We start from the raw sequence: 55550 nt of genomic DNA, 5'->3' as shown, positions 1-55550 counted from the left end.
TATGATCGCCGATCGTGACACAGTCACCATCGCGCCGCACATCACGAGGCCGGTGCAGGCCAGCCACGGCCACGTCCGTTCGCCCCGTGCTCGCGCATGAGCGATGACGGCCAGCCCGAGCGGGATCAGGACCGTCAACACACCGGCGAGCTCGAGCGGATGGCCGGCGCTGCCCTGCGGACGGTCGATACCTTCCCTGGCCAGGTTGGTCACGAGGACGAAGTCACTGGACTTCAGGCCCGGCAGAATGAAATACGGCGCGAGATCAACCCCGGCGAACAGTCGCACTATCGCGAACGTGGCAGACAGCGTGCCGCCGAGGAGCAGGCCTTTCAGGATCAGCGCGATACGGGCAGTGGTGGTGACCATCGCGATTATTGCGACAACCATTGCGGTGAGGGCGATGTCAGCGAAAATGTAGCGATCGCCGAACATGATTCCGCCGGTGGTCGTGCCTCGGTTCATCGCCGCGCCGTAGGAGAGCAACGACGCGGTCAGATAACCGAGTAAGGCGACCGTCAGCCAGCGATTGACAGTCCCCGACCGCGTCTGATGCGTGCTTGTCAACGCCCACAGTCCTGCGCCGATGTACAGCAGGAACTGTCCCAGGCTGAGCCCGAAAGTCAAGGGCACCGTGAAGGTTTGACGCATGCCGAGCAGAAAGAACCCACCGGCCGCGAGGATGGGTGGTCCGAGCGGCCGGCTGAGTAGTCCTCGCCAGAGGGGGACGGGCGGCGCGCTCTCCTCAGCGGCGAGCATCGCTGCGCGGTTTTCCGTTCAGATTGATGTCGGCGATGGTTTCGATGTACGGGTAGCGGGTTGCCCGGGCTTCGTCTGTTGCAGCGTGTTTCACCACCCGGTGTCGGCCCGGGCCCCGAATCGATTCCCTCACGGCGTCGAGTATCAGCAGCAGCGCCATGCCGCCGAGGACAGCGCCCAGCCCGTAGGCGGCCGCTGCTCTGACGCCACCGGTCGGCAGTTGCACCGCTTCGGCGGGTTCGACCGTCGGGATGAGGAGTGCGTTGTTGGCCTCGGGTACCGCCGAGTCGCGTTGGATCTTGTTGAGGCAACCGCGGGCGTACTCGACCAGTGCGGCCGCCGCTCGTCTGGCCGCATCCGGATCGGGACCGTCGGCGACGATCACCAGCTGAGAGGTCAGCTGGGCGTAGAGCGTGGCATCGCCGAAGGTGGAATTGACGGTGAAGTTGCCACTACCGCCGGCATCCATTGCGGCCTTACGGCCACCATCGCTTTGCAGAGCTGTTGTCACGACAGCAGCAAGCTGAGCCATGTTGTTGTTGAGGTTGACCAACGGGTTGAGGCCTGCATCCACCGATCCGCTACCTGGCGGGATCACCACGGCGACCGCGGTGGACTGGTACGTCGACGAGGCCGAGCTCCATCCGAAAAATATGGCAATTGCAGCAAGAATTGCTAGAAAGGCCAGTGCGATCGGTCGGCGAAAGAGCGATCGCAGGAATTGGGCGACGTTCACAGCGTGTACCCCTGCAAGTATGGATGTGCGCCAGCGGGCGCCGCTATATGCGGTGATAGTAACGGTCGTATCCGGTTTGGCAAAGCGTACGGCGATGGTTTTCAGTGGCGGCCCGGGCCGGCGGGTGCGCGGAAACGTATCGTCGATCTAATTTGCGAACGACACATTCAGCGATCTGGCGGCAGATTGAAGGGGAGACCGCTTATCGCCATCGTCGTGGTCGGCTGCAGAAGTTGACCGTCATGCGCGGGAACCAGCTCTGCACCGGCGTGAAGCAGTACTGAAATCGTCAGCTCTGGTTTACGATCTGGTCTGCGCTGTCGCAGCGGGTTTGCCATAGTGTGCGAATGGCGCGCGATTGCGCCTCGGCATGAAAGGCGGAGCACGTTGCTGATGCTGTCTGGCAATCCGCCCGAGCGAATGCGGATCGGTGACATTCTGGTGGCCCGCCACACAGTCGACGAGGTGGTGGCCCTCGTTTCGCAACGGTTGTCCGGGCCCGCCACGGCGCCATTGGCAGTGGGTTCGGTGAACCTCGACCATCTGCATCACTTCCGCGCGGGTCCGGCGGGGATCGAGGGCGCACCGGAATGGATGTGGCTGGCCGACGGGGCTCCGGTGGCGTGGCGCGGGTCTCGCCTCGATGGCAGACCATGGCCCCGGGTGACGGGAGCCGACCTGTTGGAACCGCTCCTCGAGGGCTGTGCTGCCCACGGCATACGCGTCGGGTTCTTCGGCGGGCTCCCGGTCACGCACCGGCGGTTGGCGGCGGTATTGGCGGCGCGGTATCCCACGTCCGAGCCGGCCCGGTTCTGGTCACCCACGCGTGAAGAGATCGAATGCCCCAATGCTTCGGCGCGGCTGGCCGCGGAGATCGCCGCGGCCCGGGTACACCTGCTCGTGGTGGGATTGGGCAAGCCACGCCAGGAGTGGTGGATCGACCGGCACGGGATGGACACCGGCGCTGGCGTGTTGCTCGCTTTCGGTGCGGCAGCTGATTTTCTGGCTGGGGTTGTGAAGCGCGCACCGGATTTCTATCAGCGGCAGGGCCTGGAGTGGTTGTACCGACTCCGACAGGAACCGCGGCGGCTGGCGCGCCGGTACCTCGTCCAGGGGCCGCCTGCCTTCCTGCAGTTGCGGCACGCCACTCTGGAGAGCGGGGGCGTCAGGCCGAGAACAACAGCGCCGCCAGGTCGGCAGCCATGACCGCGGACGTGAACCGGTCTCGGACCCGGCTCGCACCGGCCGCGCCCATTTCCGCGCATTGGTCCGGATCATCGAGCAACTGGGCGACAGCTGCCGCGAACGCATCGACGTCGCCCGGTGGGACGAGCAGGCCGGTGACACCGTGTTCGACATAGTCACTCACGCCGGGGTTGTCGGTCATCACCACCGGTCGCCCGCTGGACATGGCTTCCAGGGCCACGGTGAGCCCGGAGCCGCTGATGGTCGGTTTGAGGGCGATCGCCACCACGCTGGATCGGCGGTACAGCTCGCGCATCTTTCCGTCCAACCGGCCCCGGTACAGCGTGCCGACATCATCGGGCAGGTCTACCGGCAATCCGGTGGCGAGTTCCAGGCGGACGTCAGGACGCTTGGCGTGCAGTTGCGACACCGCGGCAACAAGCAACCCGTGGTCGCGGTAGCGATCCTCTCCGGCGCTGGCGACGAACCGCGTCGGATCTTCGTGTGCCCAGGGTTGGACGCGGTAGAAGTCGGTGTCGATTCCGACCGGCACGAAGTTCAGCCGCGACTGCGGCACGCCCCATTCCCGGTGCAGCGTGGGCAGCGCCGCGCCGCATTGGGCGAAAACGGCTCCGGCGCGGGCCAATGCACGGCCGGCCAGCGCGGCGTGGACCCGAGGCGCGGAGGCACGTTGGGTGAGCCAGCCGACGCCGAGCACAACGGGGCCCTGTCCCCGGGCAGGCAGCAGTGCCGCAGGCACGCCGGTGCGTTCGTCGTAGGCCAGCACCGCGTCGGACTCACCGCGCCTGCGCCATTCGGCGAGTCCTTCGACAAGCTCGAGCCCGGAAGTTCGGTACCGCACCGAGGCCGCGACACGTTCGGCGGCGCGACCCAACGAGGTCTCAGCGAAATCGACCTCGATGCCGTGGTCGCCCAGCCTGTGGAGCCCGTACGGTGACGCGTCCGGAACCTCGCCGCGACGGTACCGATCGGCCCAAGCGGATACGGAAAGACCGTGTGGCAAAGGAATGTACGCGCGCATCGGTCCCCGGTATGAGCTTTGCTGGTCCTCCGGAGGATAACAGTGCGGGCGGCGGGAGTTCGGCACAACCGGAACGGGCGTCCAACCGGGCCATGGCCCATGCATTCAGCCAGCAGCTGATCTTCCGCGCGCTGGGCATGCTGGCATCAGTGCTCACGGTCGCGTTCACGACACGCCATCTGGGGCCGACGATGTACGGCCACCTGACCACCGCGGTGATGTTCGTGGGGCTGTGGACCAGCCTCACCGAACTCGGAGTCGGCGCAGTGCTCGTGCGCCGCGTGATGTCGGGAAAGGGCGACCTGGAACGGCTGGTTCGAGTCAACGCGGGCATGTCGGTCATGTATTGCGTGCCGTTGTTCGGCATTGCCGCGACCTCGGGTGCGCTGCTGTACCGAGGCCAGCGGGACGTCGTGGTGATGGTGCTCATCGTCTCGTGCAGCCTGATCCTGACCACCATCACAAGCTGCTTCGAGCCTATCTTCCTGGCGAAGGTCCGGTTCACCGCGGTGGCCTGGTCGGATCTGGTCAGTCGGATTGCTTCCCTCGCTGCGACGATGGTGTTGATCGCCGTCGGCGCGAACGTGGTGTGGTTTGCGGTCGTGCAACTGGTTCCGCCGGTGGTGGTACTGCTGATCCAGGGCGTGGCGGCGACGAGGATCTCCAACTGGCGACCGGTGTTCTCCCTCTCCGAGAGTTGGGCCCTGTTGCGGGAAAGCCTGCCACAGACCGGAGTGCTGATCATCGCGGTGCTGTACTGGCGTGCCGACGGCGTGATTCTGAGTCTGCGGAGCACACCGGATCAGGTCGGTGTGTACGGGTTGGCCTACACGCTGGCGTTCACGGTGTCGGTGGTATCGGTGTTCTTCCAGAGTTCGACGCTGTCGGCGGCGACACATGCGTTCGCCCGCGACCGCAATGAGTTCGCCCACTTCGTCACCCGCACGGTGGAGTCGATGTTGTTCGTGGGAGCGCCGATCGCTGTGGTCGGAGTGGTGCTGGCACACCCCATGGTGGTGCTGCTCGGCTCGTCGGAGTTCGTTGCCGACGGAGGCCCGACACTGGCGTTGTTGTGTATTGCGGTCGCTCTGACATTCCTCAACGCCGCAATCAGTCAGGCCCTGTTCGCGGCACACGACCAGGTGTTTCTGTTCCGGTTGAATCTGGTCAATCTCGTCGGCAACGTTGTGCTCAACTTCGTGCTCGCGCCCCGATACGGAGCGGTCGGGGCAGGCGCTGCACTGATCGTGGCAGAACTGATCGGACTCGTCGTGGTGACGTGGCGACTGGGCCGTGTCGCCCCCTACCGGACGCCGTGGTTGTTCGCGCTGCGGCTGGTGATTCCGTTGGCGGTCGCTGCAGGATTGGCGATCTGGGCGCGTCACCTCCCCGTACTCGTGGCGCTGCCGCTGGCCGCCACGGCATATCTGGGTGTCAACCTGATCGCCGGGCCGATGACGCTACGGGTGATCAAGGGGGCGCTCGGAAGTCAGGAGAAGCAGATGGGGCAGGAGGGATGAACCGTGAACTCGACCGGGCGTACCTGCCTGATCGTTTCCGAATTCCGTGCGGCCCGTCGGGTCCGGCGGCAGATCGTAAGGTCGCGATTCTGATTGTCGCGTACCGTAACCCGGCGATGCTGGCGGAATGCCTCGCGGCCGTGGCCAAGCATCTACCGGACCTGCCCGTCCTGGTCTGGGACAACTCCGGTCCGGACTTTCCCGGGATGCAATGGGTCGCGGCCGAATATCCGAACACACGGTGGTTCCTCGGCTCGGCGAACATCGGATTCGCGGCGGCCGTCAACGCATTGGCCGAAGAGGTGCGCGACCACAACATGCTGCTGCTCAACCCCGACGCCATGCTGCAGGGCTCGCTCACCGCGACATTCGCGGCATTGTCTGCACCGGGTGTTGCCGCCGCCGCTCCGCTGGTCGCAGATGATGCGGCCGATCCGGCACGGCATCGCGGTTGGGATGTCGCACACCGGGACCACAGTGTGGTGCGCGCGCTGGTGTCGCGGGCCGGTTACGCCGACCGGCTGCGCGGCAGCCGATTGTCCGAGTTCTACGACGAGCAGCCGACTTCGGTCAGTGGCTACCTGACCGGGGCCTGTCTCGCGGTCAGCAGGGACGCATGGGAGGCCGTCGGCTGCTTCGACGAAGAGTTCTTTCTGTACGGGGAAGAGGTCGATTGGCAGCGGCGCGCACGGTCGGCAGGATGGTCGGTGCAGCTGGTCGACGAACCGGGAGTCGTGCACACCGGGCACGGCACAGTCGCCGGGGATCCGTTGGCCGGTCAGCGCTCACGGGACTTGTTGCGGGCCAACGTCGCTCTGAATCTGGAGTTGGACAAGGGCAGGTTCCCCGCCGATGTGTTCCTGGCGGCCTCGTCGGTACTGGACCGGGTGCAACGTTCGGCCCGTCGGCAACGCGCTGTGCGCCGGCGGCCCGCCGGATCGCGCCCGTCGGTCGTGATCACCACGAACCGGTTGGTCTTCGGCGGAGCCGAGCGCCAACATGTGTTGCTCGCCAAGGAACTCGACCGTCGCGGATACGAGGTGGTGATCGCGTGCGTGCAACGTTTCGGACCGCTGGTTGGCGAGATCGCGCCGTCGGTGCGGGTGGTACGCCAGCCCTGGTGGGCGCCGGCGGTCGACCTCGGGAAGGGGCGTTCGGTCGTCATCAGCGGTGATACGAACACCGAAACCGGCTTCGCCACGCTGTGGCGGGCGGCAGGCAGGGCCCGCCGCTGGCTGGTCGCCGCCCATATTCCGCCGGACCCGCACGGTCGCACCTACTCTCGACCGTTGGCGGGTGCCATGCGCCGGGCCGACGGGTTCATCGCACTGTCCCCGCGACATTGGGCCGAGGCGACCGCGCATCAAAAGCTGGGTGCCCGTGCCTTCTTTGCGCCCAACGGCGTGGCGAGTACCGAGGAGGCAGCGGCCGCGCCACGCCGCGCTCCGGTGGGCGACGTTCCTCATCTGGTGATGCTCAGCCGTATTGCCGAGCACAAGAACCCCCATCTGCTCGTCGAGGCTCTCGACGGGTTGCGTGACCTGCCGTGGCGGCTTTCGATCTACGGTGACGGGCCGGACCGGGCCGCGTTGCAGGCATTGACTCCGTCCGACCTCGCAGACCGGGTGACGTGGCACGGCTGGTCGAATCCCGGTCCCGCTCTCGATGATTGCGACCTGTTGTGCGTTCCGAGTCGGTCGGAGGCATTCCCGTTGGTGATCCTCGAGGCGATGGCGCGCCGTATCCCCGTCGCAGCTTCGGCCGTCTGCTCGGTAACCGACATGTTGGACCTGGGTGCGGCCGGGTTCCTGATCGAGGACATATCGGTGTCGGGTTGGCGCGGCGCGCTTGGAAACGTGCTGTGTCGGACGGAGGACTGGCCCGCGGCAGGTGAGCGAGGGTTCCAACGTATGGCGGCGCATTACACCGTCGAGGCGATGGCTGATTCCTACGAAGCCGCGATCGCGGCGGTGTTCGAATGAGCGCACTGCGGGTGCTCTGGCTGTCGCCATGGCTGCGGCCGCTGGCGCGCGTGTATGCCGACGCATTGCAGGGCATGGGCGCGGAGGTACTGCTGGTGACCTCCGATCAGCACCCGTCGTCTGACGGCGCCAGACCCTATGAGCTGGTGCTCGATCCGCGGCCCAAGTCGGCCCGGACCTGGCCCGCGACGGCACGTGCCGTGGCCAGGGTGCGTGCCTTCGCCCCGGACGTCGTGGTCAGTGAACTGGTTCGGGACCCACGCTGGCTCGCGTTTGCGCCGTGGGTACCGCGGGTGGAGCTCATCCACGACGACCGACCGCATGACGCAGGCGAGATGCGGCCCCGCTGGGAACGGACCATTTTCGGATGGCGTGCCCGATCCGCGCATCGGGTGGCGTTCAGTCGTTACGTCGCAGAAGCAGTGGGTGTCACCGACGTGGTGCCGCTGACCAGCGATCTCCCCGACACCGATGCGCTGGAGCCCCTGCCTGCCGATGCGCGGAGGGATTTCGTGTTGTTCGGGCGGCTGAACGACTACAAGAACATCGATGTGTGCCTACAGGCATGGCGGCAGCACACGGCAGGGAACAGCTGGGTCGGTGACAACCTGGTGCTACTCGGCGAGGGTCGCTGGGACGGTGACCTGCCCGATCATGTGGTGTGGCACCGGCGATCGTTCCAGTACACCGAGGCGTTGCCGATGTTGGCACGCGCCAAGGGATCGCTTGTGCACTACCGACGTGCGTCTCAGAGCGGGGTGCAGGTCCTGGCCATGCAACTGGGAGTGACGCCGATCGTGTCCACCGTGGGTGCGCTACCGGAATTCCAGCCTCCGCACGAGATTCCGATCAATGTGGACGACACCACCGCCTTGGCGTGTGCGTTCGACTCGCTGGCCGATCCCGATCGTGCGGCAACCAGAGGCGCCCGGGCACAGCGGCATTACCGTGATCGGCACTCGGCGTCGGCATCGGGGCAGGTTCTGCTCGATGTACTCACCCGGATCGCCGGGCGGCAAGCCTGAGCCACAGCACAGCAAGCTCCGCACGCCAGGCGGCGACGTCGAATGCGGCGGCCCGCTCCCTGGCTGCGGCGCTTAACTGCGTGCGGAGGTCGCGGTCCTGCACCAGTCGCTGCAACCCATCGGCGAGTGCAGCCGCGTCACCTGGTGATACCAACAGCCCGTCGATATCGTCGGTGACCGCCTCGGGGATGCTGCCGACCGGTGTGGTGAGCGGTACGACCCCGTGAGCCATCGCCTCCAACATCGCCATCGGCAGGCCTTCGTCGTAGCTGGGAAGCACGAAAATATCTGCCATCTGCAGGAAACTGTCTCGGGTAGGTGCGTCGATCCAGCCGACCACATCGATCACCGATCGCAGGTTGCGCGCGTCGACGAACGCGCGGACCTCGTCCACCTCGCCGTCACCGGCGAGCACCACCTGTATTTGTGAGCGGACGTCGTCGGGCAGCAGTTCAACCGCCCGCACCAGGTCAAAGGTGCCTTTGCGGTGTCCGAGCCGACCGAGCGTCAACACGGTCAATGTGGAGCTGTGCTGCTGGCCATGGCGGATGTCCGGCATGACGACCGGGTTGTAGAGCACCTGTATCTGATCCTCGTGGAGGTGGAGACAGCGGCGGTATTGCACGGCCAGCGATCGGCCCAGGACCAACCAGTGATCGGCGTGCAGAGCCACCCGCACGAGCCGCCGGACCGGCGCCGGTAGCGGATCCAGCCATCCGGTGAAGTTGAAGCTGTGCCCGTGCACGATCGCCGGCGTGCCGCGCAGCCGGGCAGCCATCAGCGGCAGGGATTTTCGTACGACGCTGCCGCCGTGTGAGAGATGGACATGGACGATGTCCGTGCGACCGAGCAGGATCAGCGCGGTCGCCGTCAGCATTCCTCGTATACCGGTCCACAGCCGGATCGGCGCGATGGTGTCGACAAAAGTGGGAATCACCGTGATCGCGAACCGAGGATCGGGGTGCTCTCGCAGTAACCGCATCACTGAGGCCATCCCGCCACGACTGCGGGGGCCTGCAGGAGCGGGTCCGATCGCGAGTATCCGAACCGGCTGACGTGTCGTCACGGTGTGATTATGGCAAATTTCTGGGGAGTGTCGACACCGGCTGGTTCGTCAACCCGGGTGGCTCACTGCTTCGGCCTTGGAGTCTGAGAGCAGTATGTGCTGAAGCTGAGAGAGCTATCTGTCAGCTATGGATTGTTGATCAGGGGAGGGCGTCGGCCGGTCCGGTGCAACGTGTTTCAGTATTGACCTGGAAAAATTTGACTGAACCCAAAAATAGCTGTTGCAGGCGTTAATTAGCTGTTTTAAACGGCGAGCTCTTCGTTGCTGAACGGGGTGAAAAGAGTGATTCGCATCACAGCTGCCATCAGCCCATGGCGACTTGTCGGCGACTAGTGCAAACTTAGCCAACTATTAGTTGTCTTGGCGAGGAGTGTCGCAAGCATGGGTGTCAGCGATCTGCATGCGGCGAACTCAACCAGGAGTACAGCAACAAATCGAATGATGATCGCTGAAATCGCTGAGCATGGCTTACCACCCGTCGTCGCGCGCCGTACCTGGCAGCGTCGCTATGCGCGGTGGGTGATGTGTTCGGACGCCGCTGTTGCGTCCACGGTGGTCGCGGTGGCACAGCAGCTGCGTTTCGGTTCCATGACCGGGGACCGCCTGGCGTCCTACACCAATATCGATTACGCACTCGTCTCGGCGGTCATATTGGCGGCATGGCTGGTAGCCCTGGTCGTCCAGCGCAGCCGCGGATCACAAGTGCTCGGACAAGGCCTTGAGGAATACCGGCGGGTGTGGACGGCAACGCTGTCGGTGTTCGCGATCGTCGCGGTGGTCTCGGCATTGTTCAGGCTGGACATCGCCCGCGGCTATCTGGCGCTGGCCCTGCCGCTCGGATTGGTCGCGCTGACCGCGAACAGAATGCTGGCGCGCCGCTTCGTCGCCTGCCGCCGGCGCAACGGTGAATTCGTGAATGCGGTTCTGGCAGTTGGTCATCTCAGCTCGGTACGGGCGCTGACCGCCTCACTGGCGCGTCACCCGGGCGACGGTTATCGCGTCGTCGGGGTGTGTGTGCCCGGCGGCGACGGCGTGCGGATCCCCGCCGTGGACGGCATCCCGACATTCGCCCATCACGGCGACGTCACCAACGCGGTGGTCACGTCCGGCGCTGACACGGTGGCGCTGACGTCAGGCGATCTCGATCCTGACGAAATCCGCGACCTTTCATGGAAATTGGAGAAGTGGGACGTCGACCTGATGGTGTCGCCAGGGCTCGCCGACGTCGCCAGTCCGCGTCTGATGGTGCGCCCTGTGGGTGGTCTACCGCTCATTCAGGTCGACAAGCCGCAGTATGAGGGCGCGAAGCGGTTCCAGAAGCGAGCCTTCGATGTGATCTTCTCCTTGTGTGCCTTGTTTGTGGCGGCACCGGTGATGGTGCTGGCGGCGTTGGTCATCAAGCTCACCAGTCGCGGGCCCGTCTTCTACAAATCTGAGCGCATCGGCATGGACGGTGTGCCGTTCGCGATGTTGAAGTTCCGCAGCATGGTGATCGACGCCGATGAGCGGTTGGCAGGCCTGCTCGAGCAGACCGACGGCAACGGGGTTCTGTTCAAAATGCGGCGTGACCCGCGGGTCACCCCGGTCGGCCGGATCCTGCGCCGGTACAGCATCGACGAGTTACCGCAGTTCATCAATGTGGTGCGCCGCGAAATGAGCGTCGTCGGCCCTCGGCCGCCGTTGCCCGACGAAGTCGACCGCTATGACGACCAGATACGCCGTCGGATGCTGGTGCTGCCGGGCATCACGGGCCTCTGGCAAGTCAGCGGTCGTTCGGATCTCTCCTGGGCCGACTCGGTGCGCCTGGACCTGTCCTACGTCGAGAATTGGTCCATGGTAGGGGATTTGGTCATCATTGCCAGCACGTTGAAGGCCGTCCTCGTGGGCTCGGGTGCATACTGACGTCGCCATGATTTCGCACCGCTCGTTCGAGCAGTCCAACCGGTTACAAGCCCGGCTTCACGATATCGTGCCAGGCGGCGCACATACGTATGCTCGAGGCTCGGACCAGTACCCCGAGTTCATGGCGCCGATCCTCGTTCGTGGCAAGGGATGTCGTGTCTGGGATGCCGACGGCAACGAATTCGTCGAATACGGGATGGGCCTGCGCTCGGTCACGTTGGGACACGCCTATCCGCCGGTGATCGACGCGGTCCGGGCGGCCGTCGCCGACGGTGTCAGCTTCAGCCGGCCGACCGTGCACGAGTTGGCTGCCGCCGAGGATTTCCTGCGGCTGGTACCCGGCGCCGACATGGTCAAGTTCGCGAAGAACGGTTCGGATGCGACGACCGCCGCGGTCAAGGTGGCGCGTGCAGTGACGGGCCGGCCCAAAATCGCGATCTGCGAGCAACCCTTCTTTTCGACAGACGACTGGTTCATCGGCACCACGGCGATGTCCGGTGGAATTCCGCATGACACCGCTCGGGATACGGTTCGATTCGCCTACAACGATCTGGCCGCGCTGGCACAGACTTTGGCCAGCGACGACGTCGCCTGCGTCGTGATGGAAGCCGCCACCGCCACTGTCGAACCGCAGCCGGGTTACCTCGAGGGCGTGCGGGAGCTGTGCGACCGTGCAGGCACGCTACTGGTGTTCGATGAGATGATCACTGGCTTCCGGTGGTCGGCCGGGGGAGCCCAGGCGGTCTACGGGGTGACACCCGACCTGTCCTGCTGGGGTAAGGCGATGGGAAACGGTTTTCCGCTCTCGGCGCTGGCGGGTCGGCGGGAATTCATGGAACTCGGAGGCCTGCGAACCGACCGCGATCGGGTCTTCCTGTTGTCGACGACCCACGGACCGGAAACGGCGTCACTGGCCGCATTCCGGGCGGTGGTCCAGGCCTACGCGGACGACGACCCGATAGCGAAGATGGAGCACAGCGGCCGGCTGATCGCAGATGGGATCACCGCCGCGGCAGCCGAATTCGGACTGTCGGCGCATGTGCAGGTGGTGGGGCGGCCGTCGTGCCTGATGTTCGTCACCCGTGACGCCCGATTGGCTCCTTCCCAGGCATATCGGGCCCTGTTTCTGCAGGAGCTTCTGCGCGGCGGCGTGCTCGGTCAATCCTTCGTCACCTCGGCCGCCCACACCGAACATGACGTGGCCTTCACGGTCGAGGCCGCCGGCGCTGCACTGCGGGTCTACCGTCGGGCCATCGAATGCCAATCGGTGGAAGGTTTGTTGGAAGGCAGGCCCGTCGCCCCCGCGATCCGGCGGCTGGCGTATCCCCGTCGGGCAGGTGGGGCCGGCCGTTCAACGCCGTAGGGTTCGGTACGACGAGAGTCGGTCGGCGGAATGCCGCGGTGAATGCTCAGCGCCGGGCGGCGGAATCGCGACGAATTCGTCGGGAGCGATATCGAGAGCATTCAGTCCGCGGATGAGCAAGAGTGCCGAGGCAACCGCGAGAATCGGCCAGACCTGCCAAACCCAGTCCGGCTCCAGTCGGGCCTGCAGGAACCAGTACAGCGCGATGAGCACGGTCCAGGTGCCCGATGAGATGTAGAACCGGGCGTCATCGCTGGTGGCCCAGTGCGGGTGTTGCCGCAACCGTGCTCGCCAGAGGACCAAGACGGCCACGATGGTGACTACCGCGATTGTCGAGCCCATCAGGTCACGACCATTCGGACTCGCCTCCCGGTGTACTGCGGCCGACATACCGCCCGGTCCCAATCTATGCCACGCTGCGAATCACAGTAGCCGAACCGCAAGTTATCGATATCGGCGGAGTTGGGGGCACCGTGCGCGTTGCTCGCGCGGGATCGGCTACTCGGCGGCGCGGGTGGCCGGATGCACGGCAATCAGCCCTAAACCGCTGCGCCGCTTGCACATTGCGGCCAACTCTCCGTAGGCCTTCTCGCCGAGCAACTCGGTGAGCTCCGGGCCGTAGGACTCCCACACCTGCTTCTGCCCGACATGGGCGGCCGGATCTCCTGTGCAGTACCAGTGCAGATCGTCGCCGCCCTCGCCCCAGCCGCGCCGGTCGTATTCGGTGACCAGGGTCTTGAGTATCTGTGAGCCGTCCGGCCTGCTCACCCACTCCTGGCTTCGGCGAATTGGCAACTGCCAACACACATCCGGCTTCATCGTCAGCGGTTCCACGCCGAGCTTCAGTGCCTTGCTGTGCAGTGCGCAGCCGACCCCGGATCTGAATCCGGGCCGGTTCAGGAAGATGCAGGCGCCCTTGTACTTCCGGGTGCGCAGGTTCGGCTTGCCCTCATACTCGTCATCCTCCAGGTAGCCCTTCTTGCCCAGGCCTTTTTCCCGGAACTGCCAGTCGTCGTCGGTCAGCTGCTTGACCGCATCGTCCAACCGGGCGCGATCGTCGTCGTCGGACAGAAAGGCGCCATGCGAGCAGCATCCGTCATCGGGCCGCCCGGCCACCGTGCCCTGGCAGGCCGGCGTGCCGAACACGCACGTCCACCGGGACAGCAACCACGTCATATCGGCTGCGATGAGATGGTTCGCATCGTCAGGGTCATAGAACTCCACCCATTCACGGGCAAAGTCCAGCTCCACTTCACCGGGATGCATACGCGTCACCACGCAAAATCTACCCGTTCCCCTTGGCGCGCCGCACCATGCTGCATACGGCTTTCCAGCAGGCACCCGTTAGGTTGAATGCGTGCGGTTAGGCGTGCTCGATGTGGGCAGCAATACAGTCCATCTACTGGTGGTGGACGCGCGTCGTGGTGGCCATCCGACGCCGATGAGTTCGACGAAGGCCGCGCTGCGATTGGCGGAGGCCATCGACGGCTCCGGCAAGCTCACGCGCCGAGGCGCCGACCGGCTGGTGGAAACGGTCGACGAGTTCGCCAAGATCGCGACCAGCTCAGGCTGTGCCGAGCTGATGGCGTTTGCCACGTCGGCGGTGCGCGACGCCACCAATTCCGACGAGGTACTGGCCAGGGTCCGCGCCGAGACCGGTGTTTCCCTTCAGGTGCTCAGCGGGGTCAACGAGTCCCGGTTGACGTTCCTCGCGGTGCGCCGCTGGTACGGCTGGAGTGCGGGCCGGATCGTCAACATCGACATCGGCGGCGGGTCGCTGGAGCTGTCCAGCGGCGTCGACGAGGAACCCGAGGTGGCGCTGTCGCTGCCGCTGGGTGCGGGACGACTGACCCGGGAGTGGCTGCCCGACGACCCGCCGGGCCGGCGCCGGGTCGCGATGCTCCGCGACTGGCTTGCCAACGAACTGTCCGAAGCCGGACCCGTCATGCGCCAGGCGGGCAGTCCGGAGCTGGCGGTGGCCACCTCGAAGACCTTCCGGTCGCTGGCCCGGTTGACCGGCGCAGCGCCTTCCGGTGCAGGCCCACGGGTCAAGCGCACGCTGACCGCCACCGGATTAAGACAGCTCATAGCATTCATCTCTAGGATGACGGCGGCTGACCGTGCTGAACTGGAAGGGGTGAGTGCCGAGCGGGCGCCACAGATCGTGGCCGGAGCTTTGGTAGCTGAGGCCAGCATGAAAGCGCTCCAGGTCGAATCGGTCGACATCTGCCCCTGGGCGTTGCGGGAGGGGTTGATTCTGCGGAAACTCGATAGCGAGGCCGACGGAACAGCCTTGGTGGAGACGTCTGTGCGCGATGCTGGACGTTAGGAATAGCTAGCCCCAAAAGGCAATGAAGAAATGACAGGACCAGAAGATAGCCACACCGGCACCCGACCGATATCGGTCGCAGAGTTGCTGGCAAAGAACGGGACGATCGGCGCACCGCCAGTTGGCGGCCGGCGCCGTCGTCGGCGTGGCAACAGCGACTCAGTGACGGTCGCCGAGCTCACCGGCGAGATCCCGATCATTGGCGACGACGCCACTGCCGAGGAGTCCGAGCCCGACCCCGAACCCGAGGTCAGGGCCCCCGTAAACGCAGTCACCGACACGACGGTGATCGACCCGGTGCCACCGGCGCCGCGCCCCCAGGGGCGCAACGGTGCCGAGACGAGATCCGACGCTCCGACTGATTTCACGCGACCCGACGAGGACGCCGACTACGAGCCGGCTGATTTCGCGTTGTCCGACACTCAGGCCGATTTCGCGTCGTCCGACGCGGCGGCTGAATTCGCGTCGTCCGACGCGGAAGCCGACTACGAGGCACACGTCCAAGCCCGCGACGCCGAACCGGAACCGGTCGAGTTCAAGCCCGCGCCGCGGCGGCCCAGACGTCCCGGTGGCGTCCGCAACTACCAACCCACCGGCACCGGTGCCGAACGGATGAGTCCCGATCCCCTCGATGACATCGACGGCGATGACGCGGATCTGGTCGAATCCGGCGCGACCGAACACGAGGACGTCGACCGTGACGAAGTCCGGGACCGCCCGTCCTACGGGGTGGGCCCGTTGTTCGGCGGTGGCCAATCCGTTGCCGACGACATCGCGCGCCGCGGCGGCCGGGCGCAAGCCGACGACGACACCGACCTGGCCGAAGACGACGATCTGACCGAGACCGCCGATGAGATCGACGAGTTCGACGAACCCGAGGCCAGGCCGGAACAGTCGCCGTTGGTGCGGGGGCTGTGGGTCGTCGGGCAGTGCATCATCGCGGTGGCCTTCGGGGCCGGCCTGTTCGTGGCCTTCGACCAGCTGTGGAAATGGAACACGATCGTCGCGCTGGTACTCGGGGTCCTGGTGATCCTGGGGTTGGCCGGTGGTGTGCGGGTGGTCCGCAAGACCGAGGACATCGGCAGCACACTGACTGCGGTTGCCGTCGGCGCGCTCGTCACGTTCGGGCCGCTGGCACTGCTGCAGGCGAGTTAGGCAGGCCCCGCGCACGCGGGGAGCATCAAGGAACCAGAGACAATCAAACCGTGCGTCCTTCGATCAAGGTCGGCCTGTCCACGGCTTCGGTCTATCCCCTGAGGACCGAGGCTGCCTTCGAATACGCGGCCCGGCTCGGCTACGACGGCGTCGAGCTGATGGTGTGGGCCGAGGCGGTCAGCCAGGACATCGATGCGGTCCAGAAGCTGTCGCGTCATTACGGCATGCCGGTGCTGTCCGTTCACGCGCCGTGCCTGCTGATTTCGCAGCGGGTGTGGGGCGCCAACCCCATCCCGAAGCTCGAGCGCAGTGTGCGGGCAGCAGAACAGCTCGGCGCACAGACCGTGGTCGTGCACCCGCCGTTCCGGTGGCAGCGCCGCTACGCCGATGGATTCAGCGAGCAGGTGGCCGAACTGGAGGCAGACAGCGAGGTCCAGGTCGCCGTGGAGAATATGTTCCCGTTCCGGGCCGACCGGTTTTTCGGGGCCGGGCCGTCCTCGGTCGAGCGGATGCGCAAGCGCGGCGGCAAGCCGGGCGCCGGGATCTCGGCATTCGCGCCGTCCTACGACCCGCTGGACGGCGGACACGCGCACTACACGCTGGACCTGAGCCACACCGCGACCGCAGGCACCGACGCGATGGACATGGCCCGCCGGATGGGTGACGGGCTGGCGCATCTGCACCTGTGCGACGGCATGGGCGCGTCCACCGATGAGCATCTGGTGCCGGGCCGGGGTACCCAGCCCACCGCGGAGGTGTGCCGGCTGCTGGCAGCGAGCGATTTCTCCGGGCACGTCGTGTTGGAGGTCACCACCTCGGGTGCCCGCACGGCCACCGAACGCGAGGCGTTGTTGACCGAGTCGCTGCAGTTCGCCAGGAAGCATCTGCTGCGCTGAATCCCGTATCGACCCGCGACGACCGGAGGGCGCGGCGCCGGACGTGCTGTTTGCGCTCCTGTGCGGTGATGTGTCGGGCTCCGGTGCCCTTTGCAGTGGAACGCACCGGATGGGCGCCCACGGTCCAACTGACGGCGTTTCTGCGGGCACTGCCGGTCGACGGCTGGCAATCCCGGCAATCGGCCATGGTGCCCGCCGCGTTCTGAGCGGTCAGGGACCGTGCGATGCTGTGGCGCATGTCAAGAATCGCGATCATTGGCGGCGGAAGCATGGGGGAGGCCCTGCTGTCCGGCCTGTTACGAGCCGGCAGACAGGTCAAGGACATGGTGGTCGCCGAAAAGCATCCGGATCGCGCCAAGTACCTGGCGGAGAAGTACTCGGTTTTCGTGACCTCGGTGGCCGACGCCGCGGAGAACGCCACCTACATCCTCGTCGCGGTCAAACCCTCGGATGTGGAGTACGTCATCGACGAGGTCGCCGAGGCCGCGGCCCGTGCGGATTCCGACGCCGCCGAGCAGGTGTTCGTGACCATCGCCGCAGGGGTGAGCACCGCCTACTACGAGGCGAAGCTGCCTGCCGGGGCGCCGGTCATCAGGGTCATGCCCAACGCGCCGGTCGTGGTCGGTGGCGGGGTGAGTGCCCTGGCCGCAGGCCGGTTCGCGACCGCCGAGCAGCTCAAAGAGGTCTCGGCGATCTTCGACGCGGTCGGCGGGGTGCTCACGGTCGCAGAATCACAGCTCGATGCCGTCACCGCGGTGTCCGGATCCGGCCCGGCGTACTTCTTCCTGATGGTCGAAGCGTTGGTCGATGCCGGGGTGTCCGCCGGGTTGTCCCGCGCGGTGGCCACCGATCTGGTGGTGCAGACGATGGCGGGTTCGGCCGCAATGCTGCTTGAGCGCCTCGACGACGTCGAATCCGCGGGCGGCGCGGCCCTCGACACCACGCCCGCCCAATTGCGCGCCACGGTGACCTCACCGGCCGGCACCACCGCCGCTGGGCTGCGGGAACTCGAGCGGGGCGGGCTGCGGGCCGCGGTGGCCAACGCCGTGGAAGCTGCCAAAACGCGCTCTGAGCAGCTAGGAATTACATCAGAGTAATTAGAGAAATTCCGATGGATTAGCCCACACCCGTCGCAGTAACCCCACCCGCCACGCTATTCTCCCCTTGTATGCGCGGGTCGGTGCCAGCGGTGGGGAAGCCGCTGGAACTGCCCGTGCCTGATTGATTGGGTTGCGATGACGTCTATGAACGGGCCATCGGCGCGGGATTCGGCTGGCGACGGCCAGCCTCGAGCTCAATTCCTGACAGTCGCCGAAGTGGCGAGCTTGATGAGGGTCTCGAAGATGACGGTGTACCGGCTGGTGCACAACGGCGAACTGCCTGCGGTGCGGGTGGGTCGATCGTTCCGGGTCCACGCCAAGGCCGTGCACGATCTGTTGGAGACTTCGTACTTCGACGCCGGCTGAGCACACGTCCGAATAATCCGAGTAGGGCGGCCGTTTTCCGTTTCCTCGGCACACCCGGGTAAAGTGACCGGGTCAGTCAACTAGTTGCCTAGGTAGCGGAGTTCATGGGTTCAGTCATCAAGAAGCGGCGTAAGCGTATGTCGAAGAAGAAGCATCGCAAGCTGCTTCGACGCACCAGGGTGCAGCGTAGAAAACTCGGCAAGTAGCTTTCCGCCCTGGCCGTTAGGCTTGACCGATGGGTTCTGATGGTCGTTCGGGGGGACGCTCGACGGGAGTCCAGGGTGCAGGTGGTTCAGGCAGTTCGGAAACCACCGACGAGGTGCCCTACCCGAAAGTGGTGTTGGTCACGGGGGCGTGCCGGTTCCTCGGCGGTTATCTGACCGCGAGGCTGGCGCAGAACCCGTTGATCAACCGGGTGATCGCGGTTGACGCGATCGCGCCCAGCAAGGATCTGCTGCGCCGGATGGGTCGGGCCGAATTCGTCCGTGCCGACATCCGAAATCCGTTCATCGCCAAGGTGATCCGTAACGGGGATGTCGACACGGTCGTGCATGCGGCGGCGGCGTCTTACGCGCCGCGATCCGGCGGCCGGGCCACGTTGAAAGAGCTCAACGTGATGGGCGCGATCCAGCTGTTCGCGGCCTGCCAGAAAGCGCCGTCGGTACGCCGCGTGGTGCTCAAATCCACGTCCGAGGTGTACGGCTCCAGCGCACGCGACCCGGTGATGTTCACCGAGGATTGCAGCGCGCGCCGGCGTCCCGGCGAAGGGTTCGCCCGCGACAGCATGGACATCGAGGGCTACGCCCGTGGGCTGGCCCGGCGTCGCCCCGACATCGCGGTGACGATCCTGCGGCTGGCCAACATGATCGGTCCTGCGATGGATACCGCGCTTTCGCGCTATCTGGCCGGACCGGTGGTGCCCTCGGTCGTCGGGCATGACGCCCGGTTGCAGCTGCTGCACGAACAGGATGCGTTGGGTGCGCTCGAGCGGGCCACGGTGGCCGGCAAACCGGGCACGTTCAATGTCGGGGGGTCCGGCATCATCATGATGAGCCAGGCGATCCGGCGGTCGGGCCGGATCCGGCTGCCGGTGCCGCGCGCGGCGCTGGCCGCGGTGGACTCGCTGAACCGGGCCACCCGCTATACCGAGCTGGACCGCGAGCAACTGAACTACGTCAGCTACGGCCGGGTGATGGACACCGAGCGGATGTACAGGGATCTGGGTTACAGTCCGAAGTGGACGACAGCCGAAGCCTTCGACGAGTACGTGCGGGGTCGGGGTTTGACGCCGATCCTGGACCCGGAATGGGTACGCTCAGTGGAAAGTCGCGCAGTGGCCATGGCGCAGCGTTGGGGACATTAAGTACTAGCTCTAACGGGGGAGAAGGTATCGACGTGGCGGGCGAATCGAAGGCGAAAGTCATTCCGCTACATGGGGGTTCGAATCGTGCGACGGCCGCACGCCGGGCCGCTCAGCGCTCCGACAGTGCGCGCAGACACCCGTCGGTGCTGGCCGATTCGGGTGCGCGCGCGTCGGCTGAGCAGATCGCGGCGGTGGTGCATGAAATCGATCAGCGACGCGGCGCGGTCGGGGCGTCGCCTGCCGCCGATGCCACGCCCACCGAGCTTGCCAAGCAGATTGCCGCGGTGTCGGAGTTCATCCGCAAGCGGATGGCGGGCGACTACGACGTCGACGAGTTCGGATTCGACTCACACCTCACCAACGCAATCTTTCTGCCTTTGCTGCGGGTGTTCTTCAACTCGTGGTTCCGGGTCGAGGTCAGCGGCATCGAGAATCTGCCGGAGTCCGGTGCGGCACTCGTGGTCGCCAACCATGCCGGGGTACTGCCCTTCGACGGGCTGATGACACAGGTGGCGGTGCACGACCACCATCCGTCCAACCGCCATCTGCGCCTGCTGGCCGCAGACCTGGTGTTCGATCTGCCGATGGTCGGGCAGGCCGCCCGCAAGGCCGGCCACACCATGGCATGCACCGCCGATGCGCACCGACTGCTGGCCAACGGCGAGCTGACCGCGGTGTTCCCCGAGGGCTACAAGGGCCTGGGCAAGCACTTCAAGGACCGCTACAAGTTGCAGCGCTTCGGTCGGGGTGGCTTCGTCTCGGCGGCATTGCGCGCGCAGGCGCCGATCGTGCCGTGCTCAATCGTCGGCTCCGAGGAGATCTACCCGATGCTCGCCGACGTCAAGCTGCTCGCCAGGTTGCTCGGCCTGCCGTACTTCCCGGTGACCCCGCTGTTCCCGCTGGCAGGACCGGTGGGACTGGTGCCGATGCCGTCGAAGTGGCACATCCAGTTCGGGGAGCCGATCGACACCTCGGCGTACGACGAGAGTGCAGCCGACGATCCGATGGTCACCTTCGAACTCACCGACCAGGTCCGCGAGACCATTCAGCAGACGCTCTATCAGCTGCTGGCGGGCCGTCGGAACATGTTCTTCGGCTGAGTTCCGCCGGCTGAGTTTCCCCGCCGAGCAGACACGTAGGTCCCCGAAAACCGCGCCTGCCGGGTACCGAACTGTCTGCTGGTGCAGGAAGAGATATCAGCTGCCCGACTTTTGCCCAGCAATCATCTTCGCGATGGCGGCATCGCGTGCTGCGGCGATCTGCGCGCTGATCTCGCCGGCCTCTTCGGGGTGGGCCGCTTCGCCGAGCATGGTCACGACACTGGTGATCACCGGTTTGCCGTCGTCGTCGGTGACCTCGGCGCGGATCTCGCAGATCACGGTGCCGTGCGACTCGATGACCGAATCCAGGTAGGAGTCGAACCACAGCTTGTCGCCGACCACCATCGGCCGGTGGAACACCAGCTTCTGGTCGCGGTGCAGCACCCGCTCCAGGTTGATCGGCACGTCGAATTTGTTGAACAACTCCAACTGCACCCGCCGGCCCGCGACCGCCACGAAGGTCAGTGGCGCCACGATCGTGTCGTAGCCGTACTCCTTGGCCGCGTCCTCGTTGAAGTGCGCAGGATGCTCGTCCTTGACCGCCGCCGCGAACTCACGGACCTTTTCCCGGCCGACCTCGAAGTAGTCGGGGTACCGGTAGTGCGTCCCGATGATGTCTGCAGCGATGCTCATTGTGTCGCCGTTGCTCCCTGCTCGAACCGTGCCTGGCGGCGTAAGGCTATCAGCGCGGGCGGGACCGCTCAGCGAACGTCGTGCCGCCGGGAGGCGACGGCAGCCAACGCGCCGCCGAGCGCGCCGAGCGCCAGCGCCGACGGCACCCCGATGCGGGCGGCCTTGCGGGCGGTGCGGAAATCGCGGATCTCCCAGCCCCGTTGGCGGGCCAGATCGCGCAGTGCGGCATCTGGATTGATCGCGACGGCGGTGCCGACCAGCGACAGCATCGGCACATCGTTGAAGCTGTCGGAGTAGGCGGTGCAGCGGCGTAGGTTGAGCCCCTCCCGGATGGCCAGGGAGCGCACCGCGTGGGCCTTGCCGGTGCCGTGCAGGATGTCGCCGACCAGCCGGCCGGTGAACACACCGTCGACGGACTCCGCGACGGTGCCCAGTGCGCCCGTCAGCCCCAACCGCTTGGCGATCGTGGCCGCCAGTTCATAGGGCGTCGCGGTGACCAGCCACACCTGTTGGCCGGCGTCGAGATGCATCTGCGCCAGCGCGCGGGTACCCGGCCAGATCTTGTCGGCGATGATCTCGTCATAGATCTCCTCGCCCAACTCGGCGAGCTCCGCGGTGGAACGGCCCTCGATGAACGCCAGTGCCTTGCGTCGGCCGGCGGCCACGTCGTCGCTGTTCTCCTTCCCGGTGAACTGGAACTTGGCCTGCGCAAAACCGATCCCGAGGATGTCGGAGTAGGTGAAGTACTTGCGTGCGGCCAGGCCGCGGGCGAAGTGCACCAGCGACGATCCGTGCACCAGCGTGTTGTCGACGTCGAAGAACGCCGCGGCGGTCAGATCGGGCGGCGGCGCGGCCGGTGCGGCGGCGGTCTCGGATTCGAGATCGGCTTCAAGGTCGGTGACCGCCATCTCGGCGCTCGCGTCGGCGGCAAGCTGCTGATCGCGCTCGTCGGCACTACCGGATTCGGGCACGAATTCACCCTAAGGCGTATCGAACGGCCGAGTGCGGCCGACTCGTGTGAGTTGGGGAGCAGATTTGGCCCCCGGATGTGGGCTCAAGCTAAGCCTCTTGCGGAAATCGCGCCTCGATCCCACCCTCGCCGGGGCGCGCCGGGATACTGGCGGCGTGGAGCATCAGCATCGCCCGCCCTCCGACCGGCACACCGTCACCCTGCTGACCAGGGCGGGGTGCAGCATGTGCGCGCGGGCCGCTCAGCAGCTGGCGGGCCTGCGCGAGGAACTGGGCTTCGAGCTGGTCACCACCGATGTCGACGAGGTCGCCGCGGCCGGCGATACCGCATTACGGGCGCAGTACGGGGACCTGCTCCCGGTCATTTTGCTGGACGGCGCCGAGCACAGTTACTGGGATGTCGACGAGCAGCAGTTGCGCCGCGATCTTGCCGACGGCATGGACCACGCATAGGTCCCCGCATAGATCACTAAGTGAAATTTGGTGGCCGGGCGTGGCAACGATTACCTTGGGTGACGTGGTGATGATGCCGTGAGCGTGTTGCTATTCGGGGTTTCGCATCGCAGCGCGCCGGTGTCCGTGCTGGAGCAGTTGAGCACCGACGAGTCCGATCAGGCCAAGATCATGGACCAAGTGCTGCAGTCGTCGTTGGTCACCGAGGCCATGGTGCTGTCCACCTGCAACCGCGTTGAGGTATACGCCGTGGTCGAGGCGTTCCACGGCGGCCTGTCGGTGATCGGCCAGGTGCTCTCCGAGCACTGCGGCATGTCGCTCAACGAGCTCACCAAGTACGCCTATGTGCGCTACGCCGAGGCCGCTGTCGAGCACCTGTTCGCGGTGACCAGCGGGCTGGACTCGGCGGTCATCGGTGAACAGCAGGTGCTCGGCCAGGTGCGCCGCGCCTACTCGTCGGCCGAGGCCAATCACACCGTCGGACGCACCCTGCACGAACTGGCGCAGCGGGCGCTGTCCGTCGGCAAGCGGGTGCATGCCGAGACCGGTATCGACGCTGCGGGCGCGTCGGTGGTCTCGGTGGCGCTCGGCATGGCCGAAACCAGACTTCCCGGCGGCCTCGCAGGCTCCACCGCCGCGGTGATCGGCGCGGGATCGATGGGTGCCCTGGCGGGTGCGCATCTGGTCCGGGCCGGCGTCGAACGGATCAACGTGGTGAACCGCTCGCTGCCGCGCGCGCAGCGGCTCGCCCACAATCTGACTCAGCAGGGCGTCTCCGCCAAGGCCCTGTCGCTGGACGACCTCGCGACCGCTCTGGCCGACGCAGACGTCGTGGTCAGCAGCACCGGCGCGGTGCGCCCGGTGGTGTCGCTGGCCGATGTGCACCACGCGGTGGCACAGCGCAACGCTCCCGGGGGCGAACGCCAGCTGGTCGTCTGCGACCTCGGGATGCCCCGCGACGTCGATCCGGCGGTAGCCGGGCTGCCCGGTGTGTGGGTGGTCGACATGGAGCGCATCCAGCGGGAGCCGTCGGCGCGAGCCGCGGCGACCGACGCCGACGCGGCCCGCAGCATCGTTGCCACCGAGGTTGCCAACTACCTGGCCGGGCAGCGCATGGCCGAGGTCACCCCGACCGTCACCGCGCTGCGGCAACGGGCCGCCGACGTGGTGGAGGCGGAGTTGCTGCGGCTGGACAATCGGTTGCCGGGGCTGGATGCCGCACACCGCAACGAGGTCGCCAAGACCGTGCGACGGGTCGTGGACAAGCTGTTACACGCACCTACGGTGCGGGTGAAGCAGCTGGCAGGCGCACCCGGTGGGGACAGCTACGCCGAGGCACTGCGCGAACTCTTCGAACTCGACCCGCAGGCCGTCGATGCGGTGGCCGCCAGTGAATTGCCCTTTATGACATCAGATCTCGATAAGACTGAGTAAAGCTTGCCGAATACCGAGGACGCGATCATCCGGATTGGCACCCGTGGCAGCCTTTTGGCGACCACCCAGGCCGGGACCATCAGAGACGCATTACTGGCGGCTGGGCACCCCTGTGAGCTGGTGATCATCTCCACCCCGGGGGACCGGTCCTCGGCGCCGATCGCCGACCTCGGCATCGGGGTGTTCACCGCCGAGTTGCGCGAGGCGATCGACGACGGTCGCGTGGACATGGCCGTGCACTCCTATAAAGATTTGCCGACGGCAGTCGACAAGCGCTTCGTCATCGCCGCGACACCCCGCCGTGAGGACCCACGGGACGCCCTGGTGGCCCGGGACGGACTGGTGCTCGGAGAGTTGCCGGTGGGGTCTCTGATCGGCACGTCGAGCCCGCGGCGGGCGGCACAGCTTAGAGCACTGGGTCTCGGTTTGGAAATTCGCCCCCTACGAGGCAACCTAGATACCAGGTTGAACAGGGTTACGAGCGGTGATCTCGACGCCATCGTGGTCGCCCGAGCGGGTCTGTCCCGTATCGGACGAACCAACGTTGTCACCGAGACGCTCGAGCCGGTGCAGATGTTGCCAGCACCGGCTCAAGGTGCGCTTGCGGTGGAATGCCGCGCCGGCGACACCGAGCTCGTCGCGGTGCTGGCGGAGTTGGAAGACGCCGACACACGTGCGGCGGTCACTGCCGAACGGGCCCTGCTTGCCGAACTGGAGGCGGGCTGTTCCGCACCGGTCGGCGCGATTGCTGAGGTGGTCGAGTCGATCGATGAGGAGGGCAATGTCTTCGAGGAGCTGTCGTTGCGCGGCTGCGTGGCGACGCTGGACGGATCCGACGTGATCCGTGCGACCGGCATCGGAACTCCGAGCCAGGCCGCAGACCTAGGAGTCTCGGTGGCAGCGGAGTTATTCGAATTGGGCGCACGCGAGCTGTTGGTAGAGCGCGGGAGTGAGAAATGACTCGGCAGGTCACGATACGAGGCCGCAAGGCCAAGCCCGGCCGCATCACGTTCGTCGGTGCAGGACCGGGAGATCCGGGATTGCTGACGGCGCGGGCGCAGGCTGTGCTGGAACACGCTGAATTGGTGTTCACCGATCCCGATGTGCCCGAGGCGGTGTTGGCCCTGGTCGGCACTGAGTTGCCACCGGCCTCCGGCCCGGCCCCGGCCGAGCCGGCGAAGCAGGCCGAGAGCGCTGAGGCGGGTGACGCCGCTGCCGACGACGGGCAATCCGCGGTGATCCCCGGCGGGCCCGAAATCCGGCCCGCTCTCGGTGACCCCGCTGAGGTTGCCAAGACGTTGGCTGCAGAGGCCCGCCACGGCTATGACGTGGTGCGCCTCGTTGCCGGTGACCCGTTGTCGGTCGACGGGGTCATCGCCGAGATCGGTGCGCTGGCCAGGACCCATCTGAACTTCGAGATCGTGCCGGGGCTGCCCGACACCACCGCGGTGCCGACCTACGCCGGCCTGCCGCTGGGTTCCTCGCACACGGTGGCCGACGTGCGCGGCGACGTGGACTGGGCGGCGCTGGCCGCCGCGCCGGGACCGCTGATCCTGCACGCCACGGCGTCGCATCTGCCTGATGCGGCACGCACCCTGATCGAGTGCGGGCTGACCGATGGCACCCCTGCGGTCGTGACCGCCAACGGGACCACCTGCCAGCAGCGTTCGGTGGAGACCACACTGGGCGGGTTGATCGACAAGGCCACCCTGGCCGGGAGCGAGCCTGCGGGTCCGCTGGCCGGGCCGCTGGTGGTGACGATCGGCAAGACCGTCGCCAACCGCGCCAAGCTGAACTGGTGGGAGAGCCGGGCCCTGTACGGCTGGACCGTGCTGGTGCCGCGCACCAAGGATCAGGCCGCCGAGATGAGCGATCGGCTGGTCGGTCACGGCGCGCTGCCCATCGAGGTGCCGACCATCGCCGTCGAGCCGCCGCGCAGCCCCGCGCAGATGGAGCGTGCGGTCAAGGGTCTGGTCGACGGCCGGTTCCAGTGGGTGGTGTTCACCTCCACCAACGCGGTGCGTGCGGTGTGGGAGAAGTTCAACGAGTTCGGCCTGGATGCCCGCGCGTTTTCCGGCGTGAAGATCGCCTGTGTGGGTCAGGCCACCGCCGACAAGGTGCGCGCGTTCGGTATCAATCCCGAGCTGGTGCCGTCGGGTGAGCAGTCCTCGTTGGGGCTGCTGGACGAGTTCCCGCCCTACGACGAGATTTTCGATCCGGTCAACCGGGTGCTGCTGCCGCGCGCCGACATCGCCACCGAGACCCTCGCCGAGGGGCTGCGGGAGCGTGGCTGGGAGATCGAGGACGTCACGGCCTACCGCACGGTGCGTGCCGCACCGCCGCCGGCGCAGACGCGCGAGATGATCAAGACCGGTGGTTTCGACGCCGTGTGCTTCACCTCGAGCTCGACGGTCCGCAACCTCGTCGGGATCGCAGGCAAGCCCCACGCCCGCACGATTGTGGCCTGCATCGGACCGAAAACCGCTGAGACCGCAGCGGAATTCGGCCTGCGCGTGGACGTGCAGCCCGAGAGTGCTGCGGTGGGTCCGTTGGTGGAGGCACTCGCCGAGCACGCCGCCCGCCTGCGTGCCGAGGGTGCCCTGCCGCCGCCGCGCAAGAAGAGCCGTCGTAGGTAAACTCGCCGAAACCGCATTCCGGCAGGCCGCTACTCGCACTTCTTCTGCTGGAATGCCATTTCGCGGAGAATGCGGAGAAGGAGACGCGCGCTAGTGGCTTTCCCTCGACATCGTCCGCGCCGGCTGCGCTCCACGCCGGCCATCCGCCGGCTGGTGGCGCAGACCTCGCTGGAACCAAGGCATCTGGTGCTGCCGATGTTCGTCGCGGACGGCATCGACGAACCGCGCCCGATTGCCTCGATGCCCGGCGTGGTGCAGCACACCCGGGATTCGGCGCGCCGGGCCGCGGCAGACGCGGTGGCCGCCGGCGTGGGTGGCCTGATGCTGTTCGGCGTGCCGCGCGATGAGGACAAGGATGCCGTCGGCTCTGCCGGAACGGATCCCGACGGCATCCTGAACGTGGCGCTGCGCGACCTTGCCAAAGACCTCGGCGACGCCACGGTGCTGATGGCCGATACCTGTCTGGACGAGTTCACCGATCACGGCCATTGTGGGGTTCTGGACGCCCGCGGCCGGGTGGACAACGACACCACCAATGCCCGGTACATCGAACTGGCCGTGGCACAAGCAGATTCGGGCGCCCACGTGGTCGGGCCCAGCGGCATGATGGACGGCCAGGTGGCTGCCATCCGCGACGGGCTGGACGAGGCTGGGCACACCGATGTGGCAATCCTGGCCTACGCCGCCAAGTTCGCCTCGGCGTTCTACGGGCCCTTCCGGGAAGCGGTGTCCTCGAGTCTGGTCGGCGATCGCCGCACGTACCAACAGGATTCGGGCAACCTGCGCGAAGCGGTCCATGAGATCGAGCTCGATATCGACGAGGGTGCCGACATCGTGATGGTCAAGCCGGCGATGAGCTATCTCGACGTGGTGCGCGCCGCCGCGGACATCTCGCCGGTGCCGGTGGCGGCCTATCAGATCTCGGGTGAGTACTCGATGATCGTGGCGGCCGCGGCCAACGGCTGGATCGATCTGCAGGCCGCGGCGCTGGAATCGCTTGTCGGAGTGCGCCGGGCCGGCGCCGATATCGTGCTGACCTACTGGGCGGCCGACGTGGCCGGCTGGCTGGCGTGACGCAGGAGCCACAGGGCCGTCCCGAAGACGTCGACACCGGGTTCTGGCTGTGGGTGGTTGCACTGCCGCTCATGGTGATCGGCTATCTGCTCGATGCGGTCACCACCGCGGCCGGTGCGCAACGCCTGCTCGTGATCGTCTTCTCGGTGATCTTCATGGTGGTCCTGTGCTCGATCGTGGTGGCCTTTCTGATTCTGCTGCGGCAGGGCTACCGCTGGTGTCGGACGTTGTTGACCACCGGTGGGCTGGTGTCGGTGGTGCATGCGGTCAGCAGCCTGCTGACCGGCGAGCGGCAGGCCGGCGCTGCGGTGGGGTACGCGATCACCGCCATCGTGGGGTCGGTGCTCATCATGGGCGGGATCTACCTGCTGCACCGCAAGGACGCCAACGGATTCTTCGTGGCTTGATTCGTTTAGGCTTTCCCGACCATGTCCTCACCGTCGACGCCGCGGCCATTGACCGCGACCATCGGATTCGGCTGCTGGCTGGCGGCCGCGGTGCTGTTGATAGTCGGCGGGCTGCTTGCCGCGTCGGCCGATCTACCGGGTCTGAACAGCACCCTGTTTCGGGGCTCGGGCGTGCTGACCGCGCTGGCCGGCCTCGGGATGGCCTTTCTGGCCGGCCGCAGCCGCACCGCCGACCCGCGGTTTCGCCGGGCCGCGATCGCGCTGTCGCTGGCGATCGTGGTGTTGGTGGGCCTGACCGCCGCCTTCGGGGTGGTGCATATCGTGACCCTGTTCGCGGTGCTCGTGCTGATTGCCGGGACCATCCTGAATGCCCTGCCGACATCAAGGAGGAACGGTGACTGACGGCGCGAGTACGGCCGACGCGCCGCCGGTGCTGTTCTACGAGCGCGGCGCCAGTTGGGCGTGGCTGCTGGCCGGACCGTTCGCAGGCGGCGGCATGGCGATCCTTCAGGTGACCGGGGGATACGGTCACGATCTGTGGGTTCCGCTGGTGTTCCTGGTGCTGGTGTCGGGTTTCATCGCGATTCAGATCAAGGCGGGACGCATTCACACGTCGGTGGAGCTCACCGCCGAGACGCTTCGGCAGGGAGCCGAGCGGATCAGCGTGGCGGAGATCGTGCGGATCTACCCCGAAGCGAGTGGCACAGAGACGCCGCGGTGGCAGTCGGCGCGCGCGCTCGGTGAGCTCAGCGGGGTGCCGCGAGGCCGCAAGGGGATCGGCCTCAAGCTCACCGGCGACCGCACCGCCCAGGCGTGGGCGCGGAAACATCGTCAGCTGCGCCAGGCGCTGACCCAGCTCGTCGAGGAGCGCATCCCGTGACCCGCCGGGCGCTCGTGGAAATTGTGGTTGCCGTCGCAGCGGGCGTCGGTGCCGTGCTGAGTTGGGTGGCGGCCCGGTCCGTGGTCGAGGTGGCACCGGTGTTGCCCGGTGAGCCCGCCACCACGACGTGGACCTACTCCGCACCGATGCTGGTGCTGTCGCTGTTGCTGGCGACGCTGGCCGGGGTGCTGGCGGTGCTGGCGGTAGCCCGGTTACGGCGCTGAACGGTGGCCGACTGGCGCCCTGTCGAACACGGGGAGTCCGGCGCCGGGGTGTTCCGCAGTGCCGACGGTTCGCGTTACGCCAAGGTGGTCGGCCCCGTCGGCGTCGACGCCCTGGCCGCCGAACGTGACCGGGTGTCCTGGGCGCATCACCGCGGCATACCGGCACCGGCAGTCCTGGATTGGGGTGCCACCGACGACGGCGGCGCCTACCTGATCACCAGTGCGGTGCAGGGAGTTCCGGCCGACCGGCTCCCGGAATCTGCGCTGCGCGCCGCCTGGCCGTCGATACTGGCCGCGGTGCGCGCATTGCACGCACTTCCGGTCGGCAACTGCCCGTACCGCCGCGACCTCGACACGATGCTGGCGCTCGCGCGCGCGGTGGTCGCCGCCGACGCGGTCAACCCGGACTTTCTGCGCGACGAGGACAGGGCGGTGCCTGCCACGGAGTTACTACACCGGGTCGAACGTGAGGCCGGGCTGCGACGTCAGCAGGAAACCGGTGACGCCGTGGTGTGCCACGGCGATCTGTGTCTGCCCAACATTCTCGTCGACGCGGCGGTGGAAGCCTGTACGGGGTTCATCGACCTGGGCCGGTTGGGCGTCGCTGATCGGCATGCCGACCTGGCGTTGTTGTCGGCCAATACCGCTGATACCTTTCCGGGTTTCGCCGATGAAGCCGCGGCGGCGCTGGCTGCCGGGTATCCGCGCGGGCTCGATGATGCACGGGTGGATTTCTATCTGCGCCTGGATCCGTTGACGTGGGGGTGAGGCGCCTCACAAAACGGTTGGTACAAAGTACGAAATCTGTAACACTGTTCCCATGACCGAGTTGGCTGAGACCTCCGAACACACCGACGCCCTGCCGCTGGGGCCCGAATCGCTGGTGTGGAAGTACTTCGGTGACAACCGGATGTACCTGATCGGACCGCGTCCTGCGGTGCTGCAGAACATGCTCGCCGAACTCGGGCAGGGCGTCCTCGATCACTCGACGTTCTTCTCCGGCACCGCCGAGCGGCTCAAGCGCACCATTCCGCCCATCTTTCGCACCGTCTACGGCTCCGAGCAGGACAACGCGGGTATCCAGGTGCGCGATTTCCACCACGGCATCAAGGGCGATATGCCTGACGGCGGCCGGTATCACGCACTGGACCCGGAAACCTACTTCTGGGCGCACGCCACCTTCGTTGAGCAGGTCCTGTATTTCGCGGACACCTTCGTCAAACGCCTGACCCGCGAGGAGAAGGAGCAGATCTACGCGGAATCCAAGACCTGGTACCGCCGCTACGGCGTCAGCGACCGGCCGATGCCCGCCGACTACGACGCGTTCGAGCAGTACTGGGACCGGATGATGAACGAGGTGGCCGTCGCCCACAAGACCGCGAAGTACGGCGTCGGCTACGTCACCAAGGGCTTCCCGTGCCCCAAGGGGATGCACCCGGCGGTGTGGCGCGCCGTCGCGGTGGTGTTCAACCCCGTCGCGGCCTTCCTGACCACCGGCGGGCTGCCGCCCCGTGCGCGTGACCTGCTGGACCTGCCGTGGAGCGAGCGTCAGGAGCGCAACTACCAGCGCTTCGCCGCGTTCTGGCGGTCGCGCCCGGTGAACTGGGTGTGGGACCATCTTCCGATGAGCGTCCGCTACAACGGTTTCGCGCAAAAGGGCTATGCCCGAGGCTGACGCAGCGGCGGGCTCCATCCTCGACGCGGCCCTCATCGAATTCGAGCGGCACGGCTTCCGCCGGGTCGCGCTCGACGACGTCGCGCGGCGTGCGGGCGTTAGTCGCACCACCATCTACCGGCGGTTCGCCAACCGGGACGAACTCGTCGGCGCGGTGATCGAACGTGAGAATGTCGCGCTGTTCGCCGACATCGCCCATGAACTCAAAACCGCTGGGCCACAATCGAATTATTACGTCGAAGCGTTCACGCTGTCGATCCTGCGATTCCGCCGTCACCGGGTGCTCAACCGGATGATCAGCGACGAACCGGCGCTGGTGATGGAGCTGATGCACCGCCATTACGGCGCCGCGATCGAGCGAATGGCTGCGGCGCTGCGGGTGATCTTCCCGGCCGGATTCGCCGACCGGATCGGCGAACAGGCCGTCAACGACCTGGCCGACACCATCCTGCGGTATGCGGCGATGGCCCTGCTGATGCCCAGTGTGCAGCCGCTGGAGACCGCCGGGGACCTCCGGGCCTTCGCCACCCGGCATTTTCTGCCCAGCCTTCCTGCGGCGTTGCGGGCCGTGCCGGCGGGGACATAGTCGATCCGGAAAACCGCCTGTGCGTTTGACCGCGCACGGCTCGGGGCAGTCGTAACCATGACCAAAGAAGAGCGTCCACCCACCGAGTTCCCACCGATCACCGAAGAGCACAAGAAGCGCGCCAAAAAGATGATGGAGGCCTACGACGACCAGCGGCCGACGACCACCTTGCCGGGCAGCGGCGGAACGGTCGCAGGCACGGCGGTCAACGACTGGGTCGATGATGAGGGAAAGCCCATCTACGGCCGCGAGGAAGAAGACGAGGAAGAAAACTAGGGTGGCGGGGTGACCCCGTTGGAGAAGATCGCCCCCGCCTTCATCGAGATGGCCCATTCGATCGTGTGGGCCTCGGTGGCCACCGTCGACACCGACGGCCGTCCCCGCACCCGCATCCTGCACCCCATCTGGGAGTGGGACGGCACCGATCTGTTCGGTTGGATCGCCACCGTGCCCAGCCCGGTCAAACGTGCACACCTGGCCGTACATCCGGAAGTATCGGTCAGCTACTGGGCTCCCAGCCAGGACACCTGCTCGGCCGAATGCCTGGTGGAGTGGTATACCGACGACGAGACCAGCACCCAGGTGTGGGACAAGTTCGCCAAGGGCCCGGCCCCCGTGGGCTATGACCCGCACATCATTCCGCAGTGGAGCGGCGGACCGACCTCCGACGAGTTCGCGGCACTGCGCCTGACGCCGTACCGGCTGCGTGTGATGCCGGCAGCCGTGATGACCAAGGGTGAGGCGGATCTGCTGCTGAACTGGCGGAACTGATATGTGATTTCCATCACTAATTGGAATAGTTTGAACTGGTTTCACATTGCTGTCGCGTTACTTCGTAGTTAACAACAGGCTGACGGGGTTTGATGGCGAAAATGGGCCGCGGGTAGGTGTGCTATATGGAGCCGTCTGCTGAGCATCGCCTCTCGTGCACCCGATGACGTCGCGGGCAAACTTCACCTGACGGCTCATGCGCCAGTGACCATGGATACGTATCTGTTGCTGGGGTGTGGCCCCGCGCTTATGTTGCTCGTGTCAACCAAGAGCAGGGCATGCCGGCGTATGTGACTCTTCTGAGTTTCCTTTCACGCGTACGTCGTTGGGGGTGTGGGTTGTGCGGTTGGCGCAAACCAATCTCGGTGAGCCTCGGACCGCCGGCGACATAGCTAGGGAGAACATGAAGGCAATCAGTCGGGTGCTGACAGCGATGGTTACCGCCGTCGCTGGGGCCGTCGCGACACTGTTCGTGGGCACAGGCACTTCGCATGCGGGTCTGGACAATGAGCTGAGCCTGGTTGACGGTCAGGACCGGACCCTGACGGTTCAGCAGTGGGACACCTTCCTCAACGGGGTGTTCCCGCTGGACCGCAATCGGTTGACCCGTGAGTGGTTCCACTCCGGTCGCGCCAAGTACGTGGTGGCAGGATCCGGTGCCGATGAGTTCGAGGGCACTTTGGAGTTGGGTTACCAGATCGGCTTCCCGTGGTCGCTCGGCGTGGGGATCAACTTCTCCTACACCACCCCCAACATCCTGCTCGATGACGTGAACATCAACCCACTCAGCTCGGGGTTCAACCCGCTGGGCTCGGTCATCACCCCCAATCTGTTTCCTGGGGTGTCGATCTCGGCTGACCTGGGTAACGGCCCCGGCATCCAGGAAGTCGCGACCTTCTCTGTCGACGTCAAGGGTCCGAACGGCGGTGTGGCGGTCTCCAACGCCCACGGCACCGTGACCGGCGCGGCCGGCGGCGTGCTGTTGCGTCCCTTCGCCCGCCTGATCGCCTCGACCGGCGACAGCGTCACCACCTACGGCGAACCCTGGAACATGAATTGATGTGATTTCGGCGTGATCGGTTGCGCTGGGCGCAACCGATCACGCCGAAATCACGCTACGACAGCGCGTCACGCTCCTCTTCTTCAGCTCATCGTTGACACCTGATCTGACGAAACCTTCCTAGCCGGAGCGTGACGCGCTGCCTTACGCAGGCCGGTGCCGGATCCTCGGCGCCGCACCACTGTCACCGCGATGCGGCCATGGCACCAGCATCGGTACCCGGTGTCGATAGTCCCGATACCGATCTCCCAGTGCGGCAACCAGATCCCGTTCCTCGAGCTGAATCGCGATCAGAATGTACGCGGTCGAAACGCCGGCGAAAAGCAGGTGACCCGCCGTCATGGTCGGGGCGGCCCAAAACGCCACGATGAAGCCGAGCATGAGCGGATGGCGAAGCACCCGGTACAGCAGCACGATGCGAAAATCGATGTTGCTGTAGGGTTTTCCGCGCCAGTTGAGCCATACCTGGCGCAGCCCGAACAGGTCGAAGTGGTTGATCATGAAGGTCGATCCGAACACCGTCGCCCAGCCCAGCCAGAACAGGGCCCACAGGATCAGCCGCCCCGCAGTCGATTCCACGTTCCAGACGACCGCGGGCAGGGTGCGCCACTGCCAGTACAACAGGATCAGTGCCAGGTTGGACAACAGCACATAGGTGCTGCGCTCGATGGGTTGCGGAATGATCCGGGTCCACCAGCGCTTGAAGGCCGGCCGCGCCATCACACTGTGCTGCACCGCGAACACGCTCAGCAACAGCAGGTTGACGATGACCGCTTCGCCGACCGGCGCCGTGACTCCCGCGTCGACGGTGCGTGGCACCACGAAGCCACCGACGAACCCGATCGCATAGAGGAAGGTGACCACGAACAGCAGATAGCTTGCTGCCCCGTAACCGAAGGTGAGTAGGCGCTTCATAGCGACCCCCTGCCACCGCCGCAGTGATACCGCACTCACGGTAGACCTCGAATGCGCAGGTGAACAGGGGGTTTGTTGCTAGTTCACACGCCGCAGCAGCACCGCCTGCTCGAACGGCAACCGGCCGAACACCCGCCCGATGGGCCCGGTCACGTGCGGCGCGGCCTCGGACTTGGACACCACCTGTGGGTCGGCGAGCCTGAGAGTCCTGCCGTGGCGACGCATTTCGGCGCCGCCGGCCGCGGTGATGTTCTTCAGCCAGTCCCGATTCGGGCCGTAGGTGAGCAGGATCGCCACACCCTCGTCGGTGGTGAAAACCGACAGCGGGGTGCGGTAGCACTTACCGGATTTTCTGCCGACGTGTTCGAGGATTCCGAAGGTCGGGGCCCAGCCTGCCCACAGCCGCTGAATGGGATTGGTCACATGGCGGTTGAACCGCGCCAGCCATTGCGGTAGTTGCATGGCCCAATCATGCGGGAATCGATGTGGCGCCGTGCGTTCTTGTTGACACTATGGCCCTATGAGGAAAAGTATGGCGCCCGATCCGGAGATCGGTGCGTTGCCCTTGACGCCGAAGAACCCGCTGCCGCTGTGGCAGCTGGCCAAGGCGGTACGGGCGCTGGACGTCGGGCAGAAGCAGGTGCGCGCCGCAGGCGGTCCGGTGAGCCGGGTGCAGCTGGGGCCCAAATGGTTGGTCCCGCCGCTGGTGGCGGTGTTCTCACCGGACGGAATCCGCGATGTCCTTGGCCGCAACGATCAATTCTCGGAGCGCTGCATCGTGCATGACGAAGTGCGGCACGCGGCGGGAGACAGCCTGTTCGTGCTGCCCAACGAACCATGGCTACCCCGCAAACGGGCCCTGCAGCCGGTGTTCACCAAGCACAATGTGCGCGATTACGGCGGTCATATGGCCCGGGCCGCCCAAGGCGTGGTCGACACCTGGAATGAGGGTGGCGAGGTCGACCTGGACGCCGACTGCCGGGCGCTCACCATGCGTTCGCTGGGCCGCTCGGTGTTGGGGGTCGATCTCAACGAGCGCGCTGCCGTCATCGCCGAACACATGCATATCGCGTCGTCCTACGCCGCGGACCGGGCGCTGCGGCCGGTCCGTGCCCCGCAGTGGTTTCCGACGCCGGCACGTCGGCGGGCCCGCGCCGCCGTCGACGCGATGCGACGGGTCACCGACGACATCCTGCAGGCGTGCCGGGCGGACCCCAACCGGGACGCACCGCTGGTGCACGCCCTGATCGCGGCCACCGATCCCGAGACCGGGCGGCCGCTGTCCGATGACGACATCTGCAACGACCTGCTGATCTTCATGCTGGCCGGTCATGACACCACGGCGACCGCACTCACCTATGCGTTGTGGGCACTCGGCCACCATCCCGACGTCCAGGCCCGGGTGGCCGCCGAGGCCGCCGCGATCGGGGACCGGGAGTTGACGCCGCAGGACGTCACCCGGCTCGGATACACCGTTCAGGTGCTGCACGAGGCGCTGCGCCTGTGCCCGCCTGCCGCGGGCGTCGGCCGGCTGGCGACTCGCGACATCGCGGTCGGCGGCTACCGCGTCGAGGCCGGCACCCTGCTGGCGGTGGGGATATATGCCCTGCACCGCGACCCCGACCTGTGGGAGGACCCGGACGTCTTCGACCCGGACCGGTTCAGTCCACAGAATGCGGCAGGCCGCGACCGCTGGCATTTCATCCCGTTCGCGGGCGGTACGCGGTCGTGCATCGGCGAACACTTCGCGCGCCTGGAAACCACGCTCGCACTGGCCACCATCGTGCGGGCGATGGAGATCGTCTCGGTCGACGACGACTTTCCTGTCGATGTGCCGTTCACCACCGTCGCGCGGGGGCCGATCCGGGCGCGGGCGCGGCCAAGGAGGCCGAACCACTACACCCTGTAGTTGACGGGTTTGCACCGGCTGGGACACTGGTGGCCATGCGTCACGACGTAGCCCGGACTGAGCGATCGGCCCAGTTGTTCGCCGATGCCTGCGCTGTCATCCCCGGCGGGGTGAATTCCCCGGTCCGGGCCTTCACATCGGTGGGTGGCACCCCGCGGTTCATCACCAGCGCCAACGGCTACTGGCTGACCGACGCCGACGGCAACCGCTACGTCGACCTGGTGTGTTCATGGGGTCCGATGCTGCTCGGCCATGCCCACCCCGCGGTCGTCGAGGCGGTGCAGAAGGCGGCGGTCGACGGGCTGGGCTTCGGCGCCCCGACGCCCTCGGAGACTGAACTCGCCGCCGAGATCATCGCCAGGGTCGCGCCGGTCGAGTTGCTACGCATGGTGAACTCCGGCACCGAGGCGACCATGAGCGCGATCCGGCTGGCCCGCGGCTACACCGGACGCGCCAAGATCATCAAGTTCTCCGGCTGCTACCACGGGCACAGTGACGCGCTGCTGGCCGACGCCGGTTCGGGTGTCGCGACGCTGGGCCTGCCGTCCTCGCCGGGTGTCACCGGCGCGGCTGCCGCAGACACCATCGTGCTGCCGTACAACAACGTCGCGGCAGTGGAAGAGATTTTCACCCGGTTCGGCGACGAGATCGCCTGCGTCATCAGCGAGGCGGGCCCCGGCAACATGGGCACGGTGCCGCCGCTGCCCGGCTTCAACGCCGCGCTGCGCCGCATCACAGCGGAGCACGGCGCGTTGCTGATCCTCGACGAGGTGATGACCGGCTTCCGGGTGAGCCGATCCGGTTGGTACGGACTCGACCCCGTGGATGCCGACCTGTTCACCTTCGGCAAGGTGATGAGCGGCGGGCTGCCTGCGGCGGCCTTCGGTGGCCGCGCCGAGGTGATGGGGCGGCTGGCCCCGCTGGGCCCCGTCTACCAGGCCGGCACGCTGTCGGGCAATCCCGTGGCGATGGCCGCCGGGCTGGCCACGCTGCGCCACGCCGACGACGCGGCCTACGCCCGGGTCGACGCCAACGCCGATCGTCTGGCCGGCCTGCTGAGCGGCGCACTGACCGATGCCGGTGTGGCACACCAGTTGCAGCGCGCAGGCAGCATGTTCAGTGTGTTCTTCACCGACGAGCCGGTGCATGATTTCGCGGCGGCCAAGGCCACCGAGACCTGGCGTTTTCCGCCGTTCTTCCACGCGTTGCTGGACGCGGGCGTCTACCCACCGTGTAGCGCATTCGAAACCTGGTTCGTCTCAGCAGCATTGGACGACGAGGCGTTCGAGCGCATCGCGGCCGCGCTGCCCGGTGCGGCCCGGGCCGCGGCGGAGGCCACCGCGTGACCGATTCGGCCGCGCCGGTCAGGACGACGGTGCACGTGATGCGCCACGGTGAGGTGTTCAACCCCCGGCAGGTGCTCTACGGGCGGCTGCCCGGCTATCACCTCTCCGAGCGCGGCCAGGCCCAGGCGCAGGCCGCGGCAGACTGGTTGGCGGACAACGACATCGTGTACGTCGTCGCCTCTCCGCTGGAGCGGGCTCAGGAGACCGCGGCGCCGATCGCGCAGCGCCACGGCCTGTCCATCGACACCGATGACGAGCTGATCGAGTCCTGGAACCATTTCGAGGGGGAGAAGGTGTCGCCCGGTGACGGCGCCCTGCGCGACCCACGGAACTGGCCGCGGCTTCGCGACCCGCGCAAGCCGTCATGGGGTGAGCCCTACGACGAGGTCGCCGCGCGGATGGTGGCCGCGGTGCAACGTGCGCGGCTCAAGGCCAGCGGCCACGAGGCGGTGTGCGTGAGCCATCAGCTTCCGGTCGAGACGCTGCGCCGGGCGATGACGGGCCGCAAGCTGGCGCATCTGCCGTTACCGCACAGCCGCCTGTGCAACCTGTCATCGATCACGTCGTTCACTTTCGACGACGACCGGATGATCCGGTGGGGTTATACGGAGCCCTGGGGGATCTAGTGAGGTCGTTGGTAGCCGGTCTGGTGGTGGTGCTGCTTGCACTGCTCACCGGATGCTCCACCGGCGATGACGCCGTCGCTCAAGGCGGTACGTTCGAATTCGTCGCCCCGGGCGGCAAGACCGACATCTTCTACGATCCGCCCGAAAGTCGCGGTCGCCCAGGCAAACTGGCAGGCCCCGAGCTGACCGACCCGTCGAAGACCATCTCGCTCGACGACTTCGCAGGCAAGGTCGTGGTGATCAACGTCTGGGGTCAGTGGTGTGGGCCGTGCCGAGCCGAGATCAGCCAGTTGCAGCAGGTCTATCAGGACACGGGCCACCTCGGCGTCGCGTTTCTGGGGATCGACGTCAGGGACAACAACCGTGATGCTGCAGTCGATTTCGTCACCGACCGGAAGGTGAGCTTCCCGTCCATCTACGACCCGGCGATGCGCACCATGATCGCGTTCGGCGGCAAGTACCCGACGACGGTGATCCCCTCGACGGTGGTGCTCGACCGTGAGCATCGCGTGGCGGCGGTGTTCCTGCGCGAGCTGCTGGCCGATGATCTGCAACCGCTGGTGACCCGGCTCGCCGCCGAACCGGCACCGACTCCGGCAGAGGTGCGGCAGCCGTGACCGGATTCGCCGAGATCGCCGCGGCCGGGCCGGTGCTGCTGGCCTTGGGTGTCAGCGTGCTGGCCGGTCTGGTGTCCTTCGCGTCGCCGTGCGTGGTGCCGCTGGTGCCCGGCTATCTGTCGTATCTGGCCGCGGTGGTCGGGGTCTCTGAAGATCCGCTGCAGCGCGGACAGGTCGCGCTCAGATCGGCGCGGTTGCGGGTGGCCGGGGCGGCCGGACTGTTCGTCGCCGGGTTCACCGTGGTGTTCCTGCTTGGCGCGGTCGCGGTGCTGGGCATGACCACCACGCTGATCGCCAATCAGCTTCTGCTGCAACGCATCGGCGGTGTCGTCACGATCGTGATGGGACTGGTGTTCGTGGGGTTCGTCCCGGCGCTGCAGCGGCAGGCCCGGTTCACCCCGCGGCAGTTGTCCACGGTGGCGGGCGCCCCGTTGTTGGGGGCGGTGTTCGCGCTGGGGTGGACGCCGTGCCTGGGGCCCACCCTGACCGGGGTGATCGCGGTCGCCTCGGCCACCGACGGTTCCAGCGTGGCCCGCGGGGTGGTGCTGGTCCTGGCGTACTGCCTGGGGTTGGGCATCCCGTTCGTGTTGCTGGCGCTCGGCTCGGCGCGTGCCGTGCAGGGGCTCGGCTGGTTGCGCCGTCACGCCAGGACCATCCAGATCTTCGGCGGGGTGCTGCTCATCCTGGTGGGCACCGCACTGGTCACCGGCCTGTGGAATGACTTCGTATCGTGGGTGCGCGACGCCTTCGTCAGTGATGTGAGGCTCCCGATCTGATGACTTCCGACCCGCGAGCAGACACTTCTGTACCCGTCACACGCCGTCCAGGGGTACCGGCGCGTCTGCTCGCGCTCATTCGCAACACCTGGCGGACCCTGACGTCGATGGGCACGGCCCTGGTGTTGCTGTTCCTGCTGGCGCTCGGCGCGATACCCGGCGCCCTGCTGCCGCAACGCAGCCTCAACGAATCCAAGGTCACCGAATATCTCGCCGCGCACCCCACGATGGGCCCGTGGCTGGACCGGCTGCAGGCCTTCGATGTCTTCTCCAGCTTCTGGTTCACCGCGATCTACATGCTGCTGTTCATCTCGCTGGTGGGCTGCCTGACGCCCCGGATGCTCGAGCATGCCCGCACCCTGCGCGCCGTCCCGGTGGCCGCGCCGCGCAATCTGAGCCGGCTGCCCAAGTACCACGCCGAGCAGGTGAGCGCGGACCCGCAGCAGCTGTCCGAAACGGTGACCAAACGGCTGAGGGGCTGGCGCACGGTCACCCGGCGCACCGATGAGGGCACCGAGATATCTGCGGAGAAAGGCTATCTGCGCGAATTCGGCAACATCGTCTTCCACTTCTCGCTGCTCGGGCTACTGGTCGCGGTGGCCGCGGGCAAGCTGTTCGGTTACGAGGGCAACGTGATCGTGATCGCCGACGGCGGTCCCGGCTTCTGCTCGGCCTCGCCCGCCGCGTTCGACTCGTTCCGGGCAGGCAATACCGTCGACGGCACCTCCCTGCATCCGGTCTGTGTGCGGGTCAACGACTTCGACGCGCAGTACCTGCCCACCGGCCAGGCGCTGTCATTCGCTGCCAACATCGACTATCAGGCCGGTGATGACCTGACCGACAACACCTGGCAGCCCTACCGGCTTGAGGTCAACCACCCGCTGCGCATCGGCGGTGACCGGATTTATCTGCAGGGGCACGGTTACGCACCGTCGTTCACCGTCACCTTCCCGGACGGTCAGACCCGCAGCCAGACCATCCAGTGGCGGCCCGAGGATCAGATCACGTTCCTGTCCTCCGGGGTGATGCGCATCGACCCGCCGGCAGGCACCTATCCCGACGCCGACGAGCGCCGTGAGCACCAGATCGCCATTCAGGGGTTGTTCGCGCCCACCAAGCAGCTCCACGGCACGCTGCTGTCGTCCAGCTTCCCGGCGCTCAACGACCCGGCGGTCGCGGTGGACATCTACCGCGGTGACACCGGTCTGGACACCGGCAGGCCCCAGTCCCTGTTCACGCTCGATGCGCGGTTGATCGACCAGAACCGGCTGACCAAGATGGCGCGGGTCAACCTGGAGGAGGGGCAGGAGACCAGGCTCGACGACGGCACCAAGGTCCGGTTCGACGGCGCCGTGCCGTTCGTCAATCTGCAGGTGTCGCACGACCCGGCACAGGTCTGGGTGCTGGTGTTCGCCATGTCGATGATGGCCGGTCTGCTGGTGTCGTTGGTGGTGCGCAGACGCCGGATCTGGGTTCGGATCGAACCTGGTGGCGGGGGTACCGTAAGCGTCGAGTTGGGCGGTCTGGCCCGCACGGACAACTCCGGCTGGGGTGACGAGTTCGAGCGGTTGACGGACCGGCTGCTGGAAGGCTGTGACGTGGCGGCTGAAGAGAAGGCGGAGCGCGCATGAACGAGCACATCGATATCGGGTTGGCCCGGTACTCCGACTGGGCCTTCACCTCGTCGGTGCTGGTACTGGTGGGAGCGCTGGTGCTGCTGGCGGTCGAGTTGGCCTACAGTCGCGGCCGCAAAGTCGAGACCCGGGAGTTGGTCGGGGCCACCGTCGGCGCCGACAGCGCCACCCCCGGCGTCGTCGCCGAGGTGGCCAAGCGGCCGTTCGACGAGCGGGTCGGCAAAACCGGTCTGTCGCTGGTGTACGTCGGGATCGGTTTGCTGCTGGTGTGCATCGTGTTGCGCGGGCTGGCCACGTCGCGGGTGCCGTGGGGCAACATGTACGAGTTCATCAACCTGACCTGCTTCTCGGGTCTGGTGGCAGGCGCCATCGTGTTACGCCGCCCGCAGTACCGCGTGCTGTGGGTCTTTGTGCTGGTGCCGGTGCTGATCCTGCTGACCGTGTCGGGCCGTTGGCTCTACACCAATGCCGCCCCGGTGATGCCGGCCCTGCAGTCCTACTGGCTGCCCATCCACGTGTCCGTCGTCAGCCTGGGCTCCGGGGTGTTTCTGGTAGCCGGCGTCGCGAGCATCCTGTTCCTGGTAAAGATGTCCCCGCTGGGTGCACCCGGCAGGGAAGGCGCAGTGGCGCGCATCGTCGCCCGGTTGCCCGACGGGCAGACCCTGGACCGGATCGCCTACCGCACCACGATCTTCGCGTTCCCGATATTCGGCTTCGGTGTGATCTTCGGCGCCATCTGGGCCGAGGAGGCGTGGGGACGCTACTGGGGCTGGGATCCCAAGGAGACGGTGTCGTTCATCGCGTGGGTGGTCTATGCGGCCTATCTGCACGCCCGTTCGACCGCCGGTTGGCGTGACCGCAAGGCCGCCTGGGTCAACGTCGTCGGCTTCGTCGCTATGGTGTTCAACCTGTTCTTCATCAATCTGGTTACCGTTGGGCTGCATTCGTACGCAGGCGTCGGATAGGCAGTCACGTCAGGATCGGCCCACAGCTGCTGTGCGAGCGGAGAGGAATTCGTGTCCGAGTCACCCGAAGACGCCGTGTTCAGCACGGCGGACGAGTCGTCGACACCGCCTGAGCCACACGTAGAGCCGCCGCCGCACGAGGCGGCTCCCATCGAACCCGCCGCACCGTTCACCGCGCCGGCGACCGGGTTCCGGGGCCAGCAGCGGTTCAGCGATCCCACGAATGGGCTGCCGGCAAGCGCGGGCACGACGTTGCCGCCGGAGTGGACGGCTCCCACACCGCCGCAAGGCTTTCCGGTGCTGTCCCCGCCTCCGTCCCCGCCTGCGGCGGCTCCCGCGCCGTTCGTCTCGCCCTACCGCGACCTGTCGACCGACGCACTGCTCGGCCAGCGCAAGCGTGCCCCGTCGGCCGGGTGGCGCAAGTGGCTCTACCTGGCCTCGTTCAAACAGATCAACGTCGGGGAAAGCCCGAAGATCACCCACCACAACGCTCTGCTGGCCGAGGTCAGCCAGCCGCTGCAGGGCTGCTACCGGATCGCGCTGCTCTCGCTGAAAGGCGGTGTGGGCAAGACCACCATCACCGCGACGTTGGGCGCCACGTTCGCCTCGATCCGCGGTGACCGGATCATCGCGGTGGATGCGAACCCCGATCGGGGCACGCTGAGCCAGAAGGTGCCGTTGGAGACGGCCGCCACGGTGCGCCACCTGTTGCGCGACGCGGAAGGCATCGAGCGCTACAGCGACGTGCGTGCCTACACCTCGCAGGGGCCGAGCCGGCTCGAGGTGCTGGCCTCGGAGAGCGATCCGGCGGTGTCGGAGGCGTTCAGTTCCGACGACTACGTGCACACCCTCGAGGTGCTGGAGCGGTTCTACAGCCTGGTGCTCACCGACTGCGGCACCGGCCTGATGCACTCGGCGATGGCAGCGGTGCTGTCCAAGGCCGATGTCCTGGTCGTGATCAGTTCAGGGTCGGTCGACGGTGCGCGCAGCGCGTCGGCCACGCTGGACTGGCTCGACGCGCACGGCCATCAGGACATGGTGCGCAACTCGATTGCGGTGATCAACGCCGTGCGGCCACGCTCGGGCAAGGTGGACCTGTCGAAAGTCGTCGACCACTTCTCGCGACGCTGCCGCGCGGTCCGATTGGTTCCGTTCGACCCGCACCTGGAGGAAGGGGCGGAGATCAGCCTCGAGCGGCTCAAGCCCGGGACGCGTGAGGCGCTGATCGAGTTGGCGGCCGTGGTGGCCAGCGACTTCGCCGGGGCACACCGGTCCGCCGACCCGCGCGGTTGAACCGCGCTAGGGTCGCGGATTGTTGTCGCCGTGCCCGAGTCTCCGCAGAAAATCTGGGTCGTCATCGGGACCGATGACTCGAGTCTTGGGTTGATTCCCCATTACCCGCGTCATGCGCCACCCGACATACACCAGGCAACTCACTGCGAGAATCAGGAGTAGGTACGCCACTCTCGAAACCTCCTTGCCCCGAATATACGCGTCGTCGGTAGGCTCGGGTCGTGTCAGCAAGTCGTCCGGCCACCCGCATGGTTGTCGATGTGCTCGTCTACGTCGCCGCCCGGCTGGTCTTGGTGGCGGTGTTGACCGCGGTGATCTTCGGGGTCGGGCACCTGCTCGGTCTGCGTGACTTCCCGATCGTGGTGGCATTGCTGTTCGCGTTCGTGGTCGCTCTGCCGCTGGGAATCTGGTTGTTCGCGCCGTTGCGCAACCGGGCCACGGCCTCCATCGCGGTGTTCGACGAACGCAGGCGCGCCGACCGCGCACAATTGCAGGCCAGGTTGCGCGGCGAAGAACCGCCGCCACCGAAGTGAGGGAGGCGTTCGGCGCCGAATTTGCAGGCGCGGAAGGTTTTCTCAACTCGCCGACGTACGGGCTGCCGCCACAGTTTCTGCTGGAGGCGGTGCACCGCTGTGTCGCCGATTGGGGTTCCGGGACCATGGATGCCACCTCGTTCGATGAACCGGTTCGGCTCGGGCGTGGCGGCTATGCCGCATTGGTCGGGGTGCCTGCCGAATCGGTGACCATGGCGGGCAGCGTGTCCGCCGCGCTCGCACTGGTGGCGGCCGCGATTCCCGACGGTAGCCGGGTGGCGGTGCTGAAGAATGAATTCACCAGCACCACTTTCCCGTTCGCCGCCCAGGCCGCTCGGGGTGTCACCCTCACCGAGCTGAGTGAGGAGGAGTTGGTGGGCACCGCCGCCGCGTACGACGTGGTGTCGCTCAGCCTGGTGCAGTCGGCCAACGGCGCGGTATCGGACCCGGCCGCGTTGCGGGACGCGGTGGCAGGCACCGACACCATCACCGTGCTCGACGTGACGCAGGCGGCCGGCTGGAAACGCCTCGACCTGGGTTGGGTCGATGTGTCCGTGGCCGCCGTCTACAAGTGGCTGCTGGCGCCCCGCGGCACGGCGTGGATGTCGGTGAGCGAGCGCGTCGCCGCCCGTATGACGCCGCACGCGGCGAACTGGTACGGCGGCGAGGATCCGTGGCAGTCGATCTACGGGCTGCCCCTGCGGCTGGCTGCCGACGCCCGCCGGTTCGATACGTCGCCGGCGTGGCTCGGTGTGCTCGGCGCAGGCCTGACGCTGCCCTGGCTGGCCTCGCTGGACCGGGCGGCCGTGGAAGCCCACACGGTGGGGCTGGCCAATCGGTTGCGTACCGAGATCGGCCTGCCACAGCAGGATTCGGCGATCGTGGCGATCCCCGCTGACGACACTGCCGACACCGCCGGCGCGGCCGGTCGGCTGCAGCGGGCAGGTATCCGCGCATCGGTGCGGGCAGGCGCGGTGCGGGTCGGCTTTCACCTGTACAACACCGACGACGACCTGGACCGGCTGCTCGATACGCTGGGGGCTAACCGGTAGCCGGCGGTGGGGGTCAGCGCCGACGATTTCGGACGCCCGTTGGGTGAGTCTGGAAGTCATGAGTTTCCGAACACGCATCTCGACAATGGTGGCCGTCGGAGCGGGCGCGGTGGTGATCGCCCTTCCGGTGCTGTCCGCGCCGACCGCACAAGCCGCCCCGAGCGGGCCGACGTGTACCTCGATCGGTGCGAACTCGACTCTGTGTCAGTCGGAGGGCAACGCACAGATCAGCGCCACCCCGCCGGTTGTCAACTACCAGTCCCAGTATCCGTTCTTCGGGGGCTACGGTCTGCTGTATCACCATGGCGGTGACCACCGCGGATAGTGTTGCGGCTACCCACATTCCAGGGGCATGCGGGCGACGAGGGTGGTGCCTGCACCGGGTGCGCTGGTGATGGTGAGATGCCCTGCGAGTGCCTCCACCCGGTCCTTGAGGCCGATCAGCCCCGAGCCGCCGGTGGTCCCGGCGGCGGTGGCGCCGCCGATTCCGTCGTCACGGATCGTCAGCTGCAATTCGCCGTCGTCCGCGGTGGCGTTGATGTCGACGACGCTGGCGTGGGCGTGTTTGGCGGCGTTGGTGAGGGCCTCGGCGACGACGTAATAGGCGGCCACCTCCACCGATTCGGGTAGCTGGGCGGTGAGGTCGAGGTGCAACTCGACCGGAACGGCGGAGCGTCGGGCCAGTGCCCGCAGCGCAGGAGCCAGGCCGCCCTTGGACAGGATGGCCGGGTGTATGCCGCGGGAAAGTTCTTGCAGCTCAGTCGATAACGCCGACAGATCGGTGGCGAGTTTGGCGATGTCGCTGCGCAGAGCGGGCTGGTCTGCGGGCACCGAAGCCTCGACTGCGCGCACCGCAAGTCCCAGTGACACCACCCGCTGCTGAGCCCCGTCGTGCAGATCCCGTTCGAACCGCCGCCGCGCCTGATCGGCCGCGGTGACGATCCTTGCGCGCGATGCGGTGAGTTCGGCGTGGGTTTCGGCATTCCTGATGGCCGTGGCGACCAGGTCGGCGAAGTCCGCGACCCGGGCCTCGGTGTCGGGTGCGAACGTATGCGGCTGAACCGAGCCGACCACCAGCACTGCCCGCACCTGACCGCCGACGATGACCGGTGCGGCTACCGCCGAGCGGATCCCGATGGCGCGTACCTGCGCGGCGGTGCCGCCGTCGATGTCGTTGTAGTCCTCGATACGGGATGGCAGTCCGGTGACCCACACGGTGGCCGCCAGACTTTCACCGTCCAGTGGAAGGTGTTCGCCGACAGGAAGTTTAGGGCTGCCGGCGGGGTCGCGCGAGGCCAGCACGAGTGGCGGCTCCCCGTCCGAATAACTCAGCAGCGCGACGTGATCCATGCCCAGCCCGCTTGCCAGTTCGTTCACCGCGGCCGGATAGACCTCCACGGGATGGGATCCGTTGGCCACCAAGGTGGCCACGCGTCGCAGTGCGGCCTGCTGCTCGGCGAGCGCGCCGGCTTCGGCGGCACGTACCCGCGCCTGCCCGACCAGCACGTTGGTCAGCAGTGCCACCGGAAGGAAGATCGCGATGGCCACCATGTCCTGCGGTCGAACCGGCAGCAACGCACCGTGGGTTTCCATATGGAAATGCACGTAGACCACCGCGCTGACCAACGATGTCACCACTGCCAGCCGCATCCGCCAACCCGCTGACACCACGAGCACCCCGAGCAGGAAAAGCGCGCCGAACGAGTTCTCGGATGCGACCTCGCGCAGCTGGGAAACGAGCACGGTCTCGGCGATGATGAACACCGCCGCCACCACGATCCCCAACCCCAACGGCGGGGCCGTCGGACGCAGCACCAGCCCCAACAGCCGCGGAAGCGGCGCTGGTGGGTCTGCGGTGGACATGGCCGTCACTGTTGCATAAACGCCGGACGGGGTGTAGATCATGCCGCTGAAACCGGACGTATTCCGGCTAGCGGGGATGAAACGCTGCTCATGCCCTGACACGCTGGAGATATGTCCGGTCCCCGGAGGGTCTGTGCGCTGTCTCATCGTCGATGACAACGTCAGTTTTCGTGACGCCGCCCGCCGCATGCTCGGAGGTGGCGGGATCACCGTGGTCGCTGTCGCGGCCAACAGTGGGGAAGCGCTGCGGCTCTGCCGGGAGTTGCGACCCGACGTGGCCCTGGTGGATGTCGCGCTGGGGGCCGAGAGCGGCTTCGAGCTGGCCGAACAGTTGCACCGCACCGAGCTGCCGCCCGCGGTGATCCTGATTTCCACCTATGCCGAGCAGGACCTCACCGAGATGATCGCGGCGAGCCCGGCGGTCGGGTTCGTGCCGAAGTTCGCGCTGTCGGCGGCGGCGGTCAGCGACGTGTTGGCTACCGCGATTCCAGATAGGTGATGACCGCGCGCACCCGGCGGTGGTCGTCGGCGGTCTCGGGCAGGTTCAGCTTGGTCAGGATGCTGCGGACGTGCTTTTCCACGGTGCCCTCGGTGACCCAGATCCGGCGGGCGATACCCGAGTTGGACAGGCCTTCGGCCATCAGCACCAGTACCTCGTGTTCGCGGGCGCTCAGCGCCGCCAGGGGATCGTCACGGCGGCGCGCGGACACCAGTTCGGACACCAGGGCGGGGTCGACCACCGAGGCGCCCTTGGCGATCCGTTCCAGGGTTTCGACGAAATCGCCGACGTCGGTGACCCGCGATTTCAGCAGGTAGCCGATGCCGTGGCCGCTGGCCAGCAACTCGGTGGCGTGCTCGACGTCCACATGCGCCGACAGCACCAGGATGCCGGTGTCGGGGGCTTCGGAGCGGATCACCCGGGCCGCGTCGAGCCCTTCGGTGGTGTGTGTCGGCGGCATCCGGATGTCGACCACAGCCAGTTGTGGGGCCTGATCGCGCACCAGCGCAAGCAGTTCCGCCGCGTCGGCGGCCTGACCGACGACCTCGAAACCGGACCGGTCGAGCAGGCTGGCGATCCCCTCCCGAAGCAGGACGTCGTCGTCGGCGACGACGACTCGCAGCGCAACCATCACGATCCTTCCCGGCACAGGACCCAGCAGAGAGCCCAGCACCGACGAAGGTACAGGTTGTGGCGGGTTTCCGCTCCCGTCAGCGGAACGCGGAGCCCTTCTCCCGGTCCAGGTAGGTGTCGGACTTGTTCTTGAGGAAGAACAGGTACACCACCAGCGACAGGGCGATGCAGACGGTCACGTATCCGATGAACAGGTTCACCTGGTCACGCGCCTTGAGGGCCTGGTAGATCAGTGGCGCGGTGCCGCCGAACATCGAATTGGCCAACGCGTAGCCGACTCCCACGCCCAGTGCTCGGACGTGGGCGGGGAACAACTCGGACTTCACCAGTGCGTTGATCGAGGTGTATCCGGTGAGGATGACGTAGCCGACGGCGACGAGGAGGAACGACAGGATCGGCGAATGTGTTTGCGGCAGATACGTGATCAGGATGTAGGTGTAGATGAGCCCGCCGAAACCGAACCACAGCAACAGTGGCTTGCGCCCGACCTTGTCACTGATCATCCCGCCGACCGGCTGCAGCAGCATCAGGAAGATCAGCCCGACGAGGTTGATCCAGGTGGCCGTCATGGCCTGGTCTTTGTAGGTGGTCTTGACGATCGCGGGCGCATTGACGCTGTAGGTGTAGAACGCGACGGTGCCGCCCATGGTGATCAGGAAGCACATCAACAGCGGTTTGGCGTAGCGGGCGAACAGTTCCCGCAGTGAGCCCGAGCTCTTGTCCTTGCCTGCGGCGATCGCGGCGAGATGTTCCGCGCTGAGTGATTCGTCCATGGTGCGACGCAGCCAGAACACCACGATCGCCGCGACACCGCCGACGGCAAAGGCGATGCGCCAACCGAATTCGTGAATCTGATCGCCAGTGAAGGCCGTCAGGATGATCAGCAGCGTGAACTGGGCGAGCACATGGCCACCCACGAGCGTCACGTACTGGAAGGACGAGAAGAAGCCGCGCCGCTCCCGGGTCGCGGCCTCTGACATATAGGTCGCCGAGGTGCCGTATTCGCCGCCGGTGGCGAAGCCCTGGACCAGCCGGCACAGGATCAGGATGACCGGTGCGGCGATGCCGATGCTGGCCCGGCCCGGCACGAGCGCGATGACCAGCGAGCACGCCGCCATGAGCGAGACGCTGATGGTCAGCGCGGCGCGTCGGCCGCGACGGTCGGCGAACCGGCCGAAGAACCACGATCCGATCGGCCGGGTGATGAACGTGACCGCGAAGATCGCATAGATGTAGATCGTCGAGTTCTGGTCGGCCTCATCGAAAAACTGATGCTCGAAGTATGTGGCGAAGACCGTGTAGACGTAGACGTCATACCACTCGACGAGGTTTCCCGAGGAGCCTCTGATCGTGTTCCAGATGGCCCTGCGCGTCTCCGCCCGGCCCGACGGAGTCGGCGGGTTCTCGGTCGAAACGGTCATTCGCGTCCCCCAGGTGATGGCGTCGGCCTGCGGTCGACGGTCCGCGGCCTGACGGTCCGCGGTCGACGGTCACGTTAGTGCAATGCCGCGCCACTTTTCCGGCGAGCAGACAGTCTGGTACCCATTTCGCGCCATTTTCGGGTACCAGACTGTCTGCTCGCCGGGGTGGGGGGACCGCTTGACCACACGCTGGTGTCAAGTTACGTTGACAATATGAACGCTTCAGGCGTGGCCACCGATGGCATCAGCAGTTCCGACCCCGCCGTCGGACTGCGCGCGGTGCGGGCATTGCAGCGCTTGCAGGAGCGGTTGGAAGCCATTCATGTCGCGAATGCCCGTGAACAGGGCTGGAGTTGGCAGGCAATCGCCGACGCCCTCGAAGTCAGCCGCCAGGCCGTGCACCAGAAGCACAACCGGAGGAAGTGACGATGTTCGAACGGTTCAGTCGCAATGCACGGATAGCGGTGGTTCTGGCCCAGGAGGAGGCCCGCGAACTGGAGTCCAATGATATTCGGCCCGAGCACATCCTGGTGGGAGTGCTGCAGAGCTCCGGGCGCGACTTGTCGGCGTTGCTGGCCGGATTCGGCTTGACGGCTGAGGCTGTGCGCGGCCGGCTGGCGGTCGCCGATGCGCCCGGCGACGAATCATTCGATGGCGATGCCGACGCACTGGCCGGAATCGGCATCGACCTGTATGCCGTGCGCGACAGCGTGAATCACACATTCGGCGATGGCGCGTTCGACAATGCCCTTCGGCGGTCCGGACGTCGCCGCAGGCGCCGCGGACATATTCCGTTCACCAAGCCCGCCAAGAAGATCCTGGAGTTGGCACTGCGGGAATCCTTGGCGCACAAGGATGGTTGGATCGGCTGCGAACACATCCTGCTCGGAATTTTGCGAAGTGAAGATCGCTACGCCACGGGCCTCATCACCGAGCACATCGGCGCCGCCGAACTCCGCAGCGGGATCGTCAGCTTGCTGGACAACGCCGCTTGAAAGGCGGGCACTCAGGCCGCCAACGCACGGCTACGGCCGTCCAGGTGCCCGAACACGCGGCGCACCAAGTCCTCCGGGTGCCGATGGATGTCATCGACGACGGCGGAAATCGTAGTCCATCCGCACTCTTGCAGGCGCCGGGTCTTGAGCCGGTCATGAAGGAATGCCTCCGGTGTGGCGTGCCATGCGACGCTGTCATACTCGGCCGCCAATTTTGCTTCCGGCCAGGCGAAATCGACCCGCCACAGTTGACCGCAGTTGTCGGTGATCTCGTATTGCAGCTCCGGGGCAGGCACCCTCCAGTCGATGAACACCAGCCGCATCTCGCTTTCCATCGGCGATTCGGCGCGCCAGTCGGCGTGCGGTAGGAGGTCGCGCAGCGCCACGATGCCCCGGCGCCCCTTCTGCTCGCGGATGGCGGCGCCGAGTTCGGTTGTCGTGCAGGCTCGGGCATGCAGAGCGGCGTCGAACGTCGCGAGTGCCCGCGGCCTGCGCAACGTACGTGCGACCTCCACGGCCGTCCACGCAGGCGTCGTCGCAAGCCGGCCCGACACCCGCCGCAACGGTGCACCGACACGTTGATGGACCATCACGTCATCGTCCGGCCGAACCCGCAGGCCCGGATCGAGGATGTGGACACGGCCGTCACACTCGGTGTCGAACCCGTACAGCGCCGCAGCCGTGCCCATGCAGGCCACGATCGACGTTGCGGTGCGGAGGTCCAAGGCCGCGAGCCGTTCGACGACGCCAGGCGAGGTCGGGGCGTACACACCACGGCGGACCCGCGCGATCTGGCCCGATCGCAGCTGCGCGGCAAGCCTCTTGCGTGTCATTACGGTCATCAGTTGGGAGGCGGTGGCTACTCCGCCGTTGACGGCGAACACCTCGTCGATCGACACGTCACGATCGTCGCTGTCGGCATGCCCGCAGCGGAAGACCGAAATGGCGGCCTGTGGATAACCTGCCGGATTTCCCCGCCGAGCAGACAGCTGTGTACCGAAAAAGGGCGCCACGAGGGTACCCAGGTGTCTGCTCGCCGGGGTGGGCGACTAGAAAGCCAAGGCGAGCGCGACCACGACCGCCCACACCAACATCGTCAAACCGGTGTCGCGCAGCACGGGGATCAGATCTTTCCCGCCGAGGCCGCCACGCACCGGGAGCGCGGCCCGCACAGCCAACGGCAGCGCCACCAGGCCGACGGCGCACCACGGGGTGGCCGCGATCAGCACCAGGGTCAGCACGAAGGCCACCGCCAGCAGCAGCTGGAACAGCACCCGTGTGCGGGCATCGCCGAGCCGAACCGCGAGCGTGATCTTCCCGGACTCCTTGTCGGTCGGGATGTCGCGCAGGTTGTTGGCCACCAGCACCGCCGAGGACAAGGATCCCATCGCCACCGCCAGCGCCAGGCCGACCCAGTCGATGCGTAGCGCCTGGGTGTACTGGGTGCCGAGCACCGCCACCAGCCCGAAGAAGACGAACACCGCCACTTCGCCGAGCCCGAGGTAGCCGTAGGGCTTCTTGCCGCCCGTGTACAGCCAGGCCCCGGCCAGACACGCCGCGCCCACCGCGATCAGCCACGGCGCGCTCAGCGCGGCCAACACCACGCCGGCCACCGCCGCGATACCCAGGCTCAGCAGCGCCGCGGTCAGCACCGAACGCGGCGAGGCGAGCTTGGAGCCGACCAGCCGCAGCGGCCCCGACCGCACGTCGTCGGTGCCGCGGATGCCGTCGGAGTAGTCGTTGGCGAAGTTCACGCCGATGATCAACGCGAGCGCGACCACCAGCGCCAGCAGCGCCTTCCACCAGACCGCGGCGCCCAGCCAGGCCGCCGCACCGGTACCGGCGATGACGGGGGAGATGGCGTTGGGCAACGTGCGCGGACGGGCTCCCTCGATCCACTGCGAGAAACTGGCCACGAGCGCCATCGTAGGAGTACGGCCACCCACCGACCTACACTGAGCCTTATGAAGGACCAGCTCAGCAAGACCGAGATCGGTAAGGATGCGCTGCAGGAATCCGTCGAGGCGGTGGCCTCGACGGTCGGCGAGGTCGCCTCCATCGTCACCACCGCGGTGAAGGATGTGGCGACGGCGATCGGCGGCCTGGCCACGGATGTCTTCGAGATCGGCGACAGCGCCCGAAAAGCCAATGCCCAACTGGAGGACGAGACCGAGTAACGCTGCATGCTCGGAGTCATCGGCGGCAGCGGCTTCTACACGTTCTTCGGGCCCGACGCCCGTACCGTCAACCTGGACACTCCCTACGGGGAGCCCAGTGCACCCGTGACGGTCGGTACGGTCGGCGAACACGAGGTGGCATTTTTACCCCGGCACGGTGTCGCGCACGAGTACTCGCCGCACATCGTGCCCTACCGCGCCAACATGTGGGCGTTGCGGGCGCTGGGGGTACGACGGATCTTCGCCCCCTGCGCGGTGGGCAGCCTCACCCCGGACCTGGGGCCGGGATCGATGGTGGTGCCCGACCAGTTGGTGGACCGCACCAGCGGGCGTGCTGACACCTATTTCGATTCCGGCGGAATCCATGTCGGCTTCGCCGATCCCTACTGCCCGACGCTGCGCGCCGCGGCCACCGGCCTGCCCGGTGTGGTCGACGGCGCCACCATGGTGGTGATCCAGGGCCCGCGGTTTTCCACCCGTGCCGAGAGCCGCTGGTTCGCGGGCCAGGGTTTCACATTGGTCAACATGACCGGCTATCCGGAGGCGGTGCTGGCACGTGAACTCGAAATGTGTTACGCCGCTGTCGCTCTGGTCACTGATCTGGATGCGGGGATCGAGGCGGGAGCCGGGGTGAAGGCGGTCGACGTGTTCGCAGAGTTCGAGCGGAACATGGTGCCGTTCAAGAAGCTCGTGCACGAGGCGTTGGAGGCCGTGGAGGTCGAGCGCGCCTGCACGCACTGCCTGGCCCATGACGGCGTGAAACTGCCGTTCGAGCTGCCGTGAGGGTGCTGCTCACCGGGGCGGCCGGGTTCATCGGGACACGGATCGCGATTGCCCTGCGCGCCGCCGGCCACGAGGTGCTCGCCCTCGATGCAATGTTGCCCGCCGCGCACGGGGCGAACCCGCAGCCGCCGCCGAACTGTCATCTGGTCGACATCCGGGACGGGTCCGCCCTGGCACCGCTGTTACGCGGCGTCGACGTGGTGTGCCATCAGGCCGCGGTGGTCGGCGCCGGGGTCGATGCCGCGGACGCACCGTCTTACGGCAGCCACAACGACTATGGCACAACGGTTTTGCTCGCCGAGATGTTCGCCGCAGGCTGTTCCCGGCTGGTATTGGCATCATCGATGGTGGTCTATGGACAGGGCGGATTCGACTGCCCGACGCATGGACCCGTCGAACCGATGCCACGCACCCGCGCCGATCTGGACGACGGTGTGTTCGAGCACCGCTGCCCGGTGGGCGGGGAGCCGTTGCAGTGGCGGCTGGTGGGGGAGGACGCACCCCTGCGGCCCCGAAGTCTGTACGCCGCAAGCAAGACCGCACAGGAGCATTACGCGCTGGCATGGGCCGAGGCCGTCGGAGGCTCCGTCGTCGCCCTGCGCTATCACAACGTCTACGGTCCGGATATGCCGCGCGACACCCCGTATTCGGGGGTGGCGGCGATATTCCGTTCGCAGCTTGAATCCGGTCAGGTGCCAAAGGTTTTCGAAGACGGCGGCCAGATGCGCGATTTCGTGCACGTGGATGATGTGGCCGCGGCCAATGCCGCGGCAGTGCAATACGACAAACACGGCTTCGCTGCATTCAACGTGTGTTCGGGGCGGCCCATTTCGATCCTGGAGGTGGCAGCCCGGTTGTGTGAGGCGCGCGGCGCGTCGGCTCCGGTGATCACCGGGCAGTACCGAAGTGGCGATGTCCGCCACATCGTGGCCGACCCGGCGAACGCGACCCGGCTGCTGGGATTTCGGGCGGAGATCGCTCCGCGCGATGGCCTGGCCGAGTTCGCGTTCGCCCCGCTGCGGGGTTAGACCGAGGTGAACCGCGGCCTGCGGCGTCGCGCTCGTAGGTAGGCGGTCAAGCCGATCTGAGCCTGAGCCTCTTGACACCCGTCAAGAGTCGGGGGCGATACTGGCGTTGTGAAACCCGCCATCTGTGAGCAGTTCGGTATCGACTTTCCGCTCTTCGCATTCAGTCACTGCCGCGATGTGGTGGCCGCGGTGACCAACGCCGGCGGCTTCGGCGTGCTGGGCGCCACCGCGTACACCCCCGAGCAACTCGACCGCGAACTGTCCTGGATCGATGAGCAGGTCGGCGACAAGCCGTACGGCGCGGACATCATCGTGCCCGCGAAATTCGAGGGCAAGGGCGAGCACTTGTCCCGGGGTGACCTCGTCGACCGGATCCCGGTCCAGCACCGCGAATTTGTCGCGAAACTGCTCGCAGACCACGACATCGAGGCGGAAGCCAAGCCGCGGCTGGGTGGTTCCGCGCTGTCCGGTGACACCGGCGCCGAACTGCTCGACGTCGCGATGAGCCATCCCATCAAGCTCATCGCCAACGCCCTCGGGGTGCCACCGGACTACATGATCGAGGCCGGCCGTGAGCGTGGCGTTCCGGTCGCCGCCCTCGTCGGCGCCCGCGAGCACGCCGTCAAACAGGTGCGGGCCGGCGTGGACCTGATCATCGCGCAAGGCACCGAGGCCGGCGGGCACTGCGGTGAGGTGTCGACGCTGGTGCTGGTTCCCGAGGTCATCGACGCCATTGGTCCGACTGTCCCGGTGCTGGGTGCCGGCGGGATCGTGACGGGCAGACAGATGGCTGC

General features: G+C 66.7%; 63 protein-coding genes and 1 pseudogene (2 of these 64 cut by a window edge). 48 read left to right on the top strand and 16 right to left on the bottom strand.

All coding sequences use genetic code 11. The annotated features are described in order from the left end of the window. Both M1247_RS11750 and M1247_RS11745 read right to left on the bottom strand, forming a co-directional pair. A protein-coding gene (locus M1247_RS11750; RefSeq protein WP_317156486.1) for an O-antigen ligase family protein crosses the window boundary here: on the bottom strand, positions 1–759 show its 5' portion. Its footprint begins 555 nt before the window's first position; 759 of the gene's 1314 nt are visible here — the first part of the coding sequence; the start codon lies at positions 757–759; its stop codon lies off the left edge, out of view. Beyond that, positions 746–1333, bottom strand: coding sequence for a hypothetical protein (locus tag M1247_RS11745; RefSeq protein WP_317156485.1), 588 nt, complete (start codon positions 1331–1333; stop codon positions 746–748). Before M1247_RS11745 ends, M1247_RS11750 begins: the two co-directional genes overlap by 14 nt. A gap of 555 nt (positions 1334–1888) precedes the next feature. On the opposite strand from M1247_RS11745, the gene M1247_RS11740 reads away from it, so the two are divergent. After that, on the top strand, positions 1889–2701 hold the full coding sequence (locus tag M1247_RS11740; RefSeq protein ID WP_317156484.1) for a WecB/TagA/CpsF family glycosyltransferase: 813 nt from the start codon (positions 1889–1891) through the stop codon (positions 2699–2701). Here M1247_RS11740 and M1247_RS11735 read toward each other — a convergent pair. Further along, positions 2661–3722, bottom strand: a complete 1062-nt coding sequence (locus M1247_RS11735; RefSeq protein ID WP_317156483.1) for a glycosyltransferase family 4 protein — start codon at positions 3720–3722, stop codon at positions 2661–2663. The two genes, M1247_RS11740 and M1247_RS11735, sit on opposite strands and share 41 nt — an antisense overlap. A gap of 92 nt (positions 3723–3814) precedes the next feature. Between M1247_RS11735 and M1247_RS11730 the strand changes: the two genes are divergently transcribed. The 3 genes from M1247_RS11730 to M1247_RS11720 are packed head-to-tail and all read left to right on the top strand — an operon-like array spanning position 3815 to position 8249. Further along, entirely contained in the window at positions 3815–5242 is a 1428-nt protein-coding gene (locus M1247_RS11730; RefSeq protein WP_317156482.1) for a flippase, read from the top strand. Further along, positions 5239–7224 (top strand): glycosyltransferase, encoded by a 1986-nt coding sequence (locus M1247_RS11725; protein ID WP_317156481.1) that lies wholly within the window; start codon positions 5239–5241, stop codon positions 7222–7224. Before M1247_RS11730 ends, M1247_RS11725 begins: the two co-directional genes overlap by 4 nt. A gap of 11 nt (positions 7225–7235) precedes the next feature. Then, a complete protein-coding gene (locus M1247_RS11720; RefSeq protein WP_317156637.1) occupies positions 7236–8249 on the top strand; it encodes a glycosyltransferase family protein in 1014 nt (337 codons plus the stop codon). On the opposite strand, the gene M1247_RS11715 is transcribed toward M1247_RS11720, so the two are convergent. Continuing rightward, entirely contained in the window at positions 8221–9315 is a 1095-nt protein-coding gene (locus M1247_RS11715) for a glycosyltransferase family 4 protein (RefSeq protein WP_317156480.1), read from the bottom strand. The genes M1247_RS11720 and M1247_RS11715 overlap by 29 nt on opposite strands. 438 nt (positions 9316–9753) lie before the next feature. On the opposite strand from M1247_RS11715, the gene M1247_RS11710 reads away from it, so the two are divergent. Both M1247_RS11710 and M1247_RS11705 read left to right on the top strand, forming a co-directional pair. Next, a complete protein-coding gene (locus M1247_RS11710) occupies positions 9754–11217 on the top strand; it encodes a sugar transferase (RefSeq protein ID WP_317156479.1) in 1464 nt (487 codons plus the stop codon). Positions 11218–11224: 7 nt separating this feature from the next. Further along, positions 11225–12580: a glutamate-1-semialdehyde 2,1-aminomutase gene (locus M1247_RS11705; protein WP_317156478.1), complete on the top strand. Its 1356-nt coding sequence runs from the start codon at positions 11225–11227 to the stop codon at positions 12578–12580. Here M1247_RS11705 and M1247_RS11700 read toward each other — a convergent pair. Next, positions 12569–12922, bottom strand: coding sequence for a hypothetical protein (locus tag M1247_RS11700; protein WP_317156477.1), 354 nt, complete (start codon positions 12920–12922; stop codon positions 12569–12571). The two genes, M1247_RS11705 and M1247_RS11700, sit on opposite strands and share 12 nt — an antisense overlap. Positions 12923–13078: 156 nt before the next feature. Further along, positions 13079–13855 (bottom strand): DUF3109 family protein, encoded by a 777-nt coding sequence (locus tag M1247_RS11695; RefSeq protein ID WP_317156476.1) that lies wholly within the window; start codon positions 13853–13855, stop codon positions 13079–13081. Between the two features lie 82 nt (positions 13856–13937). Here M1247_RS11695 and M1247_RS11690 point away from each other — a divergent pair, with 82 nt between their 5' ends. The 9 genes and pseudogenes from M1247_RS11690 to M1247_RS11650 all read left to right on the top strand — a co-directional run bounded on the left by M1247_RS11690 (position 13938) and on the right by M1247_RS11650 (position 20889). Then, positions 13938–14909, top strand: coding sequence for a Ppx/GppA family phosphatase (locus M1247_RS11690; RefSeq protein ID WP_317156475.1), 972 nt, complete (start codon positions 13938–13940; stop codon positions 14907–14909). A 30-nt stretch (positions 14910–14939) separates the two neighbouring features. Further along, a complete protein-coding gene (locus tag M1247_RS11685; protein ID WP_317156474.1) occupies positions 14940–16064 on the top strand; it encodes an Rv0497 family membrane protein in 1125 nt (374 codons plus the stop codon). A 50-nt stretch (positions 16065–16114) separates the two neighbouring features. Continuing rightward, complete coding sequence (locus M1247_RS11680; RefSeq protein WP_317156473.1) at positions 16115–16960, top strand: sugar phosphate isomerase/epimerase family protein; 846 nt, start codon at positions 16115–16117, stop codon at positions 16958–16960. A 19-nt stretch (positions 16961–16979) separates the two neighbouring features. After that, positions 16980–17127: pseudogene (locus tag M1247_RS11675) on the top strand (thioesterase family protein); the annotation flags it as partial. A 69-nt stretch (positions 17128–17196) separates the two neighbouring features. Beyond that, positions 17197–18057 carry a pyrroline-5-carboxylate reductase gene (proC, locus tag M1247_RS11670; RefSeq protein ID WP_317156472.1) on the top strand — a complete coding sequence of 287 codons (861 nt, stop codon included), beginning with the start codon at positions 17197–17199 and terminating at the stop codon, positions 18055–18057. 138 nt (positions 18058–18195) lie between these two features. Continuing rightward, the gene (locus M1247_RS11665) at positions 18196–18426 is read left to right on the top strand and encodes a cell division/environmental response transcriptional regulator (protein WP_317156471.1); all 231 of its coding nucleotides are present in this window, start codon (positions 18196–18198) and stop codon (positions 18424–18426) included. A 104-nt stretch (positions 18427–18530) separates the two neighbouring features. Further along, positions 18531–18632 carry a 30S ribosomal protein bS22 gene (locus tag M1247_RS11660; RefSeq protein WP_003402602.1) on the top strand — a complete coding sequence of 34 codons (102 nt, stop codon included), beginning with the start codon at positions 18531–18533 and terminating at the stop codon, positions 18630–18632. A 29-nt stretch (positions 18633–18661) separates the two neighbouring features. Beyond that, complete coding sequence (locus M1247_RS11655) at positions 18662–19789, top strand: SDR family oxidoreductase (RefSeq protein ID WP_317156470.1); 1128 nt, start codon at positions 18662–18664, stop codon at positions 19787–19789. A 32-nt stretch (positions 19790–19821) separates the two neighbouring features. After that, positions 19822–20889, top strand: coding sequence for a lysophospholipid acyltransferase family protein (locus M1247_RS11650; protein ID WP_410506857.1), 1068 nt, complete (start codon positions 19822–19824; stop codon positions 20887–20889). Positions 20890–20985: 96 nt separating this feature from the next. Here the strand turns inward: M1247_RS11650 and M1247_RS11645 are convergent, their stop codons facing one another. Together M1247_RS11645 and M1247_RS11640 are read right to left on the bottom strand one after the other, a co-directional pair. Then, positions 20986–21522: an FAS1-like dehydratase domain-containing protein gene (locus M1247_RS11645; protein ID WP_317156469.1), complete on the bottom strand. Its 537-nt coding sequence runs from the start codon at positions 21520–21522 to the stop codon at positions 20986–20988. A 68-nt stretch (positions 21523–21590) separates the two neighbouring features. Continuing rightward, entirely contained in the window at positions 21591–22493 is a 903-nt protein-coding gene (locus M1247_RS11640) for an HAD family hydrolase (RefSeq protein ID WP_317156468.1), read from the bottom strand. A 154-nt stretch (positions 22494–22647) separates the two neighbouring features. Here M1247_RS11640 and M1247_RS11635 point away from each other — a divergent pair, with 154 nt between their 5' ends. The 15 genes from M1247_RS11635 to M1247_RS11565 all read left to right on the top strand — a co-directional run bounded on the left by M1247_RS11635 (position 22648) and on the right by M1247_RS11565 (position 33691). Then, the gene (locus tag M1247_RS11635) at positions 22648–22944 is read left to right on the top strand and encodes a glutaredoxin family protein (protein WP_317156635.1); all 297 of its coding nucleotides are present in this window, start codon (positions 22648–22650) and stop codon (positions 22942–22944) included. Positions 22945–23022: 78 nt separating this feature from the next. Further along, the gene (locus tag M1247_RS11630) at positions 23023–24378 is read left to right on the top strand and encodes a glutamyl-tRNA reductase (protein WP_317156467.1); all 1356 of its coding nucleotides are present in this window, start codon (positions 23023–23025) and stop codon (positions 24376–24378) included. Between the two features lie 24 nt (positions 24379–24402). Further along, entirely contained in the window at positions 24403–25338 is a 936-nt protein-coding gene (gene hemC / locus M1247_RS11625) for a hydroxymethylbilane synthase (protein WP_317156634.1), read from the top strand. Continuing rightward, positions 25335–27014: a bifunctional uroporphyrinogen-III C-methyltransferase/uroporphyrinogen-III synthase gene (locus M1247_RS11620; protein ID WP_317156466.1), complete on the top strand. Its 1680-nt coding sequence runs from the start codon at positions 25335–25337 to the stop codon at positions 27012–27014. The genes hemC and M1247_RS11620 overlap by 4 nt, the downstream gene beginning before the upstream one ends. A gap of 69 nt (positions 27015–27083) precedes the next feature. Continuing rightward, entirely contained in the window at positions 27084–28088 is a 1005-nt protein-coding gene (hemB, locus tag M1247_RS11615) for a porphobilinogen synthase (protein WP_317156465.1), read from the top strand. After that, positions 28085–28495, top strand: coding sequence for a hypothetical protein (locus tag M1247_RS11610; RefSeq protein WP_317156464.1), 411 nt, complete (start codon positions 28085–28087; stop codon positions 28493–28495). Before hemB ends, M1247_RS11610 begins: the two co-directional genes overlap by 4 nt. Positions 28496–28516: 21 nt before the next feature. Then, complete coding sequence (locus tag M1247_RS11605; RefSeq protein ID WP_317156463.1) at positions 28517–28897, top strand: hypothetical protein; 381 nt, start codon at positions 28517–28519, stop codon at positions 28895–28897. Beyond that, positions 28863–29375 (top strand): transport-regulating membrane protein Mce1N, encoded by a 513-nt coding sequence (locus tag M1247_RS11600; protein ID WP_317156462.1) that lies wholly within the window; start codon positions 28863–28865, stop codon positions 29373–29375. The genes M1247_RS11605 and M1247_RS11600 overlap by 35 nt, the downstream gene beginning before the upstream one ends. Continuing rightward, positions 29372–29599, top strand: coding sequence for a hypothetical protein (locus M1247_RS11595; RefSeq protein WP_317156461.1), 228 nt, complete (start codon positions 29372–29374; stop codon positions 29597–29599). Before M1247_RS11600 ends, M1247_RS11595 begins: the two co-directional genes overlap by 4 nt. A gap of 3 nt (positions 29600–29602) precedes the next feature. Beyond that, complete coding sequence (locus tag M1247_RS11590; RefSeq protein ID WP_317156460.1) at positions 29603–30367, top strand: APH(3'') family aminoglycoside O-phosphotransferase; 765 nt, start codon at positions 29603–29605, stop codon at positions 30365–30367. A 52-nt stretch (positions 30368–30419) separates the two neighbouring features. Beyond that, positions 30420–31274, top strand: a complete 855-nt coding sequence (locus M1247_RS11585; RefSeq protein ID WP_317156459.1) for an oxygenase MpaB family protein — start codon at positions 30420–30422, stop codon at positions 31272–31274. Beyond that, entirely contained in the window at positions 31261–31860 is a 600-nt protein-coding gene (locus M1247_RS11580) for a TetR/AcrR family transcriptional regulator (protein WP_317156458.1), read from the top strand. The genes M1247_RS11585 and M1247_RS11580 overlap by 14 nt, the downstream gene beginning before the upstream one ends. A gap of 57 nt (positions 31861–31917) precedes the next feature. Further along, positions 31918–32136 carry a hypothetical protein gene (locus tag M1247_RS11575; RefSeq protein ID WP_317156457.1) on the top strand — a complete coding sequence of 73 codons (219 nt, stop codon included), beginning with the start codon at positions 31918–31920 and terminating at the stop codon, positions 32134–32136. Positions 32137–32145: 9 nt separating this feature from the next. Beyond that, positions 32146–32631 carry a pyridoxamine 5'-phosphate oxidase family protein gene (locus tag M1247_RS11570; RefSeq protein WP_317156456.1) on the top strand — a complete coding sequence of 162 codons (486 nt, stop codon included), beginning with the start codon at positions 32146–32148 and terminating at the stop codon, positions 32629–32631. A 403-nt stretch (positions 32632–33034) separates the two neighbouring features. Then, a complete protein-coding gene (locus M1247_RS11565; RefSeq protein ID WP_317156455.1) occupies positions 33035–33691 on the top strand; it encodes a porin MspA in 657 nt (218 codons plus the stop codon). Between the two features lie 144 nt (positions 33692–33835). Here M1247_RS11565 and mddA read toward each other — a convergent pair whose 3' ends face one another. Continuing rightward, complete coding sequence (mddA, locus tag M1247_RS11560; RefSeq protein WP_317156454.1) at positions 33836–34606, bottom strand: methanethiol S-methyltransferase; 771 nt, start codon at positions 34604–34606, stop codon at positions 33836–33838. 78 nt (positions 34607–34684) lie between these two features. Next, entirely contained in the window at positions 34685–35068 is a 384-nt protein-coding gene (locus M1247_RS11555; RefSeq protein WP_317156453.1) for a nitroreductase family deazaflavin-dependent oxidoreductase, read from the bottom strand. 58 nt (positions 35069–35126) lie between these two features. Between M1247_RS11555 and M1247_RS11550 the strand changes: the two genes are divergently transcribed. From M1247_RS11550 to M1247_RS11515, 8 genes are read left to right on the top strand one after another with little or no spacing between them, the layout of a single operon-like run. Beyond that, positions 35127–36515 carry a cytochrome P450 gene (locus M1247_RS11550; RefSeq protein WP_317156452.1) on the top strand — a complete coding sequence of 463 codons (1389 nt, stop codon included), beginning with the start codon at positions 35127–35129 and terminating at the stop codon, positions 36513–36515. A 35-nt stretch (positions 36516–36550) separates the two neighbouring features. Next, entirely contained in the window at positions 36551–37861 is a 1311-nt protein-coding gene (hemL, locus tag M1247_RS11545) for a glutamate-1-semialdehyde 2,1-aminomutase (RefSeq protein ID WP_317156451.1), read from the top strand. 38 nt (positions 37862–37899) lie between these two features. After that, a complete protein-coding gene (locus tag M1247_RS11540; protein ID WP_317156633.1) occupies positions 37900–38487 on the top strand; it encodes a histidine phosphatase family protein in 588 nt (195 codons plus the stop codon). Further along, positions 38487–39104: a TlpA family protein disulfide reductase gene (locus M1247_RS11535; protein ID WP_317156450.1), complete on the top strand. Its 618-nt coding sequence runs from the start codon at positions 38487–38489 to the stop codon at positions 39102–39104. Before M1247_RS11540 ends, M1247_RS11535 begins: the two co-directional genes overlap by 1 nt. Beyond that, positions 39101–39880, top strand: a complete 780-nt coding sequence (locus tag M1247_RS11530) for a cytochrome c biogenesis CcdA family protein (protein WP_317156449.1) — start codon at positions 39101–39103, stop codon at positions 39878–39880. The genes M1247_RS11535 and M1247_RS11530 overlap by 4 nt, the downstream gene beginning before the upstream one ends. Beyond that, positions 39880–41511, top strand: a complete 1632-nt coding sequence (resB, locus tag M1247_RS11525; protein WP_458695214.1) for a cytochrome c biogenesis protein ResB — start codon at positions 39880–39882, stop codon at positions 41509–41511. Before M1247_RS11530 ends, resB begins: the two co-directional genes overlap by 1 nt. Further along, positions 41508–42479, top strand: a complete 972-nt coding sequence (gene ccsB, locus M1247_RS11520) for a c-type cytochrome biogenesis protein CcsB (RefSeq protein WP_317156447.1) — start codon at positions 41508–41510, stop codon at positions 42477–42479. The genes resB and ccsB overlap by 4 nt, the downstream gene beginning before the upstream one ends. A 51-nt stretch (positions 42480–42530) precedes the next feature. After that, positions 42531–43772 carry a MinD/ParA family ATP-binding protein gene (locus tag M1247_RS11515; protein ID WP_410506856.1) on the top strand — a complete coding sequence of 414 codons (1242 nt, stop codon included), beginning with the start codon at positions 42531–42533 and terminating at the stop codon, positions 43770–43772. Positions 43773–43778: 6 nt separating this feature from the next. Here M1247_RS11515 and M1247_RS11510 read toward each other — a convergent pair whose 3' ends face one another. Beyond that, entirely contained in the window at positions 43779–43943 is a 165-nt protein-coding gene (locus M1247_RS11510; protein WP_317156446.1) for a hypothetical protein, read from the bottom strand. Positions 43944–44020: 77 nt separating this feature from the next. On the opposite strand from M1247_RS11510, the gene M1247_RS11505 reads away from it, so the two are divergent. Genes M1247_RS11505 through M1247_RS11495 form a run of 3 tightly spaced genes read left to right on the top strand, consistent with a single transcriptional unit; the run spans position 44021 to position 45682 of the window. Then, complete coding sequence (locus tag M1247_RS11505; RefSeq protein ID WP_317156631.1) at positions 44021–44305, top strand: DUF4229 domain-containing protein; 285 nt, start codon at positions 44021–44023, stop codon at positions 44303–44305. Next, positions 44302–45357, top strand: coding sequence for an aminotransferase class V-fold PLP-dependent enzyme (locus M1247_RS11500; protein WP_317156445.1), 1056 nt, complete (start codon positions 44302–44304; stop codon positions 45355–45357). Before M1247_RS11505 ends, M1247_RS11500 begins: the two co-directional genes overlap by 4 nt. A gap of 58 nt (positions 45358–45415) precedes the next feature. After that, positions 45416–45682, top strand: coding sequence for a hypothetical protein (locus M1247_RS11495; protein ID WP_317156444.1), 267 nt, complete (start codon positions 45416–45418; stop codon positions 45680–45682). 8 nt (positions 45683–45690) lie between these two features. Here M1247_RS11495 and M1247_RS11490 read toward each other — a convergent pair whose 3' ends face one another. Further along, positions 45691–47220 carry a GAF domain-containing sensor histidine kinase gene (locus tag M1247_RS11490; protein WP_317156443.1) on the bottom strand — a complete coding sequence of 510 codons (1530 nt, stop codon included), beginning with the start codon at positions 47218–47220 and terminating at the stop codon, positions 45691–45693. Positions 47221–47353: 133 nt separating this feature from the next. Here M1247_RS11490 and M1247_RS11485 point away from each other — a divergent pair, with 133 nt between their 5' ends. Next, positions 47354–47719 (top strand): LytR/AlgR family response regulator transcription factor, encoded by a 366-nt coding sequence (locus M1247_RS11485; protein WP_317156442.1) that lies wholly within the window; start codon positions 47354–47356, stop codon positions 47717–47719. Here the strand turns inward: M1247_RS11485 and M1247_RS11480 are convergent. Continuing rightward, positions 47697–48350, bottom strand: a complete 654-nt coding sequence (locus M1247_RS11480) for a response regulator (RefSeq protein WP_317156441.1) — start codon at positions 48348–48350, stop codon at positions 47697–47699. The two genes, M1247_RS11485 and M1247_RS11480, sit on opposite strands and share 23 nt — an antisense overlap. A 79-nt stretch (positions 48351–48429) precedes the next feature. After that, positions 48430–49773: an MFS transporter gene (locus M1247_RS11475; protein WP_317156440.1), complete on the bottom strand. Its 1344-nt coding sequence runs from the start codon at positions 49771–49773 to the stop codon at positions 48430–48432. Between the two features lie 213 nt (positions 49774–49986). Between M1247_RS11475 and M1247_RS11470 the strand changes: the two genes are divergently transcribed. Both M1247_RS11470 and M1247_RS11465 read left to right on the top strand, forming a co-directional pair. Then, positions 49987–50199 carry a helix-turn-helix domain-containing protein gene (locus tag M1247_RS11470; protein WP_317156439.1) on the top strand — a complete coding sequence of 71 codons (213 nt, stop codon included), beginning with the start codon at positions 49987–49989 and terminating at the stop codon, positions 50197–50199. 2 nt (positions 50200–50201) lie between these two features. After that, a complete protein-coding gene (locus M1247_RS11465) occupies positions 50202–50768 on the top strand; it encodes a Clp protease N-terminal domain-containing protein (RefSeq protein ID WP_317156438.1) in 567 nt (188 codons plus the stop codon). Between the two features lie 11 nt (positions 50769–50779). On the opposite strand, the gene M1247_RS11460 is transcribed toward M1247_RS11465, so the two are convergent. Beyond that, a complete protein-coding gene (locus M1247_RS11460) occupies positions 50780–51610 on the bottom strand; it encodes a type IV toxin-antitoxin system AbiEi family antitoxin (RefSeq protein ID WP_317156630.1) in 831 nt (276 codons plus the stop codon). A gap of 207 nt (positions 51611–51817) precedes the next feature. Then, positions 51818–52684 (bottom strand): 1,4-dihydroxy-2-naphthoate polyprenyltransferase, encoded by an 867-nt coding sequence (locus M1247_RS11455; RefSeq protein WP_317156437.1) that lies wholly within the window; start codon positions 52682–52684, stop codon positions 51818–51820. 48 nt (positions 52685–52732) lie between these two features. Between M1247_RS11455 and M1247_RS11450 the strand changes: the two genes are divergently transcribed. From M1247_RS11450 to M1247_RS11435, 4 genes are all read left to right on the top strand, one after another. Continuing rightward, entirely contained in the window at positions 52733–52945 is a 213-nt protein-coding gene (locus M1247_RS11450; protein ID WP_317156436.1) for a hypothetical protein, read from the top strand. Between the two features lie 6 nt (positions 52946–52951). After that, positions 52952–53728 carry an S-methyl-5'-thioadenosine phosphorylase gene (locus M1247_RS11445; protein WP_317156435.1) on the top strand — a complete coding sequence of 259 codons (777 nt, stop codon included), beginning with the start codon at positions 52952–52954 and terminating at the stop codon, positions 53726–53728. Next, a complete protein-coding gene (locus M1247_RS11440; protein ID WP_317156434.1) occupies positions 53725–54756 on the top strand; it encodes an NAD-dependent epimerase/dehydratase family protein in 1032 nt (343 codons plus the stop codon). Before M1247_RS11445 ends, M1247_RS11440 begins: the two co-directional genes overlap by 4 nt. A gap of 108 nt (positions 54757–54864) precedes the next feature. After that, positions 54865–55550, top strand: partial view of an NAD(P)H-dependent flavin oxidoreductase gene (locus tag M1247_RS11435; RefSeq protein WP_317156433.1) — the 5' portion only. It continues 433 nt past the right edge of the window; only the first 686 of its 1119 coding nucleotides appear in the window; the start codon lies at positions 54865–54867; the stop codon falls past the right edge of the window.

The organism is Mycobacterium appelbergii (assembly GCF_032883035.1).
Taxonomy (GTDB): domain Bacteria; phylum Actinomycetota; class Actinomycetes; order Mycobacteriales; family Mycobacteriaceae; genus Mycobacterium; species Mycobacterium appelbergii.
This window is presented reverse-complemented; position numbering and strand designations above follow the sequence as displayed.

What these genes read in the sequence shown, in the direction of transcription:
- M1247_RS11740 (WP_317156484.1), top strand. Translation starts at nt 1,889, where the DNA reads ATGCTGTCTGGCAATCCGCCCGAGCGAATGCGGATCGGTGACATTCTG.
- M1247_RS11735 (WP_317156483.1), bottom strand. Translation starts at nt 3,722, where the DNA reads ATGCGCGCGTACATTCCTTTGCCACACGGTCTTTCCGTATCCGCTTGG.
- M1247_RS11730 (WP_317156482.1), top strand. Translation starts at nt 3,815, where the DNA reads ATGGCCCATGCATTCAGCCAGCAGCTGATCTTCCGCGCGCTGGGCATG.
- M1247_RS11725 (WP_317156481.1), top strand. Translation starts at nt 5,239, where the DNA reads ATGAACCGTGAACTCGACCGGGCGTACCTGCCTGATCGTTTCCGAATT.
- M1247_RS11710 (WP_317156479.1), top strand. Translation starts at nt 9,754, where the DNA reads ATGATGATCGCTGAAATCGCTGAGCATGGCTTACCACCCGTCGTCGCG.
- M1247_RS11705 (WP_317156478.1), top strand. Translation starts at nt 11,225, where the DNA reads ATGATTTCGCACCGCTCGTTCGAGCAGTCCAACCGGTTACAAGCCCGG.
- M1247_RS11700 (WP_317156477.1), bottom strand. Translation starts at nt 12,922, where the DNA reads ATGGGCTCGACAATCGCGGTAGTCACCATCGTGGCCGTCTTGGTCCTC.
- M1247_RS11685 (WP_317156474.1), top strand. Translation starts at nt 14,940, where the DNA reads ATGACAGGACCAGAAGATAGCCACACCGGCACCCGACCGATATCGGTC.
- proC (WP_317156472.1), top strand. Translation starts at nt 17,197, where the DNA reads ATGTCAAGAATCGCGATCATTGGCGGCGGAAGCATGGGGGAGGCCCTG.
- M1247_RS11665 (WP_317156471.1), top strand. Translation starts at nt 18,196, where the DNA reads ATGACGTCTATGAACGGGCCATCGGCGCGGGATTCGGCTGGCGACGGC.
- M1247_RS11660 (WP_003402602.1), top strand. Translation starts at nt 18,531, where the DNA reads ATGGGTTCAGTCATCAAGAAGCGGCGTAAGCGTATGTCGAAGAAGAAG.
- M1247_RS11655 (WP_317156470.1), top strand. Translation starts at nt 18,662, where the DNA reads ATGGGTTCTGATGGTCGTTCGGGGGGACGCTCGACGGGAGTCCAGGGT.
- M1247_RS11645 (WP_317156469.1), bottom strand. Translation starts at nt 21,522, where the DNA reads ATGAGCATCGCTGCAGACATCATCGGGACGCACTACCGGTACCCCGAC.
- M1247_RS11620 (WP_317156466.1), top strand. Translation starts at nt 25,335, where the DNA reads ATGACTCGGCAGGTCACGATACGAGGCCGCAAGGCCAAGCCCGGCCGC.
- hemB (WP_317156465.1), top strand. Translation starts at nt 27,084, where the DNA reads ATGCGGAGAAGGAGACGCGCGCTAGTGGCTTTCCCTCGACATCGTCCG.
- M1247_RS11605 (WP_317156463.1), top strand. Translation starts at nt 28,517, where the DNA reads ATGTCCTCACCGTCGACGCCGCGGCCATTGACCGCGACCATCGGATTC.
- M1247_RS11600 (WP_317156462.1), top strand. Translation starts at nt 28,863, where the DNA reads ATGCCCTGCCGACATCAAGGAGGAACGGTGACTGACGGCGCGAGTACG.
- M1247_RS11585 (WP_317156459.1), top strand. Translation starts at nt 30,420, where the DNA reads ATGACCGAGTTGGCTGAGACCTCCGAACACACCGACGCCCTGCCGCTG.
- M1247_RS11580 (WP_317156458.1), top strand. Translation starts at nt 31,261, where the DNA reads ATGCCCGAGGCTGACGCAGCGGCGGGCTCCATCCTCGACGCGGCCCTC.
- M1247_RS11575 (WP_317156457.1), top strand. Translation starts at nt 31,918, where the DNA reads ATGACCAAAGAAGAGCGTCCACCCACCGAGTTCCCACCGATCACCGAA.
- M1247_RS11565 (WP_317156455.1), top strand. Translation starts at nt 33,035, where the DNA reads ATGAAGGCAATCAGTCGGGTGCTGACAGCGATGGTTACCGCCGTCGCT.
- mddA (WP_317156454.1), bottom strand. Translation starts at nt 34,606, where the DNA reads ATGAAGCGCCTACTCACCTTCGGTTACGGGGCAGCAAGCTATCTGCTG.
- M1247_RS11555 (WP_317156453.1), bottom strand. Translation starts at nt 35,068, where the DNA reads ATGCAACTACCGCAATGGCTGGCGCGGTTCAACCGCCATGTGACCAAT.
- M1247_RS11550 (WP_317156452.1), top strand. Translation starts at nt 35,127, where the DNA reads ATGAGGAAAAGTATGGCGCCCGATCCGGAGATCGGTGCGTTGCCCTTG.
- hemL (WP_317156451.1), top strand. Translation starts at nt 36,551, where the DNA reads ATGCGTCACGACGTAGCCCGGACTGAGCGATCGGCCCAGTTGTTCGCC.
- M1247_RS11540 (WP_317156633.1), top strand. Translation starts at nt 37,900, where the DNA reads ATGCGCCACGGTGAGGTGTTCAACCCCCGGCAGGTGCTCTACGGGCGG.
- resB (WP_458695214.1), top strand. Translation starts at nt 39,880, where the DNA reads ATGACTTCCGACCCGCGAGCAGACACTTCTGTACCCGTCACACGCCGT.
- ccsB (WP_317156447.1), top strand. Translation starts at nt 41,508, where the DNA reads ATGAACGAGCACATCGATATCGGGTTGGCCCGGTACTCCGACTGGGCC.
- M1247_RS11505 (WP_317156631.1), top strand. Translation starts at nt 44,021, where the DNA reads ATGGTTGTCGATGTGCTCGTCTACGTCGCCGCCCGGCTGGTCTTGGTG.
- M1247_RS11495 (WP_317156444.1), top strand. Translation starts at nt 45,416, where the DNA reads ATGAGTTTCCGAACACGCATCTCGACAATGGTGGCCGTCGGAGCGGGC.
- M1247_RS11490 (WP_317156443.1), bottom strand. Translation starts at nt 47,220, where the DNA reads ATGTCCACCGCAGACCCACCAGCGCCGCTTCCGCGGCTGTTGGGGCTG.
- M1247_RS11480 (WP_317156441.1), bottom strand. Translation starts at nt 48,350, where the DNA reads ATGGTTGCGCTGCGAGTCGTCGTCGCCGACGACGACGTCCTGCTTCGG.
- M1247_RS11475 (WP_317156440.1), bottom strand. Translation starts at nt 49,773, where the DNA reads ATGACCGTTTCGACCGAGAACCCGCCGACTCCGTCGGGCCGGGCGGAG.
- M1247_RS11470 (WP_317156439.1), top strand. Translation starts at nt 49,987, where the DNA reads ATGAACGCTTCAGGCGTGGCCACCGATGGCATCAGCAGTTCCGACCCC.
- M1247_RS11465 (WP_317156438.1), top strand. Translation starts at nt 50,202, where the DNA reads ATGTTCGAACGGTTCAGTCGCAATGCACGGATAGCGGTGGTTCTGGCC.
- M1247_RS11460 (WP_317156630.1), bottom strand. Translation starts at nt 51,610, where the DNA reads ATGACCGTAATGACACGCAAGAGGCTTGCCGCGCAGCTGCGATCGGGC.
- M1247_RS11450 (WP_317156436.1), top strand. Translation starts at nt 52,733, where the DNA reads ATGAAGGACCAGCTCAGCAAGACCGAGATCGGTAAGGATGCGCTGCAG.
- M1247_RS11445 (WP_317156435.1), top strand. Translation starts at nt 52,952, where the DNA reads ATGCTCGGAGTCATCGGCGGCAGCGGCTTCTACACGTTCTTCGGGCCC.